60 protein-coding genes, 1 pseudogene and 1 other annotated feature (2 of these 62 only partly in view) are annotated in these 53,758 nt (G+C 62.8%); of the genes and pseudogenes, 29 read left to right on the plus strand and 32 right to left on the minus strand.

The window, feature by feature from the left end; genetic code table 11:
* The 7 genes from ACEPP2_RS11925 to ACEPP2_RS11955 all read right to left on the minus strand — a co-directional run.
* Positions 1–140, minus strand: the start of a protein-coding gene (locus ACEPP2_RS11925; RefSeq protein ID WP_281977563.1) for a DUF2200 domain-containing protein. 211 nt of this gene lie to the left of the window's left edge; 140 of the gene's 351 nt are visible here — the first part of the coding sequence; it begins with the start codon at positions 138–140; its stop codon lies beyond the left edge, outside the window.
* Positions 141–270: 130 nt separating this feature from the next.
* Positions 271–570 (minus strand): CcdB family protein, encoded by a 300-nt coding sequence (locus ACEPP2_RS11930; RefSeq protein ID WP_077547889.1) that lies wholly within the window; start codon positions 568–570, stop codon positions 271–273.
* Complete coding sequence (locus ACEPP2_RS11935; RefSeq protein ID WP_077547120.1) at positions 570–797, minus strand: type II toxin-antitoxin system CcdA family antitoxin; 228 nt, start codon at positions 795–797, stop codon at positions 570–572. Before ACEPP2_RS11935 ends, ACEPP2_RS11930 begins: the two co-directional genes overlap by 1 nt.
* A 132-nt stretch (positions 798–929) precedes the next feature.
* On the minus strand, positions 930–1,823 hold the full coding sequence (locus tag ACEPP2_RS11940; protein ID WP_198467643.1) for a DMT family transporter: 894 nt from the start codon (positions 1,821–1,823) through the stop codon (positions 930–932).
* Positions 1,824–1,890: 67 nt separating this feature from the next.
* The gene (locus ACEPP2_RS11945; protein ID WP_077547119.1) at positions 1,891–2,430 is read right to left on the minus strand and encodes a hypothetical protein; all 540 of its coding nucleotides are present in this window, start codon (positions 2,428–2,430) and stop codon (positions 1,891–1,893) included.
* A gap of 150 nt (positions 2,431–2,580) precedes the next feature.
* Positions 2,581–3,033: a nucleoside diphosphate kinase regulator gene (gene rnk, locus ACEPP2_RS11950; RefSeq protein WP_077547118.1), complete on the minus strand. Its 453-nt coding sequence runs from the start codon at positions 3,031–3,033 to the stop codon at positions 2,581–2,583.
* A gap of 292 nt (positions 3,034–3,325) precedes the next feature.
* Positions 3,326–3,793 carry a group III truncated hemoglobin gene (locus tag ACEPP2_RS11955; RefSeq protein WP_077547117.1) on the minus strand — a complete coding sequence of 156 codons (468 nt, stop codon included), beginning with the start codon at positions 3,791–3,793 and terminating at the stop codon, positions 3,326–3,328.
* 169 nt (positions 3,794–3,962) lie between these two features.
* Here ACEPP2_RS11955 and ACEPP2_RS11960 point away from each other — a divergent pair, with 169 nt between their 5' ends.
* On the plus strand, positions 3,963–4,619 hold the full coding sequence (locus tag ACEPP2_RS11960) for a glutathione S-transferase family protein (protein WP_395516728.1): 657 nt from the start codon (positions 3,963–3,965) through the stop codon (positions 4,617–4,619).
* Between the two features lie 15 nt (positions 4,620–4,634).
* Here the strand turns inward: ACEPP2_RS11960 and ACEPP2_RS11965 are convergent, their stop codons facing one another.
* The 7 genes from ACEPP2_RS11965 to ACEPP2_RS11995 form a co-directional block, all read right to left on the minus strand.
* A complete protein-coding gene (locus ACEPP2_RS11965) occupies positions 4,635–5,249 on the minus strand; it encodes a riboflavin synthase (RefSeq protein WP_395516729.1) in 615 nt (204 codons plus the stop codon).
* The gene (gene ribD, locus ACEPP2_RS11970) at positions 5,249–6,310 is read right to left on the minus strand and encodes a bifunctional diaminohydroxyphosphoribosylaminopyrimidine deaminase/5-amino-6-(5-phosphoribosylamino)uracil reductase RibD (RefSeq protein WP_395516730.1); all 1,062 of its coding nucleotides are present in this window, start codon (positions 6,308–6,310) and stop codon (positions 5,249–5,251) included. Before ribD ends, ACEPP2_RS11965 begins: the two co-directional genes overlap by 1 nt.
* A 34-nt stretch (positions 6,311–6,344) precedes the next feature.
* Positions 6,345–6,824, minus strand: a complete 480-nt coding sequence (gene nrdR / locus ACEPP2_RS11975; protein WP_052637842.1) for a transcriptional regulator NrdR — start codon at positions 6,822–6,824, stop codon at positions 6,345–6,347.
* 16 nt (positions 6,825–6,840) lie between these two features.
* On the minus strand, positions 6,841–8,130 hold the full coding sequence (gene glyA / locus ACEPP2_RS11980; RefSeq protein ID WP_395516731.1) for a serine hydroxymethyltransferase: 1,290 nt from the start codon (positions 8,128–8,130) through the stop codon (positions 6,841–6,843).
* 166 nt (positions 8,131–8,296) lie between these two features.
* Complete coding sequence (locus ACEPP2_RS11985; protein ID WP_395516732.1) at positions 8,297–9,631, minus strand: L,D-transpeptidase family protein; 1,335 nt, start codon at positions 9,629–9,631, stop codon at positions 8,297–8,299.
* A 298-nt stretch (positions 9,632–9,929) separates the two neighbouring features.
* Complete coding sequence (gene ldtR, locus ACEPP2_RS11990) at positions 9,930–10,442, minus strand: transcriptional regulator LdtR (protein ID WP_395516733.1); 513 nt, start codon at positions 10,440–10,442, stop codon at positions 9,930–9,932.
* 238 nt (positions 10,443–10,680) lie between these two features.
* Positions 10,681–11,112, minus strand: coding sequence for a DUF6163 family protein (locus ACEPP2_RS11995; RefSeq protein WP_152337157.1), 432 nt, complete (start codon positions 11,110–11,112; stop codon positions 10,681–10,683).
* A 141-nt stretch (positions 11,113–11,253) separates the two neighbouring features.
* Here ACEPP2_RS11995 and hemB point away from each other — a divergent pair, with 141 nt between their 5' ends.
* The 6 genes and pseudogenes from hemB to ACEPP2_RS12025 all read left to right on the plus strand — a co-directional run bounded on the left by hemB (position 11,254) and on the right by ACEPP2_RS12025 (position 15,242).
* Positions 11,254–12,267 (plus strand): porphobilinogen synthase, encoded by a 1,014-nt coding sequence (gene hemB / locus ACEPP2_RS12000; protein ID WP_395516734.1) that lies wholly within the window; start codon positions 11,254–11,256, stop codon positions 12,265–12,267.
* Positions 12,268–12,338: 71 nt separating this feature from the next.
* Positions 12,339–12,797, plus strand: coding sequence for an RDD family protein (locus ACEPP2_RS12005; RefSeq protein ID WP_052637837.1), 459 nt, complete (start codon positions 12,339–12,341; stop codon positions 12,795–12,797).
* A 134-nt stretch (positions 12,798–12,931) separates the two neighbouring features.
* Positions 12,932–13,690, plus strand: a complete 759-nt coding sequence (locus tag ACEPP2_RS12010) for an arginyltransferase (RefSeq protein ID WP_077547110.1) — start codon at positions 12,932–12,934, stop codon at positions 13,688–13,690.
* An 11-nt stretch (positions 13,691–13,701) separates the two neighbouring features.
* Positions 13,702–14,579 (plus strand): annotated as a pseudogene (locus tag ACEPP2_RS12015) (DMT family transporter).
* A 55-nt stretch (positions 14,580–14,634) separates the two neighbouring features.
* Positions 14,635–14,856, plus strand: a complete 222-nt coding sequence (locus tag ACEPP2_RS12020; RefSeq protein WP_077547108.1) for an AbrB/MazE/SpoVT family DNA-binding domain-containing protein — start codon at positions 14,635–14,637, stop codon at positions 14,854–14,856.
* Positions 14,853–15,242, plus strand: a complete 390-nt coding sequence (locus ACEPP2_RS12025; RefSeq protein WP_395516735.1) for a type II toxin-antitoxin system death-on-curing family toxin — start codon at positions 14,853–14,855, stop codon at positions 15,240–15,242. The genes ACEPP2_RS12020 and ACEPP2_RS12025 overlap by 4 nt, the downstream gene beginning before the upstream one ends.
* Here ACEPP2_RS12025 and parC read toward each other — a convergent pair whose 3' ends face one another.
* On the minus strand, positions 15,243–17,501 hold the full coding sequence (parC, locus tag ACEPP2_RS12030; RefSeq protein WP_395516736.1) for a DNA topoisomerase IV subunit A: 2,259 nt from the start codon (positions 17,499–17,501) through the stop codon (positions 15,243–15,245).
* A 186-nt stretch (positions 17,502–17,687) separates the two neighbouring features.
* On the opposite strand from parC, the gene ACEPP2_RS12035 reads away from it, so the two are divergent.
* The 4 genes from ACEPP2_RS12035 (at position 17,688) to ACEPP2_RS12050 (ending at position 20,283) form a co-directional block, all read left to right on the plus strand.
* Positions 17,688–18,878, plus strand: coding sequence for a hypothetical protein (locus tag ACEPP2_RS12035; RefSeq protein ID WP_281977577.1), 1,191 nt, complete (start codon positions 17,688–17,690; stop codon positions 18,876–18,878).
* Between the two features lie 69 nt (positions 18,879–18,947).
* On the plus strand, positions 18,948–19,286 hold the full coding sequence (locus tag ACEPP2_RS12040; protein ID WP_395516737.1) for a hypothetical protein: 339 nt from the start codon (positions 18,948–18,950) through the stop codon (positions 19,284–19,286).
* 100 nt (positions 19,287–19,386) lie between these two features.
* Positions 19,387–19,692 carry a hypothetical protein gene (locus ACEPP2_RS12045; protein WP_395516738.1) on the plus strand — a complete coding sequence of 102 codons (306 nt, stop codon included), beginning with the start codon at positions 19,387–19,389 and terminating at the stop codon, positions 19,690–19,692.
* A 150-nt stretch (positions 19,693–19,842) separates the two neighbouring features.
* Positions 19,843–20,283: a MarR family transcriptional regulator gene (locus ACEPP2_RS12050; protein ID WP_395516817.1), complete on the plus strand. Its 441-nt coding sequence runs from the start codon at positions 19,843–19,845 to the stop codon at positions 20,281–20,283.
* Between the two features lie 10 nt (positions 20,284–20,293).
* Here ACEPP2_RS12050 and ACEPP2_RS12055 read toward each other — a convergent pair whose 3' ends face one another.
* The 5 genes from ACEPP2_RS12055 to ACEPP2_RS12075 all read right to left on the minus strand — a co-directional run bounded on the left by ACEPP2_RS12055 (position 20,294) and on the right by ACEPP2_RS12075 (position 25,469).
* Positions 20,294–20,704, minus strand: coding sequence for an ester cyclase (locus ACEPP2_RS12055; RefSeq protein ID WP_395516739.1), 411 nt, complete (start codon positions 20,702–20,704; stop codon positions 20,294–20,296).
* Between the two features lie 114 nt (positions 20,705–20,818).
* A complete protein-coding gene (locus ACEPP2_RS12060; RefSeq protein ID WP_395516740.1) occupies positions 20,819–22,303 on the minus strand; it encodes a SulP family inorganic anion transporter in 1,485 nt (494 codons plus the stop codon).
* Between the two features lie 71 nt (positions 22,304–22,374).
* Positions 22,375–22,432 (minus strand) — a sequence feature (sul1 is cis-regulatory element that is thought to sense ions involved in sulfur or methionine metabolism; They are found in Alphaproteobacteria).
* A gap of 99 nt (positions 22,433–22,531) precedes the next feature.
* Positions 22,532–22,858, minus strand: coding sequence for a DUF1236 domain-containing protein (locus ACEPP2_RS12065; RefSeq protein ID WP_395516741.1), 327 nt, complete (start codon positions 22,856–22,858; stop codon positions 22,532–22,534).
* A 156-nt stretch (positions 22,859–23,014) separates the two neighbouring features.
* Positions 23,015–24,802, minus strand: coding sequence for an aspartate--tRNA ligase (aspS, locus tag ACEPP2_RS12070; protein ID WP_395516742.1), 1,788 nt, complete (start codon positions 24,800–24,802; stop codon positions 23,015–23,017).
* A 223-nt stretch (positions 24,803–25,025) separates the two neighbouring features.
* The gene (locus tag ACEPP2_RS12075; RefSeq protein WP_395516743.1) at positions 25,026–25,469 is read right to left on the minus strand and encodes a BA14K family protein; all 444 of its coding nucleotides are present in this window, start codon (positions 25,467–25,469) and stop codon (positions 25,026–25,028) included.
* Between the two features lie 279 nt (positions 25,470–25,748).
* Between ACEPP2_RS12075 and ACEPP2_RS12080 the strand changes: the two genes are divergently transcribed.
* The 5 genes from ACEPP2_RS12080 to ACEPP2_RS12100 all read left to right on the plus strand — a co-directional run bounded on the left by ACEPP2_RS12080 (position 25,749) and on the right by ACEPP2_RS12100 (position 29,994).
* A complete protein-coding gene (locus tag ACEPP2_RS12080; RefSeq protein WP_395516744.1) occupies positions 25,749–25,874 on the plus strand; it encodes a hypothetical protein in 126 nt (41 codons plus the stop codon).
* A 61-nt stretch (positions 25,875–25,935) separates the two neighbouring features.
* The gene (locus ACEPP2_RS12085) at positions 25,936–26,382 is read left to right on the plus strand and encodes an SH3 domain-containing protein (RefSeq protein WP_172973605.1); all 447 of its coding nucleotides are present in this window, start codon (positions 25,936–25,938) and stop codon (positions 26,380–26,382) included.
* Positions 26,383–26,518: 136 nt separating this feature from the next.
* Positions 26,519–27,757 carry an MFS transporter gene (locus ACEPP2_RS12090; RefSeq protein ID WP_281977583.1) on the plus strand — a complete coding sequence of 413 codons (1,239 nt, stop codon included), beginning with the start codon at positions 26,519–26,521 and terminating at the stop codon, positions 27,755–27,757.
* A gap of 83 nt (positions 27,758–27,840) precedes the next feature.
* Positions 27,841–28,986 (plus strand): ribonuclease D, encoded by a 1,146-nt coding sequence (rnd, locus tag ACEPP2_RS12095; protein WP_395516745.1) that lies wholly within the window; start codon positions 27,841–27,843, stop codon positions 28,984–28,986.
* 3 nt (positions 28,987–28,989) lie between these two features.
* A complete protein-coding gene (locus ACEPP2_RS12100; RefSeq protein WP_142586955.1) occupies positions 28,990–29,994 on the plus strand; it encodes a DUF2891 domain-containing protein in 1,005 nt (334 codons plus the stop codon).
* Between the two features lie 374 nt (positions 29,995–30,368).
* On the opposite strand, the gene ppx is transcribed toward ACEPP2_RS12100, so the two are convergent.
* Genes ppx through ACEPP2_RS12120 form a run of 4 tightly spaced genes read right to left on the minus strand, consistent with a single transcriptional unit; the run spans position 30,369 to position 35,990 of the window.
* Positions 30,369–31,886 carry an exopolyphosphatase gene (gene ppx / locus ACEPP2_RS12105; protein ID WP_395516746.1) on the minus strand — a complete coding sequence of 506 codons (1,518 nt, stop codon included), beginning with the start codon at positions 31,884–31,886 and terminating at the stop codon, positions 30,369–30,371.
* A gap of 17 nt (positions 31,887–31,903) precedes the next feature.
* A complete protein-coding gene (locus ACEPP2_RS12110; protein ID WP_395516747.1) occupies positions 31,904–34,090 on the minus strand; it encodes an RNA degradosome polyphosphate kinase in 2,187 nt (728 codons plus the stop codon).
* A 60-nt stretch (positions 34,091–34,150) separates the two neighbouring features.
* Complete coding sequence (hdaA, locus tag ACEPP2_RS12115; protein ID WP_077547092.1) at positions 34,151–34,858, minus strand: DnaA regulatory inactivator HdaA; 708 nt, start codon at positions 34,856–34,858, stop codon at positions 34,151–34,153.
* A complete protein-coding gene (locus ACEPP2_RS12120) occupies positions 34,851–35,990 on the minus strand; it encodes an AI-2E family transporter (RefSeq protein ID WP_077547091.1) in 1,140 nt (379 codons plus the stop codon). Before ACEPP2_RS12120 ends, hdaA begins: the two co-directional genes overlap by 8 nt.
* Positions 35,991–36,163: 173 nt before the next feature.
* Here ACEPP2_RS12120 and purM point away from each other — a divergent pair, with 173 nt between their 5' ends.
* Both purM and purN read left to right on the plus strand, forming a co-directional pair.
* A complete protein-coding gene (purM, locus tag ACEPP2_RS12125; protein ID WP_395516748.1) occupies positions 36,164–37,237 on the plus strand; it encodes a phosphoribosylformylglycinamidine cyclo-ligase in 1,074 nt (357 codons plus the stop codon).
* Entirely contained in the window at positions 37,234–37,911 is a 678-nt protein-coding gene (purN, locus tag ACEPP2_RS12130; protein WP_077547089.1) for a phosphoribosylglycinamide formyltransferase, read from the plus strand. The genes purM and purN overlap by 4 nt, the downstream gene beginning before the upstream one ends.
* Positions 37,912–37,925: 14 nt before the next feature.
* Here purN and ACEPP2_RS12135 read toward each other — a convergent pair whose 3' ends face one another.
* The gene (locus tag ACEPP2_RS12135; RefSeq protein ID WP_077547088.1) at positions 37,926–38,516 is read right to left on the minus strand and encodes an NUDIX domain-containing protein; all 591 of its coding nucleotides are present in this window, start codon (positions 38,514–38,516) and stop codon (positions 37,926–37,928) included.
* Positions 38,513–40,651, minus strand: a complete 2,139-nt coding sequence (locus tag ACEPP2_RS12140; protein WP_395516749.1) for a molybdopterin-containing oxidoreductase family protein — start codon at positions 40,649–40,651, stop codon at positions 38,513–38,515. Before ACEPP2_RS12140 ends, ACEPP2_RS12135 begins: the two co-directional genes overlap by 4 nt.
* 83 nt (positions 40,652–40,734) lie before the next feature.
* Here ACEPP2_RS12140 and ACEPP2_RS12145 point away from each other — a divergent pair, with 83 nt between their 5' ends.
* Positions 40,735–41,601: a 23S rRNA (adenine(2030)-N(6))-methyltransferase RlmJ gene (locus tag ACEPP2_RS12145; protein WP_395516750.1), complete on the plus strand. Its 867-nt coding sequence runs from the start codon at positions 40,735–40,737 to the stop codon at positions 41,599–41,601.
* Here ACEPP2_RS12145 and ACEPP2_RS12150 read toward each other — a convergent pair.
* On the minus strand, positions 41,598–42,539 hold the full coding sequence (locus ACEPP2_RS12150; protein WP_281977595.1) for a lysylphosphatidylglycerol synthase domain-containing protein: 942 nt from the start codon (positions 42,537–42,539) through the stop codon (positions 41,598–41,600). The genes ACEPP2_RS12145 and ACEPP2_RS12150 overlap by 4 nt on opposite strands.
* Before the next feature lie 91 nt (positions 42,540–42,630).
* Here ACEPP2_RS12150 and ACEPP2_RS12155 point away from each other — a divergent pair, with 91 nt between their 5' ends.
* Both ACEPP2_RS12155 and ACEPP2_RS12160 read left to right on the plus strand, forming a co-directional pair.
* On the plus strand, positions 42,631–43,278 hold the full coding sequence (locus ACEPP2_RS12155) for a ribonuclease T2 family protein (RefSeq protein ID WP_395516751.1): 648 nt from the start codon (positions 42,631–42,633) through the stop codon (positions 43,276–43,278).
* Between the two features lie 26 nt (positions 43,279–43,304).
* Positions 43,305–43,904 carry a glutathione S-transferase gene (locus tag ACEPP2_RS12160; protein ID WP_395516752.1) on the plus strand — a complete coding sequence of 200 codons (600 nt, stop codon included), beginning with the start codon at positions 43,305–43,307 and terminating at the stop codon, positions 43,902–43,904.
* Positions 43,905–43,958: 54 nt separating this feature from the next.
* Here the strand turns inward: ACEPP2_RS12160 and ACEPP2_RS12165 are convergent, their stop codons facing one another.
* A complete protein-coding gene (locus tag ACEPP2_RS12165) occupies positions 43,959–44,600 on the minus strand; it encodes an outer membrane protein (RefSeq protein ID WP_281977598.1) in 642 nt (213 codons plus the stop codon).
* Positions 44,601–45,020: 420 nt separating this feature from the next.
* Here ACEPP2_RS12165 and uvrC point away from each other — a divergent pair, with 420 nt between their 5' ends.
* From uvrC to ACEPP2_RS12185, 4 genes are all read left to right on the plus strand, one after another.
* A complete protein-coding gene (uvrC, locus tag ACEPP2_RS12170) occupies positions 45,021–47,048 on the plus strand; it encodes an excinuclease ABC subunit UvrC (protein ID WP_395516753.1) in 2,028 nt (675 codons plus the stop codon).
* Positions 47,049–47,139: 91 nt separating this feature from the next.
* Positions 47,140–47,721, plus strand: coding sequence for a CDP-diacylglycerol--glycerol-3-phosphate 3-phosphatidyltransferase (gene pgsA / locus ACEPP2_RS12175; protein WP_052637809.1), 582 nt, complete (start codon positions 47,140–47,142; stop codon positions 47,719–47,721).
* 2 nt (positions 47,722–47,723) lie between these two features.
* A complete protein-coding gene (gene moaD / locus ACEPP2_RS12180) occupies positions 47,724–47,978 on the plus strand; it encodes a molybdopterin converting factor subunit 1 (RefSeq protein ID WP_077547080.1) in 255 nt (84 codons plus the stop codon).
* A 4-nt stretch (positions 47,979–47,982) separates the two neighbouring features.
* Positions 47,983–48,444: a molybdenum cofactor biosynthesis protein MoaE gene (locus tag ACEPP2_RS12185; RefSeq protein WP_077547079.1), complete on the plus strand. Its 462-nt coding sequence runs from the start codon at positions 47,983–47,985 to the stop codon at positions 48,442–48,444.
* On the opposite strand, the gene ACEPP2_RS12190 is transcribed toward ACEPP2_RS12185, so the two are convergent.
* On the minus strand, positions 48,445–49,341 hold the full coding sequence (locus ACEPP2_RS12190; protein WP_395516754.1) for a branched-chain amino acid ABC transporter permease: 897 nt from the start codon (positions 49,339–49,341) through the stop codon (positions 48,445–48,447).
* A gap of 61 nt (positions 49,342–49,402) precedes the next feature.
* On the opposite strand from ACEPP2_RS12190, the gene ACEPP2_RS12195 reads away from it, so the two are divergent.
* Together ACEPP2_RS12195 and ACEPP2_RS12200 are read left to right on the plus strand one after the other, a co-directional pair.
* The gene (locus ACEPP2_RS12195; RefSeq protein WP_142586939.1) at positions 49,403–49,945 is read left to right on the plus strand and encodes a CGNR zinc finger domain-containing protein; all 543 of its coding nucleotides are present in this window, start codon (positions 49,403–49,405) and stop codon (positions 49,943–49,945) included.
* Entirely contained in the window at positions 49,942–50,445 is a 504-nt protein-coding gene (locus ACEPP2_RS12200; RefSeq protein WP_395516755.1) for a hypothetical protein, read from the plus strand. Before ACEPP2_RS12195 ends, ACEPP2_RS12200 begins: the two co-directional genes overlap by 4 nt.
* Before the next feature lie 47 nt (positions 50,446–50,492).
* Here the strand turns inward: ACEPP2_RS12200 and ndk are convergent, their stop codons facing one another.
* Both ndk and ACEPP2_RS12210 read right to left on the minus strand, forming a co-directional pair.
* Positions 50,493–50,915, minus strand: coding sequence for a nucleoside-diphosphate kinase (gene ndk / locus ACEPP2_RS12205; protein WP_052637803.1), 423 nt, complete (start codon positions 50,913–50,915; stop codon positions 50,493–50,495).
* A 79-nt stretch (positions 50,916–50,994) separates the two neighbouring features.
* Complete coding sequence (locus tag ACEPP2_RS12210) at positions 50,995–51,684, minus strand: glutathione S-transferase family protein (RefSeq protein ID WP_395516756.1); 690 nt, start codon at positions 51,682–51,684, stop codon at positions 50,995–50,997.
* A gap of 134 nt (positions 51,685–51,818) precedes the next feature.
* Between ACEPP2_RS12210 and ACEPP2_RS12215 the strand changes: the two genes are divergently transcribed.
* Positions 51,819–52,328: a DinB family protein gene (locus ACEPP2_RS12215; protein ID WP_395516757.1), complete on the plus strand. Its 510-nt coding sequence runs from the start codon at positions 51,819–51,821 to the stop codon at positions 52,326–52,328.
* A 176-nt stretch (positions 52,329–52,504) separates the two neighbouring features.
* Positions 52,505–53,278: a ZIP family metal transporter gene (locus tag ACEPP2_RS12220; protein ID WP_395516758.1), complete on the plus strand. Its 774-nt coding sequence runs from the start codon at positions 52,505–52,507 to the stop codon at positions 53,276–53,278.
* A gap of 15 nt (positions 53,279–53,293) precedes the next feature.
* Here the strand turns inward: ACEPP2_RS12220 and ACEPP2_RS12225 are convergent, their stop codons facing one another.
* Positions 53,294–53,758, minus strand: partial view of a methyl-accepting chemotaxis protein gene (locus ACEPP2_RS12225; RefSeq protein ID WP_172973606.1) — the final stretch only. Its footprint extends 1,134 nt past the window's final position; the window shows 465 of its 1,599 coding nt (coding positions 1,135–1,599); the start codon falls outside the window, past its right edge; its stop codon occupies positions 53,294–53,296.

The following is a 53,758-nucleotide window of genomic DNA, read 5'->3' on the forward strand; positions in this document are numbered from 1 at the left end:
AGGCTCTCGCGATCGTGGCCGGTCAGCCAGCAGATGATTTCGTCGACCTCGCTGCCGGTTCGCCCCTTTCGTTCTGCCTTGGCCACGTAAAGCGGATAGACGCTCGCGACGCTGACGCCATAGACCCTGTGTCGGCTCATGCAGCCCTCCAGGAAGAGTGGGTTTTCAATGCCAAAGTGACTGACGTCCGAAGATTAGCCGAAACGGACGTCCATGTCCTCGGGTCAAGCCCCAGGATGGCGCACGGACGGATGGACAGGCAGGAGCCGATTAGTACCCTTGGAAAAGAAAATCAGTCGCTGCGATTATCTCATCAGCGTAAACGGAGAGATCAGCAATCTTCTCTCTGAGTTCGCTCAGTTCAACGGCGGCTAGCCGCTGCGTCGCCATTACATATGTCTGGTCGCCGATGGCGAATCGAGGGGTAAGCCTGCTAAAGGTCCAGGTCATTTCTGACGCCGGATAGAGTGGAACGACGATCCGCGTCTTCAGGTCATCAAGAAAGCTAGACTGCAGATCAAGCAACAGTAGCGAGTCACTCTTTGAACGAAAGACTTCAAAGCGTGCCATCAAAATTGACGGAATCGGCCTAGCGGCAGACCATGCTTCTCCACGTATTCGTTCTCGATGCGGATAGCCTCGGCATTCTCGATCTTCCAGAGCCGCTCCTTTTCCGCCTTCACTGCGCGTGCAATCCCATCTTCCGCGGCCTCGCTTAGATCAACCTTCAACGCCTGCGCTTCGGAAAGAAGCGCGCCATTGAGTGGTAGGCGGGCCAAGGTACGACTAGCGGCCATGCAATTCTCCTCTGCGGTCTCTCCTAATAATAAGGGGCTCATGCACGGCGACAAGCGGAATGACCCATAGCAATTGTAAGCGTGCCAGGGACAGCCCTGTCATCAAGCGGTCTCGGGGACTCCGTGGGAAGACTAAGCCATCGTCGCCCGGCGCTCGGCCATGACTGCGCGGTAGTTCGAGAACAATATGATGCCGCCGCCGAGGAAGACCCAGAGATCGATGGCTTCGGCATAGGCGTAGTAGCCGACGACGGCGGCCATGGGCACGCGCAGGAAATCGATCGGCATGACGACGGAGGCGTCGAGGCGCTTCAGGGCCTGGGCCTGGCAGTAGTGGGCGGCGAGCGCACCGATGCCGGCAACCAGCATCCACGGGATGTCGGTGAAGCTGACGGGGCGCCAATCGGTGAGCGAGACGAGGAAGCCGAGCGGCAGCTGGATGAGGATCATCCAGACGACGATGGCGCCGGGCGAGACTTCGCGGGTCAGCTGCTTCACGAGGATCAGCGACAGGCCGTAACCGGCGGCGGCGATCAGCACCAGCCCGGCGGCAGGATCGACCATGCCGAGGCCGGGGCGGACGATGACGAGGACGCCGATGAAGCCGCCGATGGTGGCTAGGATGCGCGGCGTCGTCAGCCTTTCCTTCAGGAACAGGAAAGCGAAGAAGGCGACCCAGATCGGCATGGTGAATTCGAGCGCGAAGACCGAGGCGAGCGGCAGCAGCACGATACCGATCGTCCAGAGATATTGGGCGAAGAAGTGCACCACATTGCGCAGGACGTGCAGCCGGACCATCTTCAGCCCGCGTAATTCCGGCAGCAGCGCTCGCCCGAGCGCGAGGATGACGAAGAGGCCGACGAGGGCGCGGAAGAAGAGCACCTGCTGGATGGAGAGGGTCGCCGCCAGTTCGCGGGAGCCAACCGACATGCCGATGAAGGAGGCCATGCTGAGCCCCATCCAGACGAGCCCCTGCGCAAAGTCGGTGGAGCGCGTGCCTTGCGCCGGGGTGAGGTTGGTAGACATGCTGTTCCTTCTTACTCTCATGGAACCGCGGGCCTTCCCGGCCCGCGTCACGCCAGGCTGGCGCGGCTCAAGCGGCCGACGGGCCCGGGTCGTCAAAACCGTCCGACATGACTGGGACGGGGCGGCGCACGTCCTTCATGCCGCCGGACACCACGCGAAGCAACGGCTTGTGCTGCGTGGAAGCGGGCTCGCTCTTTGAAGCCATGCGCTCTCGCCGTGCCGCCTCGGGCTGATATTCCACCTTCTCGAGTACGATCCGCTCCTCGCGTCCGTCGGTATTGTCCACAACTGCCTCCTGACCTTCGGAAAGCCCGAGCAAGGCCAAGCCTCTCGGCGTGGTGATCGGCAGGAACATGCCGACCGGCGCCTCGACCTGGCCGGTCGAGAGAACCCGAGTGTCGGTCGCACCGCCATCGACTCGGAAGGTGACGCGGCTGTTGACGCTCGCCACCCCTTCCGGCAGGTCCTGGCGGAAGACGACGATCGCAGCATAGAGCTTGCGGCGGATATGCGGGACGAGCAGGTCCGGCCGGACCCGCGGGTTGTCGGACATGGCTTCCAGTATGGTGAAATCCTTCGTGGTGAGGATGATGTTGTCCTTGGACATATCGCAGTTCTCCTTTGCTCCGGGGGGGAGCGCGCACATTTGAACATGAACGGGAGATCCCCTGCCCGCGCGAAACGCGGTGCAGGGGCAACTATCCTGCGATGAGGCAGCCTCCGTAGAGCGAGAGGCGGCAAGGCGGCAGAACGCGGATCATGATGCCGGCCGCAGCTCCGCTGGGGCGGTAGAGGCCGCCTGGCTTTCCGCCGGCACCTGCACGGTCTCTACGGTGAGGCGATGGACGCGGCCGTCTCGCGCCGTCCAGTCGATCGAGTGGCCGGCGGACAGCCCGATCAGGGCCGCACCTATGGGGGTGAGGATAGAGATCTTGCCGGCCGCGATATCGGCTTCGCCCGGAAAGACGAGCGTGACGGTGCGGTCCTCGCCGAGGTCGCTGGTGAAGCGCAAGGTCGAGCCCATGCGCACGACATCCGTATCGATCTTGCCGTCCTGCACGACCCGTGCGCGGTCCAGTTCGGCCAGAAGTTCTTCGGATACGTCGGGATTGCGATCGGCATGCGCCTCGGCGAGACGCGACAGCCGCTCGTGATCCGACTGGGTGACGATGATGGCCGGCTTGCGGCGTGTGTTCTTGTTGGGAGCCATTGCTGGATCCTCGCTGACTTGTACGCAGGCGAGATTGCGCTGCGGTGACTGTTGATGTGGAAAACTGACTGTCGCCCCCAAGGGCAGGCTTCGACCGGATTTCGCGGAAAAGCTGCCTATGCGCCCCACGGCCGGGGCGCGACGCGACCGAGCCGGGGGTCAGGTGCCTGCGATGAGGCACACCCGCTTGAGACGGTTATGGAGGCGGTCAGTCAACATGGCTCGAACATGGACCCTGCGGGCATGGAAGTCAAGCAAAGGCCACTTTGCGCGGGCGGCCGCCGAGGATCGATCAGCTTCGGCGCAGGGCCGGATCGTCGAGTGCGGGATTGTAGAAAAGCGACAGCGTCAGGCTCCTGGCAATGCGCTCGGCGGTCGCCATGAACCAGGCCTTGGCTTCCTCGCTAGGCGCAATGTCATCGAGGGTGTCAGCAAACAACGACAGCCATTGCGGAAAGAGGTCCGGCGTCATGTTCGCAACGCCCATATGGGCCTGGACAGGCTTGCCGCCATAGGCACCGGTGCGGAAGGCGACTGAGGACCAGAAGGCCTTCATCTTCTCCATGTGCTGCGGCCAGCGGCCTGCAAGGCGCGCATCGAAGACCGGGCCGAGCTCGGGATGGGCAAGCACGCGGCCGTAGAAGGTATCGACGAGCTTCGCGATGAAGGCTTCGTCGACGCCGATCGCCTTCATCTCAGCGGCGGCACGCTCGCGGATGGCGGCGGAGTGGGCCGCCCTGGCATTGAGATCGGGATGCATGACTACGGGTCCTGTCTATTGCACTCTACATAGGCGATGCTGTGGCAATTGCGAAGGTGGGCGCCACGGTTGCGACGAGATGCCCCGGCGGGATTGCCCCTCGCCGATGGCGCCGGATGTCGGAATGCGTCCTCGCCGGCCGTCTTCAGGGAAACCACAGGAGGCGGGGATGAGCATCACCATCACGGCATTCGAAAACTCACCCGATCGCGGGCAGGGTCACGCCCGCGACATGCGGGTGCGCTGGGCGCTCGAAGAGGCAGGGTTACCATACGAGATTCGCCTGCTGTCGTTTCAGGCGATGAAGGAGCCGGCGCATCTGGCGCTCCAGCCATTCGGGCAAATCCCGACCTATGAAGAGCACGGGCTTGCCCTGTTTGAAACCGGAGCGATCGTGCTGCATATCGCCGAGCACCATCCGGGGCTCTTGCCGGAGGATCCGGAGGCCCGTGCACGGGCGATCAGCTGGATGTTTGCGGCGCTCAGCACCATGGAGCCGGTGATCGTCGAGCGCGAGATGGCGGGGTACCTGGAGGGCGACCGGAACTGGTACCAGGAGCGCCTCGGCATGGTGGAAGACCGCATCCGCCGGCGCCTTGGCCAGCTTTCCGCCCGGCTGAGTGATGCCGACTGGCTGGACGGCGCGTTCAGCGCGGCGGATATCCTGATGGTGACCGTGCTGCGGCGGCTGGAGGGCGCGGGGCTTCTGGAGGAATATCCGAACCTTGCGGCCTATGTGGCGCGCGGTCAGGCGCGTCCCGCCTACCGGCGCGCTTTTGAGGCACAACGGGCGGTGTTTATGGCTGGAGCGAACAACGGAAGATGAGGCCGTTCGGTGGTGTCAGCCCTTCACCGGAAATTCCGCCAGCCGTGCGGCGTAGCGCGCCATGGTGTCGACCTCGAAGTTGACGAAATCGCCGGGCTTGCGATCGCCCCAAGTGGTGACGGCGAGCGTGTGGCGGATGAGGAGTACATCGAAATCGACGCCGTCGACGGCGTTGACGGTGAGCGAGGTGCCGTCCAGCGCAACCGAACCCTTCGGCGCGACGAAACGGGCGAGTGCCTCGGGAGCCCGCAGGCGGATGCGCACCGCCTCGCCTTCCGGCTCGACCGAGAGGATCTCGGCCTTGCCGTCGACATGGCCGGAGACGATGTGGCCACCGAGTTCATCGCCGATCTTCAGCGCCCGTTCCAGGTTGACGCGCGTGCCCTCGCTCCAGCCAGCGATGGTCGTGAGCCTGAGCGCCTCCTCCCAGGCCTCGACTTCGAACCAGCGGGCATTCTCCCCCTCGCCCGGCAGCGCCGTCACGGTGAGGCAGACGCCGGAATGGGCGATGGAGGCGCCGATCTCGATGGTCCTCGGGTCATATGCGGTAGCGATCCTCAGCCGCACGCCCTCATCCATCGGCGTGACGCTGGAAACCGTGCCGACATCGGTGACGATACCCGTGAACATCAGGAAAACCTTTCGTAGTCGAAGAGCCGATCAGGCCCGAACGTATATTCGCGCTGGAGGCGGAAGCCGTTCGGCATATCGGCACGCGTGAGCGGCGATGCAAGGCCACCCTCGCCCACAGTGGCTGCGCCTTCGAAGAGGAGGATGCGGTCGACGAGGCCGGCTGCAAGAAAGCCCTGGACGACGCGGGCGCCACCCTCGACCAGCAGCGAGGAGATGCCGCGGGCAGCGAGGCCCGAGAGGAAGGTGCCGAGTGTCTCGGCTTCAAGCAGCCCGACGCCGGCATCGGCGAGCGCGGCGCGGCGCGCGTTCAGCTCAGATGACGCCGCGGGACCAGCAATGGACGCCACGAGCACCGGCACGTTGTTAGCCGATCGCACGAGCTTTGAGATCGGCGGCAGTTCCATCCGGCGATCCAGTACAATGCGGAGCGGTGAGCGGGCTTCGAGACCGGGCGTTCGGCAGGTGAGTTCGGGATCGTCGGCGAGCGCTGTGCCGATGCCGACGAGGATGGCGTCCATCTCGGCACGCAGCACATGCACCTGGGCGCGGGCGGCGAGACCGGTGATGGCGATTTGGCCCTCGCCTCTCCTGCCGATCATGCCGTCCGCCGAAACCGCAAGCTTCAGAGTCACTTGCGGCCGGCCCCTCGTCTGGCGCATGAGATAGGCGGCGAGGGTCCTGCGTCCCTCCTCCTCCAGGACGCCGCTTTCCACCGTGATGCCGGCATCGCGCAGGATGGCAAGGCCGCGCCCGGAAACGCGGGGATCGGGATCGGTCAGCGAGACGACGACGCGGGCAACGCCGGCGGCGGTGATGGCATCGGCACAGGGCGGGGTCTTGCCGTGGTGCGAGCAGGGCTCGAGCGTGACGTAGAGGGTCGCCCCCCTTGCCTTCTCGCCGGCTTCGGAGAGCGCCTGCGTTTCCGCATGGGGCCGGCCGTCAGGTGCGGTCACGGCGCGGCCGACGATCGCGCCATCCTTCACGACAAGTGCGGCAACAGAGGGATTGGTGGCGGTCAGCCCGGTGTGCCAGCGCGACAGCCGCATGGCAGCCGCCATGTATCGCCGGTCCTGTGGCGTCACGCTCACGGGATCAGGGCTCGAGCCCGGGATCGCGGGCGATCTTGGCGTTGATCTCCTCGATCACCTTCTCGAAGTCCTCCGCATGGGAGAAATCCCGGTAAACCGAGGCGTAGCGGACGAAGGCGACGTCATCGAGGCTCTTCAATGCCTCCAGCACCTGCAGGCCGATCTGTTCGGATGAGATCTCCGTCTCCCCCGAGCTTTCCAGCCGACGGACGATACCGGAGACGGCCCGCTCGATCCGATCGCCGTCGACCGGCCGCTTGCGCAGCGCGATCTGGAAGGAGCGCACCAGCTTGTCGCGGTCAAAGGGCACCTTGCGACCGGTTTTCTTCAAGACCATCAGCTCGCGCAGTTGCACCCGCTCGAAGGTGGTGAAGCGTCCGCCGCAATCGGGGCAGATGCGCCGCCGGCGGATGGAGGTATTATCCTCCGCCGGGCGCGAATCCTTGACCTGAGTGTCTTCAGAACCGCAATAGGGGCAGCGCATTCCCGCTCCTTCAGCTTCACATATAGGGGTACATCGGGAAGCGGTCGGTCAGCGCCACGACCTTCTCGCGTACCGCCGCCTCGACCGCGGCATTGCCCTCGTCGGAATTGGCCGCCTTCAGGCCGTCGAGGACTTCGACGATCAGGTTGCCGATCTCGGTGAACTCACCCTCCTTGAAGCCGCGCGTCGTACCCGCCGGGGTACCCAGACGGATGCCGGAAGTGACGAAGGGCTTTTCCGGATCGAAAGGAATGCCGTTCTTGTTGCAGGTGATGTAGCCGCGCCCAAGTGCCGCCTCCGCGCGCTTGCCGGTGGCGTTCTTCTTGCGCAGGTCGACCAGCATCAGGTGGTTGTCGGTACCGCCGGAGACGATGTCGAGTCCGCCCTTGACCAGGGTCTCGGAGAGCACCTTGGCGTTCCTGACGATCTGCGCGGCGTAATCCTTGAATTCCGGCTTCAGTGCCTCGCCGAAGGCGACGGCCTTGGCGGCGATGACATGCATCAGCGGGCCGCCCTGGAGGCCGGGGAAGACGGCGGAGTTGAACTTCTTCGCCAGATCCTCGTCATTCGTCAGGATCATGCCGCCACGCGGGCCGCGCAGAGACTTATGGGTCGTCGTGGTGGCGACATGGCAATGCGGGAACGGCGACGGATGCACGCCGCCCGCGACCAGGCCGGCAATATGGGCCATGTCGACCATGAGATAGGCGCCGACAGAATCGGCGATCTCGCGGAAACGCTTCCAGTCCCAGATGCGCGAATAGGCGGTGCCGCCGGCGATGATCAGCTTCGGCTTGTGCTCCTCGGCCTTGCGGGCGACTTCATCCATGTCGAGTTGGTGGTCGTCCTCGCGCACGCCGTAGGAGACGACGTTGAACCATTTGCCGGACATGTTCACCGGCGATCCGTGGGTCAGGTGACCGCCGGAATTCAGGTCAAGACCCATGAATGTGTCGCCCGGCTGCAGGAGCGCCAGGAACACGGCCTGGTTCATCTGCGAACCGGAATTCGGCTGGACGTTGGCGAAGTTGACGCCGAAGAGCTTCTTGGCCCGCTCGATCGCCAGTTCCTCGGCGATGTCCACGAACTGGCAGCCGCCGTAATAGCGCTTGCCGGGATACCCCTCGGCATACTTGTTGGTCATGATCGAGCCCTGAGCTTCGAGCACGGCACGGGAGACGATGTTCTCGGAGGCGATCAGCTCTATCTCGTGGCGCTGGCGACCAAGCTCCTTCTCGATCGCGCCAAAGATCTCCGGATCGGATTCGGCAAGCGGGCGGGAGAAGAAGGCGTCGGTATTCGACATGGGCAGGGCTCCTCAGGAGGTCGGGATGCTTGTGCCCCCGCGTCTTAACGGGTGGCCCGGACTTCGGCAATACGGCGCAGGTGATTTGAAGTGTCGCGCCGCTGTTCCTAAGACGCGAAAAGCCGCGGCAACCGGCCGCGGCTTCAAGTGTCTCCAGATGCGCAGCTTACTGCGGCAGGAAGTCTTCTTCGCTGATCGGCCCCGCGGATTGCTCGACACCGGTCGTCGTCTGCAGCGCAAGCTCGGTCGCACCATCCATCTGGTAAATGTCGTCGCGGAACTGGGCCACACCGTCGGATGCCGACCAGGCGCTGATGTAGACGATGTAGATCGGAATCTCCTCGGCCAGCTTGATCGGCGTGTTGACGCGGCTGGCAATCACCCGCTCCATGTTCTGCCGGTCCCACCCCTGGGTTTCCCTGAGCAGCCAGGTCGTCAGGTCACGGACGTTCTGGGCACGAATGCAGCCTGAGGATTCGAACCGCATCAACTTGTTGAACAGGCCCTGTTGCGGCGTGTCGTGCATGTATTCGTTGTGCGGATTGTGGAAGTTGATCTTCGTGGAGGACATGGCGTTGATCTTGCCCGGGTCCTGGCGGAACATCAGGTTCGGTGCCTTTGGCGCGTTCCAGTCCACCGTCTCCGGCGCCACCTCGTTGCCGTTACCGTCAAACAGGCGGATGTTGTTGCGCGTCAGGTAGGTAGGATCCTTGCGCATCAGCGGGACGATGTCCTTCTCGATGATCGAGCGTGGGGCCGTCCAATAGGGATTGAGGATGACTTCGTAGATCTTCGAGTTGATGACATGGGTCGGACGGTCGATCTTGCCGACGACGGCCGTATTGCGGAGCGCGACGCGGCCATTCTCCACCGCTTCGATGTAGGCGGCGGGGATATTGACCATGACATAGCGACGACCGAGATCCGCAGAGGACATGGACTGCAGGCGCACGAGGTTGGTTTCGAGCTGGTGCAGGCGTGTCGCGGCGGGCACGTTCATCGCCTTGACGGTGAACTCGCCCATGACGCCGTCGGCCGGGAGGCCATGGCGAGCCTGGAAGCGCTTCACGGCGCCGTCGACATAGGAATCGAACGCTGCCGACATGCCGGCGGACTGCGGAAGATCTCCCGAGATCATCAACCGCTGGCGCAGCTGATGCACGGACGGGTCGACGGCTCCGAGGCGAAGCGTCTGCGTCGGATTGACCTCCGGCCAACCGCCATTCGCAACGATCATCTGGTAGTTCATGATCGCCTGCTGGATGTTGCCCGGTGCATGGGGACCGAGAACCGGATTGTGCGTGGCGACGGCAGCCACCGTGCGCGAGCTGCCCTTGGCATCGAACTGATCGTCCCAGGTCCCGCGGCGTGGGGCTGCGATCAGGTGATCGATCGCCGTCTGGGCGAGTGCCGGCGCGGCAAGCGCCGCTGCGCCGAACGTTGCAGCCGAGCGCAGGAGCATCCGGCGAGAAACCTGTTCCGATCCGATCTTCTTCGACATCATCCTACCCATCTCATCCCGCAGCTGCCGTTCAGACCTAGCGGTACATGGTTAACAAAGGCGCAAATTGCGCAGCCGGCGACGACCCCAATGGGTGATTCCAGTCCCAGCGACCCGATAGCGCGGATCACACGGCAATATGGCCAATTCGTGTCTCGGCGAAGGCCACCGGGCGATGACAGCGATGACAAGGTCGTGACGGGCGATGGGGGCAGAGCGCTGTGGTTTTCCGGCAACGCAAAAACCGGCCGCGCAGGGACGCGTCCGGTTTTGATGGCGACTGGAGGAGTGTCGCGGATCAGAGGCGGTAGGCGATGGTATCGTTCCAGAAGCGGTCGAGGCGCTGCAGGAGCTTGTTCATCTGGGCGAACTCGCCCTCGCCGATGCCGCCGACCTTCTCGATCGAGCCAATATGGCGCTCGTAGAGCTTGGCGACGGTTTCGGCGATCTCCTGGCCTTCCTCGGTCAGGCTGATGCGAACCGACCGGCGGTCGATGCGGGAGCGCTGGTGGTTGATGAAGCCGAGGTCGACCAGCTTCTTGACGTTGTAGGAGACGTTCGAGCCGAGGCAGTAGCCCCGCGAGCGAAGCTCACCGGCCGAGAGTTCCGAATTGCCGATGTTGAAAAGCAGCAGCGCCTGGACTGCGTTGATGTCGTCACGGCCCTGGCGGTCGAACTCGTCCTTGATGACATCGAGAAGGCGGCGGTGGAGACGCTCGACCAGGTGAAGGGATTCTAGGTAGAGCGAGCGGATTGCATCTTCGCGGGTTTCGGCAGCGACGGCTGCCTGCGGCTTCAGCTTCGTGTTCATGTTGTCTGCCTCACTGTTTTGCTTGGCGGTGTTTGTTGTCTTCCCGCCTTGTGAGTGAGACTATCGAATGCCCATAAAATTCGACTTAAAACACATACTTAACAAGCGCTTACCCGGCACTCGTCGATTGCGGCCGAGACAAGGCAGCATCCGTCGCGACGCAGATCGCTCCATAAAAATCAATAGATTAGGTCCGAAATTCATTAAAATCGGAAGCTTGAAAGCTTTCGAACGAGGGTTAACGGGGGGTTACCTGCTCCGCCCTGCGCCGGTCTTCCAGCCAGAAAGCGATGCGGAAGAGCAGATAGAGAAGCGCGACGACCGCGTGGAAAAGCAGGACGAAGACGTTCGCGCCGAAAATATCCGCCCACAGATTGTACATCAGAAACTGGATGATCGCCGCCAGCGCATAGAGGACCGGCCCCCACGAGACGGCAAGCCAGAGACCGAGGGAGGCTACCGGAAACAGCACTGCGAGGCTTGGCGCGGCCACCTGCCACGGAAGGGACAGCAGATCGAATCGTCCGCGACCGTCGAGGGTGTATCCCACCAACATCGCCCAATACTGCAGGCCGAACCAGAAGCAGGTCATGGCGACGATACGGAGAAACAGGACGAACAGGATCTGCGTCAGCGTCCGCTTCGGCACTGTGGGTGAATCAGGTTCCATGGCGCCACATTACCCGGCGTGCGTTGCAGCCGCCAGCCGCAAGAAGCCAGACGCAAGCGGGGCGCGTCGATCTGGCCATTCGCAATCATCCTCCGGGATGGTAAGTGGCATGACATCACGAAAAGACAGCGAGGCATCTCCATGACCGACAAGACGCATCTGGTGGACCAGATCACCGGCCACCGTCGCATGCGGCGAAACCGCAAGGCGGACTGGACGCGACGCATGGTGCAGGAGAACCGGCTGACCGTCGATGATCTGATCTGGCCGATCTTCCTCGTGCCGGGCACCGGCATCATTGATCCCATCGCCGCCATGCCGGGCGTCAACCGGATGAGCGTCGACAAAGCGGTGGAGGCGGTGAAGGAGGCGGCCGACCTCGGCATCCCCGCGATCGCGACCTTCCCCGACATCGAGATGGAATTGCGCGACGAGACAGGCTCCCAGAGCCTCGCCGCGGACAACCTCATCAACCGGGCAACGGCGGCGATCAAGAAGGCGGTCCCGAACATCGGCATCATCACCGACGTGGCGCTCGACCCATTCACGAGCCACGGCCACGACGGCATCCTGCGCGACGGTGTCATCGTCAACGACGAAACGGTCGACCAGATCGTGCGTGCGGCGGTGATGCAGGCCGATGCGGGCGCCGACATCATCGCGCCGTCGGACATGATGGACGGCCGGATCGGCGCCATCCGCCGGGGGCTCGATGCCGCCGGCCATCAGGATATTGGCATTATGTCCTACGCCACGAAGTTCGCCTCGGGCTTCTACGGTCCCTATCGCGAGGCGATCAATACCGGCGGTCTGCTGAAGGGCGACAAGAACAGCTATTACATCAGCCCGGCGAACGGCACGGAAGCGTTGCGCGATGCCGCACTCGACGTCGAGGAAGGCGCCGACATGCTGATGGTGAAGCCGGGCCTCGCCTATCTCGACATCTGCTGGCGCATCAAGGAAGCGTTCGGACTTCCCACCTTCGCCTACCAGGTCTCAGGGGAATACACGCAGATCAAGGCGGCGGCGATGAACGGCTGGATCGACGGCGACCGGATCATGATGGAGACCCTGCTCTGCTTCAAGCGCGCCGGCTGCGACGGCATTATCAGCTATTTCTCGCTGGAAGTGGCGCGGAAGCTCGCAAAGGGGTGACGGAGGAGCTGCGCTTGCACCAGCGGCGGAGACCTCCCATATGCTTTATCACCTAACCGGAGACAAAGCCGATGAGCCTCGACCCGACCCCGACCTACACCGCGCCGGACGACTGGCGCGCCTATAGCGGCGTGCTGTCACGGCGGGCCTTCGCCTTCGTGATCGACTACGCCATCGTGCTGCTGCTGTGCATTCCAGCCGCGGTGATCGTCTTCTTCCTTGGCATCATCACGCTCGGCCTTGGCTTCTTTCTCTATCCGGCGCTCTTCGTCATCGTCGCGCTTCTCTATTTCGGCATGACGCTCGGCGGCCCCAACCAGGCAACGCCCGGCATGCGGGCCATGGGTGTAGCCATGATGCGGCTCGACGGCCGTCGGATGGATTTTCTGACCGCCATGGTCCACACGGTGCTGTTCTGGATCATCAATTCGGTGCTGACGCCGCTCATCCTGCTTGCGGGCCTATTCACCGAGCGGTCGCGGCTCGTCCATGACATGCTGCTGGGCACCGTCATCGTCCGTACCGACTGACCGGGTCCATCAACACCTTATCGCACGGCGCCCGGAGCAACCACTTCAGGCGCTGTTGACGTTTTCCCAATCTGCGCCATGGTATGGCTGTTACGGCATCATCTGGAAGCCAGGACGGAACCAATCGCGCCGCGATGAATACTCAGACCACGCCTTCCCCGCAGTTCTACCTGACAGCCCCGGCGACCTGTCCCTACCTTCCGGGTCAGATGGAGCGCAAGGTGTTCACCCACCTGGTCGGGCCGCGGGCGGCGGAGATGAACGACCTCCTGACCCAGGGCGGCTTCCGGCGATCCCAGAACATCGCCTATCGCCCCGCCTGCGAGACCTGCCGGGCCTGTATTTCCGTTCGCATCCTCGCCGACGAATTCCAGCCCGGGCGGACGATGCGGCGCGTGCTCGCCGCCAATGCCGACGTGGTGTCGACGCTCCTGCCGGCGCAACCGTCGACCGAGCAGTTTTCGCTCTTCCGGCGATACCTCGACGACCGCCACCAGAGGGGCGGCATGTCGGACATGTCGGCGCTCGACTATGCGATCATGGTCGAGGACACGCATGTCAACACACGCATCATTGAGTACCGCAAGCGTGAGCCGGGAGCGGGTATCGGCGAGCGGAAGGGTGAACTGCTGGCAGTCGCGTTGACAGACACGATGAGCGACGGCCTGTCCATGGTCTATTCCTTCTTCAACACACGTCTTGCCAAGCGCTCGCTCGGCACCTTCATGATCCTCGATCACATCAGCCGCACGCAGGCGCTCGGCCTGCCGCATGTCTATCTCGGCTACTGGGTGAAGGGATCGAGCAAAATGGGCTACAAGACGCGCTTTCAGCCGCAGGAACACCTGACGCCGCGCGGCTGGGAACGCTTCGACCCCGCCACCGACATCTGAAGACCCATCCCATGAATGATCACCAGAAGGGCCTTGCCCTGACCACCCTCGGCGGGCTTGCGCTCTCCTTTGACGTCCCGCTCGTCAAGCTCGGACAGGGCGAGGTGTGGTCGGTCATCGCGCTGCGCAGCGTGATGACGTTTGCAGCGGGCATGACGATTTGGCTCCTGCTGCGCTTCTTCTCGAAGAAGCGCCCGGTGCTCGTGCCCGGCAAGGCGGGCGTGCTTGCCGGCCTGTGCTACGGGATTTCGACAATGACCTTCCTTGGCGCCGTCTTCAACACCGCGACGGCCAATGTCGTCTTCATCGTCGCCTTCACCCCGATGTTCGCGGCCCTGTTCTGCTGGCTGGCCTGAAGGAGGTGCCTTCATTCTCCACGATCGTGACCATGAGCGTGATGGTTGCGGGTGTGGCTCTGATCGTCGCGGGTGGGCTGGAGGCTGGCGGGTTGTTCGGTGACGGGCTTGCGCTTTCGACGTCGGCCTTGCTCGCCGGCGCCATCACGATCGGCCGCAAGAGCGGGCGCGACATGGGTTTCGTCCCGCTGGTGGCGACGGTTATCCCGGCATTGGTCGGGCTCGTCTTCGTGGCGCAGCAGGGTTTCGCCGTCGCTGCGCCGGTCTGGGTGATCTTCGACGGCGCCGTGATGATCCCCCTCGCCTTCTGGTGCCTCGCGACCGGCCCGCGTTATCTCAGCGGCCCCGAGGTCGGCATGTTCTACCTGCTGGAGACTATCCTCGCACCGGTCTGGGTGTGGATCGTATTCTCCGAAGTTCCGGCAGCGCAAGCGCTTGTCGGAGGTGCTATCCTCGTGATGGCGCTGGTAGCGCATTCGGTGTGGCAGATGCGGCTGATGCGCCTAGGAAAAGAGGCCGGCTTGCTCGCTTGATTGCCAGCACATCAACCCTCATGTTATAACCTCGTTACAACACAAGGGCTCAACCATGAACGCCACAATTCGTAAGATCGGCAATTCCGAGGGCATCATCATCCCCAAGGACGTGCTGGATCGTCTCGGACTGAAGGCGGGGGATACCGTCGAAATTCGGGAAGAAGGGGGCAGCATTTCCCTGGTACCGGAGCAACCCGACCTTGCCGAGCAACTGAAGGCTGCCCGTGTGGGCATGCAAAAATATAAGGTTGCCCTCCGAGAACTGGCGAAGTGACAACTGTGAAATGGCTATCGCGGCCAGCAATCGAGATCATCCATTGCGAGCAGTTGGCGGAACATGGGGGACTGCCGGGCATCCGAGATGAAAACGCGCTTGAGGCGGCATTGGCACGCCCTCTCCACAAGAACAACTACGGCGAAGAGGATCTCTTTTGCTTGGCCGCAGCTTACTTATGCGGTTTTGCGCGCGGTCACGCGTTCGCAGACGGCAATAAGCGGACCGCCTACCTTGCTGCCTTCACCTTCCTGCTCATCAACGGATACCTGATCGAAGCGACGCAGGCGGAAATCGTCGCCTTCGTCCTCGCCGTCACTGCAGGTGAGATCGACGAGGAAGGTGCGACGGGCTTTCTGCGCGATCACACCGTCCGCTACCCCTGATTATCCCGCGAACTTGCCGCTGCGGGGGAAGCCCTTTGGCACCAGGCGGCCGGCAGAGGCGCGGTCGCCCAGCCATTCCACCAGTTCGTCCTTCGTCTTCGTGAAGACGCGGCCGGCCGAATCCTCCCAGGTAAGGCCTTGGTCCATGGCAAAGCACTTCACGTCAGAAATGCCGCCGTCCTTGTAGCGCTGCAGGCGCACGCCCTTGCCGCGGGTCATTTCCGGCAGTTGCAAGAGCGGGAAGACAAGCATCTTGCGGTTCTCCCCGACCGCCGCGACGTGATCGCCGGACACCGGCACGACGAGCTTTGCCTCGTCCGGCATACCAACATTCATGATCTGCTTGCCCTTGCGGGTATTGGCGACCATTTCGCTTTCTGCCACCACGAAGCCGTTGCCGGCAGTCGAGGCAAGGATCAGCTTGCGCGACGGGTCGTGGACGAAGGCAGCCAGGATGTCCTGGTCGTTCTCCATGTCCACCATGATGCGGACCGGCTCGCCATGGCCGCGGCCGCCCGGCAGCTTGTCGGCTCCGAGCGTGTAGGCCTTGCCTCCGGTGGTGACGAGCAGCAGTTTGTCCGTAGTTTGGGCCGGGAAGGCGAGCTTCAGCGCATCACCTTCCTTGAAGGTGAGCGACGAGGTGTCGCCGATATGGCCCTTCAGCGCACGGATCCAGCCCTTCTGCGAGAGGACGACCGTCACCGGCTCCTTCTCAATCATCGCCTGCTGGATGGCGTCAACGTCCGCTTCCGGAGCTTCGGCGAACTGCGTGCGCCGGCGGCCAAGCTCGGTTGCCTTGGCGAACTTCTTCTTGACGTCCTGGATCTCGACTTCCACCACCCGCCACAGCTTGTCATCGGAGGCGAGCAGCGCCTCGATGTCGGCCTTCTCCTGGGTGAGTTCATCGAACTCCTTGCGGATCTCGAACTCCTCCAACTTGCGCAGGTTGCGCAGGCGCATGTTGAGGATGGCTTCGGCCTGGATGTCCGTGAGATCCCATTTGGCAATCATCACCGGCTTCGGCTCGTCTTCCTCGCGGATGATGCGGATCACCTCGTCGAGGTTGAGATAGGCGATCAGCAGGCCGCCGAGGATTTCCAGCCGCCGGTCGATCGCGGCAAGCCGGAATTTCGAGCGCCGGATGAGGACGGTCTTGCGGTGGTCCAGCCATTCCAGCAGGATCTCGTTCAACGCCATGACCTTGGGCACCTTGCCCATGGACAGGACGTTCATGTTGAGCGGGAAGCGGTTTTCCAGATCGGTCAGTCGGAAGAGCGATTCCATCAGCAGCGTGGCGTCCACCGTGCGGCTCTTCGGCACGAGCACGATACGGACATCCTCGGCGGATTCGTCCCGGACATCCTCAAGCAGCGGCAGCTTGCGGGCGATGAGGAGCTCAGCGATCTTCTCGATCAGCCGCGACTTCTGCACCTGATAGGGGATTTCGGTGACGACGATCTGGTAGCCGCCGCGACCAAGGTCCTCCGTCTCCCACTTCGCCCGCACGCGAAAGCCGCCGCGACCGGTCTTGTAGGACTCGATGATGGACTCGCGGCTATCGATAATGATGCCGCCGGTCGGCATGTCCGGGCCGGGAACGAATTCAACGAGCTTCTCGACGGTCGCATCCCGATGCTTGATCAAGTGGAGTGCTGCGTCGCAGAGTTCATGGGCGTTGTGGGGCGGGATGGACGTCGCCATGCCGACCGCGATGCCGGAGGCGCCGTTGGCAAGAAGGTTCGGGAAGGCCGCCGGCAGGACGACGGGTTCCTCGTCCTCCTCGTTGTAGGTCGGGCGAAAGTCGACGGCATCCTGGTCGATCCCCTCGAGGAGAAGAGCTGCCACCTCGGTCATGCGCGCCTCGGTGTACCGATAGGCGGCCGCACTGTCGCCGTCGATATTGCCGAAGTTGCCCTGCCCGTCGACGACCGGGTATCGCTGCGAGAAATCCTGCGCCAGGCGCACCAGGGCGTCATAGACCGACTGGTCGCCATGTGGGTGGAACTTACCGATGACGTCGCCGACGATGCGGGCGCATTTCTTGAAAGCCGAGTTGGGACGGATGCCCATTTCGCTCATTGCATGGATGATGCGACGATGCACCGGCTTCAGGCCGTCCCGGACGTCCGGAAGCGCGCGATGCATGATCGTCGACAGTGCATAGGCGAGATAGCGCTCTTCGAGTGCCGCCTTCAGGTCGACCGGAAGGATATGGTCGCCGCCCTCGCCGTCTGACGGCGGTGTAAGATTTTGTCCCATGGGGCCTTGACTAGCGGAAAGCCCGATTCCCGGCAAGAAATACAGGACATGCGCCTGTGGATGACGGCACAGACACGGCGCTTCCACCACTGTCGGCGGGGAACAAAAACCATGGACGTTTCTTCGCTGCCTCGTATAACAGGCAAAACGGAACGCTACGGGCAGATGCCTACAGGAGGATTGACGATGTCTTATGCAGGCACGATGCGGGCTCTGGCAGCCGGCGGCGCTTTGATGATGATGGCAGGGCCTGCATTTTCGCTTGACGGAACAGACCTGATGGCGAAGCTGAATGCGGCCATGGGCATGCCGGGCGCTCCGCTCGCTGCCCAGACAATCGACGTGCGCGGGTCCACAGTGACCCTGCGCGGCGCCACCTATAAGCCGGTCGAGGCCGACCCCGCCATCACGCTTGGGGACATCACCCTCGAGGGCGTCGAGGAAGACAATGGCGGCTACTTCATAGAGACCGTGGCCTTTCCCGATGTGACCGCGACGGAAGACAAGACCACTGTCACGATCTCAGACATATCGATGAGCGGCGTGACCGTCCCCGCCACGGCCACGGGCGATAGCCTGGACTCCGTCCTTCTCTATGAGGAAGCGTCTACCGGACCGATGAAGGTCACTGTCGACGGAAAGACCGTATTCTCGGTCGCCTCGTCCAGTTCCGCCACCGATGTTGCCGAAGACCAGTCCGCGGTCGGATTTGCGATCGAAGTCGACGGCATTGAAGCCGATCTGTCGACGGTCGAGGATGCCAAGTCCCGTGAGGCTCTCCAGTCGCTCGGGATGACGAAGCTTTCGGGGACCATGAGCCTGTCGGGAAGCTGGCAGGCAGAAGAAGGTGTGGTCGATCTCGAAGAATATGTCTTCGATTTCGCCAATGTCGGCAAGCTCTCGATGGCCCTCAGCTTCTCCGGCTACACCATGGACTTCGTGCGTGCTGCGCAGCAGGCGTCACAGGCCATGGAAGCGAACGCCGGCAAGGAGGCGCAGGATGCCGCGAGCCTTGCGATGCTCGGCCTGATGCAGCGACTGACCTTCAACAGTGCCGAGATCAGCTTCCAGGATGCCGGCATCACCAGCCGGGCGCTCGACTATGCCGGCAAGGAACAGGGCGTCTCGGGTGAGAACATGGCCCAGATGCTGAAGGCGATGACGCCGATGATGCTCGCCCAGTACAATGTGCCGAAGCTGCAGAACATGGTGACGGAAGCCGTCAACACCTATCTCGACAACCCCGGCAACCTGACAATCTCGGCCGAGCCCGAAAACCCGGTCCCCTTCCCGATGATCATGGGCGCTGCCATGGGAGCGCCGAACACGCTTCCGGACGTGCTGGGCGTGACGGTGGAGGCAAACCGGAGACAGTAGTGGCAGAACAGGCCGCCATCAGGGATACGGCGGCGTGGGAGGCCAACTGAGCGGATGGAGGTTACGCCGATGCCCCGGTTTCTTGCCGTCTACACGATGAAGCCCGAGGACCTTGCGTCGTTTCGAAACATGCCGAAGGCCGAGCAGGATGCGGTCGATGCCGTGGGCGTAGCGCAATGGAAAGCCTGGGAAGAACGCAATGCCGCGCTCATCGTCGATCGTGGCGGAATGGTTGGCAAGACGACACGCGTGACGAAGGACGGCGTGGCGGCGGCCCGGAATCCGTTCTGCGGCTATCTCGTCGTCGAAGCGGTAACCGCCGAAGCGGCCGCGCAGCTATTCCGCGACCATCCGCATCTGACCGTATTCCCAGGTGACGGCGTCGACATCATGCCTTTCGTGACGTGACCGACAGGCGACAAATGCTCTGGATCGCGCTGGGGCACTGGAATTGACCGAACGCGATCTCGCGGCGACACTTGGGCCAACTGTCTGGGAGGAAAGAAGAATGGATGAACATGGCCGCTGGCGGCAGATGCGTTCCGCACCGAAGGACGGCAGTCGCATTCTTGTGACCATACGCCCGTCCGAACAAGGCCCCGGCGCCGTCGATCTCGTCTACTGGGCCAGCGGAGACCAGCATGGAGGAGAGGCCTGGCGCTCCTCCGATTCCGCGCCCGGCCGGATCATCGAATATGCGGAGCCGGAGCTGAAGTGCTGGATGCCGATGCCTGCAGCTAATGTCGAGGCACTCACCTTGCCCCCCGCATGGGAAGGCAAGGACGAGGCAGAACTTGACGGCTCCGGCATATAGGATCGGCGAGAGACGCAGTCGTCACCGCGATCCGGCGCGACACGTCGTGCCGGCAGTAGTTTAATGGCGGTTATGCTGACCAACGCAGTTCCATTGGGTTTTGCTTGCGCACACGAGGTCCAACGGGTGTTTCGCAGGATAGGGAAAGTGATGGCCGCAGACGCCGAATCGGAAAAAGACACCACTGCACTGACCCTTGCAGAAGACCTTCGCGTCACGCTTGGCAAATTCATCCGGGGCGTCAAGACGAAGGCGAATACCCCGACAACTTCGCAGTCGGAAACGCTATCGCTTCTGGACCGGTCAGGGCCGCTGAGTGTTGCCGAACTGGCGGAACGTCGCAACGTCAGGCATCAGAGCATGCGGCTGGTTGCCGGGCAGCTGGAATCGGCTGGGTTGATCAGCAAGATGCCCAACCCAGCCGACGGGCGCAGCCAGCTTCTTTCCATCACCGAGAATGGACGTGCCGAACTGCTCCGCTCTCGCCGGGCCCGGACATCGGAGATCGCCGCCCTGATAGAGGAACGCCTTTCGCAGGAGGACAGACGAACGCTTGAAGCAGCCGTCCGTTTGCTCGATCGGCTACTCTAGCCTGACCCGATCATGGCTTCGACAGGTTCGCAAGGATGTTTGACAGCGTGTTCAAACCCCAATGCTCCGCATATCTGCCGTCCTGGACTCGCACGATGTCGATCACGCTGATGGCGATTTCCCTGCCTGTCGCCGGAACGCCCAGAAGGGTTCCCGTGTGTACTCCACTGATCGTCTTTCGCGTGGTGACCTTGTCGCCTTCGGCGACCTGATCGTGAATCGTCACCGTCAGGTCCGACAGGGCAGGACGAAGGACGGTCTGGAAGGTGTTCCACATGCTTTCGGGGCCATTCGGCATTCCTTCCGGTGCCGCGTGGTTGATGAAGTCCGGCGCCATCATCGCGCGGAATTCGTCCTCATTGCCATTCTGGATGACTTCGATGTTGAAGCGACGAACCACTTCCTTGTTTATGGCGGACATCAAGACCCTCGCGGAATATACAGTTAGACTGTACACTCTGCCTAACCAAATTTGCAGACTGTTGCAAATCTTGCCGCCCCTGGCGCCTTCACGCGCCAGTTATGGCGAATTCGCTCAGTGCCCAGCCAGCGTCTGCGGCGCGTCGTCCTTGTCGTGCACGCCGAAGCGGTCGATCATGTGGGCGCTCGCTTCATTGAGGCCACGCAGTTCCACCTCGACCCCGTGGCGGCGGAACTTCAGCACCACGTCATCCACGGCACCGACGGCAGTGATGTCCCACAGATGCGCCTCGGTCACATCGATCGTTACCCGCTTGAGGGGTTCGGAAAAGTCGAACGCCTTGATGAAGCTCTCGGTGGAGGCGAAGAAGATTTCGCCGTCGACGTGATAGGTGCGCTGCGTGCCGTCGGCACTCGCTTTCGAGCGGACATGAAAGAGCCGTGAGACCTTGCCGGCAAAGAATACGCCGGAGAGTAGCACGCCGACCAGCACGCCCTTCGCCAGATCATGGGTTGCCACGACGGTGATGACCGTTGCCAGCATGACGATCGACGACGGCAGTGGGTTCCGGCGCAGGTCGAGGACGGAGCGCCACGAGAAGGTGCCGATGGAGACCATGATCATCACCGCCACTAGGGCGGCCATCGGGATGATGCGGACGATCTCATCGAGGACGAGGATCAGGAAGAGAAGGAAGGCGCCGGCAACGAAGGTCGACAGGCGCCCGCGCCCGCCGGAGCTGACATTGATGACGGATTGACCGATCATCGCACAGCCGCCCATGCCGCCGATCAGACCGGAGGCGATGTTGCTCACCCCCTGCCCTACGCATTCCTGGCTCTTGTTACTGTTTGTGTCCGTCATGTCGTCGACGATCTTCGCCGTCAGGAGCGATTCCAACAATCCAACAGCCGCGAGAGCAAGCGAATAGGGCAGGATGATCTCCAGGGTTTCCCAGGTGAGCGGCACCTGTGGCAGCGCGAAGATCGGCAGGCTGTCTGGGAGTTCGCCAAGATCACCGACCGTGCGTATGTCCATGCCGAAATAGAAGGCGACGGCCGTCAGCACCGCAATCGCCACCAGCGGCGACGGGATGGCGCGCGTCACCAGAGGAAAGAGATAGATGATGGCGAGGCCGGCTGCAATCATCACATAGGTCTCGACCGGCACGCCGATCAGTTCCGGCAATTGCGCCATGAAGATCAGGATGGCGAGCGCGTTGACGAAGCCGGTCATCACCGACTTGGAGACGAAGCGCATGACGCGGCCAAGCCGGGCAGCACCCGCGAGGATCTGCAGGAGGCCCATCAGCAGGGTCGCGGCGAAGAGATATTGCAGGCCGTGGTCGCGGACCAGCGTCACCATCAAGACCGCCGTTGCTGCGGTGGCGGCGGAGATCATGCCCGGGCGTCCGCCGGTGAAGGCGGAGACGCAGGCTATGGCGAAGGAAGCGAACAGGCCGACCTTGGGATCGACACCGGCAATGACCGAAAAACCGATGGCTTCAGGGATGAGGGCGAGTGCAACGACGATGCCCGAAAGGATGTCGCCGCGGATGTTGGAAAACCATTCGCGTTTGTAGTGTGTGAGACCGTTCATCTGGGATTTTTCGCAAAATGAGCATCGGCCGGAAGCGGGTGTTTTCGGCGGGAGGAAGAGATGATGCTTTGCGTTGTCCGGCGGATCGGCGGCCGGAAGAGCCACCCGGGAATTTCACCCGAGTCCTTGTGATGGAGGGTCTATAGCGGCTAGGTTGCTGCAGTGCAACTTGATCATCGTCAGGCGACGAAGGAAAGCCCGGATCGGCGATCCGGGCTTTCGAAGCTATCAATCCAGAACCTGAATGACGGTGCGGGTCTGCGGGTTTACCAGCACCCGGCGCTCGTTGACGACGGTATAGGCATAGTCATTGTAGCCATCGACGGTGCGCACTTCCACCGCCTCCGGAAGCGGGGCGCCGACGACGATCTCGCCTTCGTAGGCAACCGAAGGGACGCGCTGCTCCATGACATAGGTGCGGACTTCGCCGGGGACGACAACCGTTGCACCTGTCACGACCGGCGCCTGTTCCTGGACGACGATGGCGCTCTGCGCCAGAGCAGCGCCCGAAACCATAACGAGGGCCGCGGTGGCGGCGATGAGCTGAATGCGCATGTTCTTTCTCCTGTGCTTCTGCTGGCCAGACAATACCGGAGGCAGAGGATGGTTCCCCTCGCAGCGGCGATCAGCTCTTCACCAAAGGTGTACCGGTGAAACACAAACGGCGGCCCGAGGCCGCCGTCTGTGCAATTCGATGGCTGGGACGCCAGCTCAGTCCTTCTTCGAGGGCACCACGCGCAATGCAAGTTCGCGCAGCTGCGTCGCCGTTGCGGGCGACGGAGCGTTCATCAGGAGATCCTGCGCCTGCTGGTTCATCGGGAAGAGCGTGATCTCGCGCAGGTTCTTCGCACCAGTCAGCAACATGACGATACGATCGACGCCGGCCGCCATGCCGCCGTGCGGCGGTGCGCCGTACTGGAAGGCACGGTAGAGGCCGCCGAAGCGTTCCTCGACGTCCGCCTGGCTCAGGCCCACTTTCTCAAAAGCCTTGACCATGAGTTCCGGCGACTGGTTACGGATCGAGCCGGAGGCGATCTCGAAGCCGTTGCAGACCATGTCGTACTGGAAGGCCTTGATCGTCAGCGGATCCTGGTTTTCCAGAGCGTCCATGCCACCCTGAGGCATGGAAAACGGGTTATGGGCGAAGTCGACCTTCTTCTCGTCCTCGTTCCATTCGAAGAACGGGAAGTCGACGATCCAGCAGAGCTCGAACCGGTCCCTGTCGATGAGGTTCAGCTCGTCGGCCGCACGGTTGCGGGCCTCGCCCGCGAACTTGTAGAACTTTTCCGGCTCGCCGGCGACGAAGAAGCAGGCATCACCCTCGTCGAGGCCGAGCTGGGTGCGGATCGCCTCGGTGCGCTCCTCGCCGATGTTCTTGGCGAGCGGGCCTGCCCCCTCGAGTACTGCACCTTCCTGACGCCAGAAGATATAGCCGAGGCCGGGCTGGCCCTGGCTCTGCGCCCAGGCGTTCATGCGGTCGCAGAAGGCGCGGCTTCCGCCGGTCCTGGCAGGGATTGCCCAGACCTCGACCTTTGAATTGGAAGCGATCATGTTGGCGAAGACCTTAAAGCCGGAGCCGGCGAAGTGCTCGGTGACGGCTTCCATGACGATCGGGTTTCGCAGGTCCGGCTTGTCGGAGCCGTATTTGCGGATCGCCTCGTCATAGGGGATGCGCGGAAATTCGGGGGTGACTGGCTTTCCTTCGGCGAATTCCTCGAAGATACCGCGGATGACGGGCTCCATGGTCGTCCAGACATCCTCCTGCGTGACGAAGCTCATCTCCAGGTCGAGCTGGTAGAATTCGCCCGGCAGCCGATCGGCGCGTGGGTCTTCGTCTCGGAAGCAGGGGGCGATCTGGAAGTAGCGGTCAAAGCCGGCGACCATCAGCAGCTGCTTGTACTGCTGCGGCGCCTGCGGCAGCGCGAAGAACTTGCCCTCGTGAATCCGGCTCGGGACGAGGAAGTCGCGGGCACCTTCCGGCGAGGACGCGGTCAGGATTGGTGTCGAATATTCGGTGAAGCCGACATTGGCCATCTCGCGGCGCATGGCAGCGATCACCTGGGTGCGCTTGACGATGTTCCTGTGCAGCGTTTCGCGGCGGAGATCCAGGAAGCGGTACTTGAGACGCACGTCTTCCGGATAGTCCGGCTCGCCGAAGACCGGCAGCGGCAGTTCCTTAGCGGCAGAGAGGACTTCGATCTCCTGGGCGTAGAGCTCGATCTCGCCGGTCGGCATGTTCTTGTTGATGGTATCGTCGGTGCGGGCCTTCACCATGCCATCCACACGGATTACCCATTCGCCACGAACGGTCTCGGCAATCTTGAACGCCGGCGAATCGGGATCCGCGACGACCTGGGTCATGCCGTAATGGTCACGCAGGTCGATGAAGAGGACGCCGCCGTGGTCGCGGACGCGATGGACCCAACCGGAGATGCGGACGGTGGAGCCGACATCGGACTTCCTGAGGGCGGCACAGGTGTGACTGCGGTAACGGTGCATCTTTAGGTATCCCGGACTGGTGCGATGCTGAATCAAGCGGCGTGCGAAGCACTGCCGGACAGCTGGCAAGAAAATCGGCGCGAAAAGCGCATGGTCAGCCCGGTTTGTCAAGGCGCAAGAGGTCTTCGCCGAGGCCAGACGCCGGCGCAAACGGTAAGACCCGCCACCGGGTCACGGTGGCGGGTCTTACTGCGGAGGCGTTATGCGTCCTTATCCGGTGACACTATAGATAGGGCGACCTGCACTGGGCACGTACGCCGACCCGAGGCACGTAGGTATTGTCGGAAGCGCGATAGGTGCGGTAGCGGTTGGCGCACCACTGGACATGCCTGCTGGGCAGCGCCTGCGCAGGCCGACCCTGGTTGATCGCGCCGCCGATGATCGCGCCGGCTCCGAAGGCAGCGAGCGGGTACCACCAGCCATCATTGTGGCGACGGTAACCACGACGATATTCCCTGGATCCGCGATGTCCGCGGTAATAACCGCGCCGATCGTCCCGATCCCGATAGTAGCGACGATCGCGATCCCGATGATTCCGGACCTGCTCCACGTCGGAGATCTGCGGAGCCTTCACCGTCGGCATGACGACTGCTCCGGCGGGGAAGACGGAGGTGACGAACATCAGGGCACTGACTGCCCCGGCCGCGAGCGTTTTTCCGACAAACATCAGAGATATCCTTTCATCTAGCTTCGGGTGGAGAACCGATCCTCTCCAATTCGGTTCCCGCACAGAAATGTTACCGGGCCTGTTACAGCGGAATCGTGGTTCCTGCGGCGTTAACCACCGCACCCAACCGGCATTGCGATCGCTGCCCCAAGGCGCGCTGTATTCGTCGGCAGTTCGATTGCCCGATTGATCCCAGGTTGCCGGGTTAACCACGCTTGTTCAGCTGTGATTAATTTGACTCATCTACTTTAGACGCTGTTAACCGTTGAGGATCAGCCGATGCCACTTCAGGGTCCAGCATTCATCCTTGCTCTTGCGGCCTTTCTCGTCGGCGCTCCATTGCTCGCCAAGCACGCCGACACCAATCGTGGTCCCAGCTACCATGTTGTCGCGGCGACTTTCTGAACGCTTCACACCCTCCTTGGGTTTGGCTCTCGCGGCGCTCGCCGGGTCTGCCGGTTTGCTGATGCCGGCCCTCTCTTACGCGCAGGTGATCCCTGGCGAAGAGCACTGCGTCGTGAACGTGCGGACAGACGACGTCCTGAACGTTCGGCGTGCGGCGGCTTCGTCCGCACCAATCGTCAACCGGCTCCGGCACGACGAGTGCGGCGTCATCGTTATTGGCGAATGCCAGGGCAACTGGTGCCCAGTGGAAACGAGGCACGACACCGGCTGGCTTCACAGGCATTACATCTCGATGGTGTCTCCTTCGCTCTACTGCGTGACCGGCGTCGCCCCCGACGACCGCTTGAATCTCAGGGCCTGGCCTTCGCCGCAGTCGAAGGTGCTGGCACGCCTGCCCCGCAACCAATGCGACATCGCGTTCCTGCCCTATGCGAGGAATGGTTGGCAGAAGATAAGGGTCGCGGGCTGGGAGGGATGGGTCAACCGTCGCTACCTCAGCGGCCAGTAGCGGACGCATCCCGAAGCGGCTCTCGCTGTATTATGGCACGCTGATTTCCAGAGACAGCGGAAGCATTGCCGGCCTATGCTCGCTTGCTCCACCGCACGGGGAGCGAGTCGCGCAGCACGTCTCCCGAAAGCACTCCATGAGCCAGATCCGTCCGCTGATTCCCCTGCTCGTCACCGCCGGGATCCTCATCGGCGGCAACGGGCTCCAGGGCACGTACATCGCCCTGCGCGGCTCCTACGAAGGCTTCTCCCCTTCCCTCATCGGCATGATTGGTGCCGGCTACAGCGTCGGCTTTGCCATCGGCTGCATCTACGTCACCCGGCTGCTGCGCGAGATCGGCCATATCCGCACCTTCTCGGCCATGGCCGCGATCGGCGCATCCTGCTCGCTGGCGATGTCGCTGATCATCGATCCGACCTTCTGGTTCCTGATGCGCTTCGTTATCGGAATTGCGGTGGCAAGCCTGTTTGCGACGGTTGAAAGCTGGATCAACGCCAAGGTGACGAACGCCAATCGCGCCCGCACGCTTTCCATCTACCGGCTCGTCGACCTCGGCTCGGTGACGGCGGCGCAGTACATGATCCCGGTGGCGGGCATAGAGGGAACGGTGATCTTCAGCATCATCGCGATCGCCATGACCCTCTCGCTGGTGCCAATCTCGCTTGCCGACCGCTCGAGCCCGACGCCGCCCGAGGCGATCCGCTTCGACCTCAAGGCGGTCTGGCGCATTTCGCCGCTCGCAGTCGTCGGCGTCGTTTGCGTGGGCCTCGCGATGGCGGCCTTCCGAAATATCGGGCCAATCTACGGGGAAGCGATCGGCATGAGCATCACCTCGATCGCCACCTTCATGAGCGCCGGCATCATCGGCGGCGTTGTGCTGCAATATCCGCTCGGCGTGTATTCCGACCGGCTGGACCGACGGACCGTCATCCTGTGGACGACGATCGGCTCCATCATCACGGGTGCCTATCTCTCCTTCGGCGCGGGCACGAGCGAGACCGCAAACATCATCGGCGTCTTCCTGTTCGGCGCCTTTTCGATGCCGCTCTACTCGCTCTGCTCCGCCCACGGCAACGACTACGCCAAGGAGGGCGAACACGCACTCGTCTCCGCCGGACTGCTCTTCTACTGGTCGGTCGGCGCAACGGTCGGGCCGCTACTCGCCTCGCTGCTGCTCGAATATTACGGTCCGGACGTCTTCTTCATCTATACCTCCGTCATCTTCGCGGGATTTGCGGTCTTCACGCTGAGGCGAATGGGGACGCGTCCGCCGGTGCCACCGGATGAGCGGCCAAGGCGTTTTCGGGCACTGCTCAGGACATCGGCCTACTTCAACAAGCTCGCCGCGCCACCAGACAAGGAAGACCGCCGCTGATTTGCGGGGTTATATTGACATATCGGGTTGGAAGGAGAAGGAAGGCTGAGCCTCTTATCTCTCCATTGTTGTGACCGGACCTGATGATCGAAACGACTGCTGCCCTCGAAGACGCCTGCGCCAAGCTCGCCCAATCGGACTTCATCACCATCGATACCGAGTTCCTGCGCGAGACCACCTTCTGGCCGCAGCTCTGCCTGATCCAGATGGCGAGCCCGACGACGGAGGTTCTCGTCGATCCGCTGGCGAAGGGCCTAGACCTCAAGCCATTCTTCGAGCTGATGGCCAATAGTAAGGTGGTCAAGGTCTTTCATGCAGCGCGCCAGGATATCGAGATTATCCACCACCTTGGCAATCTCGTGCCGCATCCGATCTTCGACACGCAGGTCGCGGCCATGGTCTGCGGCTTCGGTGACAGTGTCTCCTATGACCAGCTCGTGCAGCGCACCACCGGCGCCCATATCGACAAGACCTCGCGCTTCACCGACTGGAGTCGGCGGCCGCTTTCCGAGAAGCAGCTGGAATATGCATTGGCGGACGTGACGCATCTGCGCGACGTCTATGCCGCGCTGAAGGCTCAGTTGGAACGGGAAGGCCGCGCCGGCTGGCTGACGGAGGAAATGGCGATCCTGGAATCGGCCAATACCTACGACATCCATCCCGATGATGCCTGGCTGCGGCTGAAGGCGCGGCTCCGCAAGCCAACCGAGCTCGCGATCGTCAAGTTCGTGGCGGCATGGCGCGAGCGGGAAGCGCGCAGCCGAAACGTCCCGCGCTCGCGGGTTCTGAAGGACGATGCGATCTACGAAATCGCCCAGCAGCAGCCGAAGGACACGGACGCGCTCTCGCGGCTGAGGACGATCCCGAAGGGCTGGGAACGGTCCGCCTCGGGAACCGCGGTCATCGAGGCGGTCAATGCCGCGCTTGCATTGCCGAAGGCCGAGATGCCGCATGCCCCGAAGCCGACGCGCTCTCCCGAAGGCACCGGTGCTGCCGTTGAGCTTCTCAAGGTGCTGCTGAAGCTGATCTCCGACAAGGAGGGTGTCGCCGCCAAGGTGATCGCCAATACCGACGATCTCGAGAAGATCGCCGCAGAGGGCGAAGACGCCGACGTGGCCGCGCTGCATGGCTGGCGGCGCGAACTGTTCGGCGACACGGCCTTGAAGCTGATCTCCGGCGGCGTCGCACTACGCTTCGTGGACAAGAAGGTCGAGGCGGTGGAGCTCTAGGCTATGTCCCCTGCCATGACCGCCGAGATCGCCCAGCATTTTACGGCTATCGCACTCGGTCACGTGCGGCGGGAATATCCCAACAAGCCGGGGCATGTTCTGGCGGGGCCGGAGGATGCGCGCACGCCGCGAGAGCTGCATCCGATCTTCTACGGCAGCTTCGACTGGCATTCCTGCGTGCACGGCTACTGGATGCTGGCGCATCTCCTGCGGCGCTTCCCGCAGATCGAGGCGGCGCCCGCCATCCGGGCACTGTTCAACGCACAACTGACGCCGGACAATGTGGAGGGCGAATGCGCCTATCTGGCCGCGCCGGAGGCCCGCGGCTTCGAAAGGCCCTATGGCTGGGGCTGGCTGCTGAAGCTCTCGGCGGAACTCTCCCTGCACACGCATCACGCCTGGTTCGACACGCTCCAGCCGCTGGCGGATGCCTTCGTCGCGCGCTTCGAGGATTTTTTGCCGATTGCCACCTATCCGGTGAGGGTCGGGACGCATTTCAACACCGCATTCGCCCTGCGACTGGCTGCCGATTATGGGGAGGCAACGGGGAATGGGGCACTGTTCAGCCTGCTGTCCGCGACGGCACTGCGGTGGTACGGCGCTGACGAGAACTGCCCGGCTTGGGGCGAGCCGTCCGGCGACGACTTCCTCTCCTCCGCCCTGGTCGAAGCCGAATGCATGCGCCGGCTGATGCCGCGAGACGACTTCCTTGGCTGGTTCGACCGCTTCCTGCCTCAGATCGAGGCCGGACAACCGCAGACGCTGTTTAGTCCAGCCCGGGTCTCCGACCGGTCGGACGGCAAAATCGCCCATCTTGACGGCCTCAACCTCAGCCGCGCCTGGTGTTGGCGAGCGCTGGGCAAGGCGATCCCGGAGGACGATCCGCGCCGATCGATGATGGTTGCGGCTGCCGAGGCACATCTCGCCGCCGCGTTGCCCCACGTCGCCGGCGACTACATGGGCGAGCACTGGCTGGCGAGCTTCGCCACGCTTGCGCTGGAAGGGTAGCTACTCTGACAAATCCGACGGAGTTGAGGTTAATCGCCGCTGCATTCGCAGCTACCGCTGGAGTTGAACTCTTCAGCCAGTTGCGCCGGGCAGGACTACTATCGATGTCCGGGATGTATTGGATCGCGATTGGTGGCTTTGCTCTGAACCTTGGGCTCGGCTTCATCGGGTTGCGAACCTCTCACCGATGGTTATGGGCTCTCTACTTGATTGCCAGTGTAGCGGGCTTTGTTCTCATTGGAGCCTCGACACCTATATCCGCGCTGCTGCTCCTGGCTGTCTTCGTCAGCAATGCAGGCTAGCGCCCCTTGGCAGAGTACTGAACTAGTGGCGCCTTGAGCCGGGAATCATGAGGGTCTGCCCTCGCCGCGGACCTATTCGAATCGGAAGGCCAGCCGCTTGCCCGTGAGCTTTGCGAGTTGCTGCAGGCGGCCGTCAAGACGCTCGCCGGCGAAGTTGGCATGCTCGGGCGGGACCACGAACTCGAGGTCGAGGTCGGGCGACGACGAAGGTCGGAAGGACAGGCTATTGACGATGCCTGGCATGGAGGCGGAGAAGAGGTAGACGACCCGCAGCATGCCGCCGAGGAGCTTTGCCAGATCCTGCAGGCGGGGGCCGGCAATGGCCGCCAGCGGCTCCGACGCGCCGTCATCCTGCAGCCCTTCGAACCGGTGGTAGTTGGCAAGCGCAAGATAGGCGCGGCCCGGATGAGTGATGCCGACCAATGACGAATGGGCAATGAGGTTCAGTGCCTGCGGCCCACGATAGTCTGGATGGGCGCGCCAGCTGATATCGGCGAGCAGGCAGGCAGCCTGTCGGTAGCGGCTCTCCTGCTCGGTCTCTTCGATGCCGAAGAGCGAGACCATCCGCCCCGTCCATGCCGCGAGTTCGCGCGCGTGTTCGGGCGAGCGGGCGCGCAGGATTGCCAGTTGGTCGGCGGCGACCAGCAAAGGATCAGATGCCTTCTCCTCATCCGAGAGCCGCGAATAGAGATAGCCTTCGCGCACGCCCTGGGCGGAGAAGAGGATGCGGCCAGGCTTCATCACCCGCAGTACCTCCTGCATGGCGACGGCGCCGAAAGGCAGCAGGGCGCGGCGGTTCTTCGAGACGGCCTGCCAGGACGGATGTTTGCTGTCGCCGGACACCACCGTATCGAGGAAGGAGGCCATATCCTCGTAGCTGACCTCGTAGCCCTGCATCATGTGCAACGGATATCCCGTCATTTCCATGTGCAGCTTGGCAATGTTTCGCCAGGTGCCGCCGACGGCATAGAAGGTCCGTCCCTCCCCTTTCTTCAGAAAGGACGCCCGCGCGACCTGCTCGGCGGCGATCGACCTTGCCTTGTCGATGGACTGGCCGGAGGTTTCGGACAGCCGCAGGCCGCCGAGAGGAAGGGTGATTCCACGGCCAACCTGCTCACCGCGGATATCGATGAGCTCGAGCGAGCCGCCGCCGAGGTCGCCGGCGATTCCATCCGGATCATGGAAGCCGCTGATGACGCCGTAGGCGGAATAGAGGGCCTCTTCCTCGCCCGTCAGCACCTGGATTCTGCAGCCGAGGATTTCCTCCGCATCGCGGATGAACTTGTCACCGTTCGACGCCTCCCGTGCCGCGGCTGTCGCAAGGGGATAGATGTGCGCGGCGCGGGCCTGCTCGGAAAGTGCCCTGAAGCGGCGTAGCGCCGCCAGTGCTCTCTCGACTGCCGTCGGATCCATGCGACCGGTGGAGGCAAGGCCCTTACCGAGCCCGCACAGGACCTTCTCGTTGAACAGCATCGCGGGCGAGCGCGACAAACCCTCGTAGATCACGATGCGTACGGAGTTGGAGCCGATGTCGACGACGGATACGGGAGCGATGCCCGGCAGCCGGCCCTGCGCTTCAGATCTTACCATACGGCCTTTTTCTCGGCTTAGTTCCTGCGCCCGGACATCAGGCCGGCAATCAGTTTCGGAGCACTTGAATTGAGAGCTTCACCACGACCGGAAAGGCTCGGATTGGTCATGAAATACTGTTGCGCGTTGAAAGGTTCCTCGCCCGGACGCACTTCGATGCGCCTGGACGTGCCGTCGGGCAATATCTCGTAGCTCTGCTGGTTGTCAATCAGGTTGCCGAGCATGATCTGCGAGAGCACCTGCTCGTGCACCGTCGGGTTCAGGAGCGGTACGAGCGTCTCGACCCGGCGGTCGAGATTGCGCGGCATCATGTCGGCAGAGCCGATGTAGACGAGCGCCTTGTCGGACGGCAGTCCGTAGCCGTTGCCGAAGCAGAAGATGCGGCTGTGCTCCAGGAAGCGACCGACGATCGACTTCACCCGGATATTGTCGGAAAGACCCGGCACCTGCGGGCGCAGGCAGCATATGCCGCGAACGACGAGGTCGACGTCCACGCCGGCGGCGCTCGCCCTATAGAGCGCGTCAATGATCTCCGGATCGACCAGCGAATTCATCTTCATCCAGATCGCCGCCGGCGCGCCGTTCTGTGCGTGGACGATCTCCTCCTCGATGTGGCGAAGGATGCGCGGGCGCAGCGTATAAGGCGAAACGGCCAACTTCATGCTGTCTTCCGGCTCGCCATAGCCGGTGATGAAGTTGAAGACATTCGCCATGTCGTGGGCAATCTTCGGATTGCAGGTGAAGAAGGAAAGGTCCGTATAGATCTTGGCGGTGACCGGGTGGTAGTTCCCCGTGCCCAGGTGGCAATACGTCCGGAGCCTGCCGTCCTCTCGGCGCACGACCATGGACATCTTGGCATGGGTCTTCAGCTCGATGAAGCCGAAGACAACCTGGACGCCGGCGCGCTCCAGGTCGCGTGCCCAGCGAATGTTGGCTTCCTCGTCGAACCGGGCCTTGAGCTCGACCAGTGCGGTGACGGATTTGCCGGCCTCCGCCGCATCGATGAGTGCCCGGACAATCGGGCTGTCGTTCGACGTGCGGTAGAGCGTCTGCTTGATGGCAAGCACATCCGGATCGCGCGCCGCCTGCAGCAGAAACTGCACGACCACATCGAAGCTCTCATAGGGATGGTGGACGACCATGTCCTTTTCGCGGATCGCTGCCAGGCAGTCGCCGGCATGTTCGCGCACGCGCTCGGGGAAGCGCGGATTGAACGGCTCGAAGCGCAGGTCTTCCCGCGGGGCCTTGGTGATTTCCGAAAGCGTATTGAGGGCCAACAGCCCCGGAAGAACCGCAATACGGTTGTCCGGCACGCCAAGCTCCTGCACCACGAATTGGCGCAGTTCAGGCGGCATTTCCGAATCCGTCTCGATCCGGATGACCTTGCCGCGGCGGCGGCGCTTCAGGGCCGTCTCGAAGAAGCGAACGAGATCCTCGGCCTCTTCCTCCACCTCGATATCGCTGTCGCGGATGATGCGGAACGTACCCGCGCCCTTCACCACGTAGCCGGGGAAGAGGCGGTTCGTAAACATCCCGACGACGTCTTCGAGGGTGATGTAGCGGATGGCCGCTCCCTCGTCGGGCAGGCGGATGAAGCGGTCGAGCGTCGGAGGAAGGCGGAGCAGCCCCGTCATCGGCTCGCGGCCGTGCAGGCTTTCAAGCTGCAGCGCGATCGAGAAACCGAGGTTCGGAATGAACGGGAACGGATGGGCAGGGTCGATGGACAGCGGCGTCAGCACCGGGAAGAGTTCGTCATCGAAGGCATTGGCCAGCCAGGCGCGGTCGTCGCCGGAGAGTGCGGCCGGCCGAACAATCAGGATGTCCTCGCGAGCGAGGTACTGCTGCAGGACGGCGAGCGAGGCCTGCTGTTCCATCTGCAGGTTGTCGATCTCCTGCAGGATGGCGTCCAGCTGTTCGGCCGGCGTCTTGCCGTCCGGGCTGCGGATGACGATACCCTGACGCACCTGGCCCTCGAGGCCGGCCACGCGGACCATGAAGAATTCGTCCAGGTTGGCGGCCGAGATGGATAGGAAACGCACCCGCTCCAGCAAAGGATGGGCGGTGTTCAGCGTCTCTTCGAGAACGCGGCGATTGAACTGCAGCCAGGAGAATTCGCGGTTGATGAAGCGATCGGGATTCTGGAGCAGATCCTCGGTGACAGGTGCCATCCCTTCCTGCCCATGCGGTTCCGTCGTCACGTCCATTCCATCGCCCCCAAGTTATTCTACGGCCGATATTACAGTTTGGCGACGGAACTATGACAGTCAATCATCCTCGACGGTATTTCCGACCTCGTTCAGCACTTCCGCCGCAAGTTGCCGCGTGATCCGCGTGCCGCGACCGAGTGCCAGGCGGTCGAGCCGATCGACGATCGTCTGCGCAGCAGCCAGCGAGCGTTCCATCCGGGTGACGATATAGCCGACAAGCTTGTCATCAATGTAAAGCTGGCGGTCGGCGAAGAGCTTGACGATTACCTGCGCGAGCAGTTCCTCGTCCGGCTCACCGATTTCCACCACCGTTGCCGCCTTGAGGCGCGAACGCAGGTCGGGAAGCGCCACGGGCCAGGACATGGGCCAGAGGCGCGAGGTAATGAGCAGGCTGTGGCCGTTCTCGCGCACGCTGTTGATGACATGGAAGAGTTCCGTGTCATCGAAGCCCTGCCGTTCGGCATCCTCGAAGAGAACCGAGCCTTGGGCGGCGGCGGCCGAGGATCCAGAACCCGCCTGCGGATGAATGGGTGTCGCACCACTCTTTTCCCGCCAGATGGCGGCAAGGTGCGACTTGCCGGAACCGACCGGTCCCGCCAGAATGACGATGGGCGACGGCCAGTTGGGCCAGGCATCGATGATTGAGACGGCCGCGCTCAGGCGCTCGGAGACCAGCAGGTCGTCCCGCCCGGTGGCGGCATCATAGGGGAAGGAAAGCGGCAGCTGCTCATGGCGGCGCCGGTCTTTCTCGGTCGGATCAATCATTGCTGTCCCGGGAATGCTCCAGTACCTGCGGCGGCTCCTGCCAAGGAAGCGCGGCCTTTCGGCCATAGTAGAGGTCGCTCTCAAGATACCGCGACAGCGCAAAGCGGACAAGCACGCCGACCACGGCGGCGGCGGGTACGGCAATCAGGAGGCCGACAAAGCCGAAGATGAGGCCGAACGCAAACAAGGCGAACATAAGCCACACAGGGTGGACGCCGATCCGCGAGCCCATCAGCTTCGGCTGCAGGATGTTGCCCTCGATGAACTGGCCCGCGAAGAAAACGGCTGCCGTCGCTATGATCCAGGTGAAATCGGGCCAGAATTGAACAAGCGCCACCCCCACGGAAAGAAGCAGCCCGACGAAGGAGCCGATATAGGGGATGAAACTGATCAGCCCTGCCGCAAAGCCTATGAGCAGTCCGAAATTGAGCCCGATCAGCGACAGGCCGATGGCATAGAAGGCCCCGAGGATGAGGCAGATGGAGCCCTGCCCGCGAACGAAGCCGGCGATGGCATTGTCCATGTCGAGCGCGAGCCGACGGACCGTGACAACCTGATCTCTTGGAACCCAGCTGTCGACCCTGGCAATCATCTTGTCCCAGTCGAGCAGGATATAGAAGGCAACGACCGGCGTGACGACCAGCAGCGAGACGACGTCGAGCAACGTCTTGCCCGAAGCCCAAATCTGGCGGAGCAGGCCGGTAATGAAGCCCGCCCCTTCCGACATCACGTTGGAGAAGTTCTGCTTGGCCGTTTCGATCTGCGTGCTCAGCCAGTCCGGCAGGAAGGCGTCGGGGGTGGCGATCAGCTCCTGCAGGCGGGTGACATAGCCCGGAAGTGCCGCGGCGAATTCGTTCAACTGGCTGACGATCACGGGAATGATGATCATCAGCGACAGAACGAAGACAAGGACGAAGCAGATAAGGATCACGACGCTTGCCATCATCCGGCTCAAGCCGCGCCGCTCCAGCCAGTCTGCCACTGGGTCGAGAAAATAGGCGAGCGCCATGCCGGCCACGAAAGGCAGCAGGATCGAGCGAAACGCCCACAGGAAGACAATGAAAACGATCAGCGCCGCCAACCAGAAGAGGATGTGACGGCGCAGGCTCGCTCCGCTGATGTGGTAGGGCATCGCCGTCTTCCCCGGTGGTTGGCCGCAGTCCAACACGGATAGGCTGGCGCCGCGTCGACGGTCAAGTCCATCGACCTCCCTTACCCGCTATCCCCTGCCAACGCTGGCGAAGTGCTTGCATAAGCCCGCAACCCGTGCAATGGCCCTCGAAGCTTAGCGAGCGGAGACAGGCGATGAGCGAGACAGGCAGGAACGGCCTCACCTATAGCGATGCCGGGGTCGATATCGATGCCGGAAACCTGATGGTCGAGAAGATCAAGCCGGCCGTCCGTTCGACCCGCCGGCCCGGCGCAGACGGCGAGATCGGCGGCTTCGGTGGCCTGTTCGATCTGCGTGCCGCCGGCTTCATCGACCCCGTTCTGGTCGCCGCCAATGACGGTGTCGGAACCAAGCTCAAGATCGCCATCGATGCCGACCACCACGACACTGTCGGGATCGACCTCGTCGCCATGTGCGTCAACGATCTCGTCGTTCAGGGTGCCGAGCCGCTTTTCTTCCTCGACTATTTTGCCACCGGCAAACTCGATCCGGACCAGGGTGCTGCGATCGTGCAAGGCATTGCGGAAGGTTGCCGGCAGGCAGGGTGCGCGCTGATCGGCGGCGAGACGGCGGAAATGCCCGGCATGTATGCCGGCGGCGACTACGACCTGGCCGGATTTGCCGTCGGTGCGGCCGAGCGTGGCCAGTTGTTGCCGGTCGGCGATATCGCCGAAGGAGACCTCATCCTCGGGCTCACCTCCTCCGGCGTTCACTCCAACGGCTTCTCGCTGGTGCGCAAGATCGTGTCAGTCTCAAAACTCGGCTGGGATGACGCTGCACCCTTCGCGGATGGCAAGAGCCTGGGAGAGGCGCTGCTGACGCCGACGCGCATCTATGTCAAGCCACTGCTCAGGGCAATCCGGGAGACGGGCGCGATCAAAGCACTGGCGCACATTACCGGCGGCGGCTTCCCCGAAAACATTCCGCGCGTGCTGCCGGCCAACCTTGCAGCGGAAGTCGATCTCGACTCAATCCCTGTGACGCCCGTCTTCTCCTGGCTCGCAAAAACGGGCGGCGTGGAGGCGAAGGAAATGCTGCGAACCTTCAACTGCGGCATCGGCATGATCGCCGTGGTTGCCGCCGAGAATGCCCAGGCGGTTACCGACGTCCTGTCCGCAGAGGGCGAGGTCGTGGTGCCGCTCGGCCGGATGGTGTCGCGTTCGGAAGGTGGGCCTGGTGTCATCTACCAGGGCACGCTTGCCCTATGACCTCGGTCGAGAGCCACAGCCGAAAACGCGTCGTCGTCTTCATCTCCGGCGGCGGCTCAAACATGCTGACGCTGGCGAAGGCCTGCGCGGCGCCGGAATGGCCGGCAGAGATCACCTGCGTCATCTCCGACAAGGCTTCGGCCGGCGGCCTGGCGAAGGCCGAGGCGCTTGGCATCCCGACGAAGGTCTTCGAGAGGAAGGCGTTCGCGAGTAAGGCTGAGCATGAAGAGGCAATCCTCGCCGCGCTCGACGAGATCGGTCCGGACATCATCTGCCTTGCCGGCTACATGCGGCTCCTCTCCGCCGACTTCATCCGCCGGCACGAAGGGAATATCCTCAATATCCACCCTTCCCTGCTGCCGCTTTTTCCCGGCCTACACACCCACCAGCGCGCCATTGACGCGGGCATGAAGATCGCCGGCTGCACCGTTCACTTCGTGACCGAAGGCATGGACGAGGGGCCGATCGTCGCACAGGCGGCGGTTCCGGTGCTGGCGCAGGATACGGCCGAGACGCTCGCCACGCGCATCCTGACGGTAGAGCATCAACTCTATCCGCTGGCGCTGAAGCTGGTGGCGGAGGGCAAGGTGCGGATGGAGGATGGGCGCGCTGTGACGACGCCGGGCGCTGCCACGGCGCTTGCGGAACAGACGCTGATCTCCGGCGGGCTCTGAGGGTTCGGGGACGCCTACAGTCTTTCCCGGTTCAGTGCCGCCCACTGCAGGAGCATGATCGTCTTGCCGTCGCAGATCTCGCCGGTGCCGATCATGGCCAAGGCATTGTCGAGCGGGATTTCAAGAACCTCGATGTCCTCGTGCTCCTCGTCTAGGCCACCACCGTCGTGCACCTGGTGGCTGAGGTCGATGGGTGCGTAGAAGAAGTGAATGCGCTCGGTGACCGCACCGGGCGACATGAAGCACTCGAAGAGGAAACGGACCTCGCGTACCTCGTAGCCGGTTTCCTCGACCGCTTCGCGGCGGATCGCCTCCTCCGGATGGTCGCCGTCCAGAAGACCGGCCGGAGTCTCGATCACCCAACCGGAATGGCCGGTCACATAGGCGGGCATCCGGAACTGCTTGACGAGAACGACGACCTGCCGCTGCGGATCATAGAGAAGGATCGTTGCGCCGTGGCCGCGGTCATAGCATTCGCGCGAGAGACGGTGAACTTCGCCACGGGAGTTCGTGTAGTCGAAGGTCACCTTGCGCAGGTGGTACCAGTCGTCCGAGAGCGTCTTGTCTTCGACGATCTCGACCTTGGCATTCTCCAGTTTACTCATGCGATATCCTTGCGCAGCCAGACGCGATTGTCATGAAAAGCCGCCCCCCCATAGGGAGCGACGGCATCAGCGCCGGTGAGGACGTTGATCCCCTCCCCGTCGAGATGCGCCTTGTTGGGCCAGAGACCCTCGGCGATCAGCACGCCTGGTTTGGCGCCAGGCACGATGCGCGCATGCAGGCGGATCTCGCCGCGCGTGTTCCCGAGGCGGACGATGTCGCCATCGATGATGCCAAGGCGAAGCGCGTCGGATGGTTCTATCATCACTTCCGGCCGGCCTTCCTTCTGGGCGGAGGTCGGCGTTTCGGCGAAGGTCGAATTGAGGAAGTTCCTGGCGGGAGACGTCGCCAGGCGGAACGGATGCTCGGCATCGGCTTCCTCTATCACCGGAACGTAGTCCGGGAACTTCGGCAGGGCCGCCATTGGACCCATGGGTCCGAGGCTTTTCGGCGGACGATTGGGCGACGGGCCGTTCGCCCAGTCGGGGCTGAAGCGGAATTTCCCGTCGGGATAGCCGAAGCCGTTGAGATAATGCGCCGTCTCGAAATCCGGCTGCGCATCGATCCAGCGCTGCAGCGCCAGGCTGTCGTAGCCGGGCCAGCCGCTGGCGGCGAGCATGCGGTCGATGTGCTCGCGTTCCGAGAGACCGAAGCCCGGGAAATGCAAGACGTCAAGACGCTTGGCCAGTTCCTCGATGACGAAGAGGTTGGTGCGCACCGTCTCCGGCGGCTTGACCAGCTTCGGGCCAAGCAGGATGTGGTTCTGGCCGCCGGCGCGATAGAGGTCGTCATGCTCCAGGAACATCGTTGCCGGCAGGACGACGTCGGCCATCTCGGCCGTCTCGGTCAGGAAGTGCTCGTGGACGGCGACGAACAGGTCATCGCGCGCGAAGCCCTGCTTCACGCGACGCTGCTCCGGCGCAACGTTAACCGGATTGGTGTTCTGGATCAGCAGCGCCGTCACCGGCCCGCGATGGCGCAGCGCATCGGCATCCCCCGTCAGCACGCGGCCGATCTGCGATTGGTCGAGCATGCGGATATCGGGATCGGCGTAAGCCGTGCCCATCAGTTCCGACTTGTTCAGGCGGAAGATGTCGCCATTGTTGTGGAAGGCGCCGCCGCCTTCGTGCTGCCAGGAGCCGAGGACCGTCGCGATCGACAGCGCCGCGTGCATGGAGACAGTGCCGTTGCGCTGGCGCCCGAAGCCGTAGCCGAGGCGGAAGAAGGTCTTCTTCGTGGTGCCGACGAGGCGGGCGAAGGCTTCGATCTCCTCCACCGTCAGCCCCGTGATCGCAGATGCCCACTCCGGCGTCCGGGTCCGCAGATGCTCCTCCAGCCCGGCCGGGTCATCCGCAAACTTCGCCATGTACTCGCGATCGGCGTATCCGTCTCGGAAGGCGACATGCATGACGGCACAGGCAAGTGCGGCGTCGGTGCCGGGCTTCAGGATCAGGCCCATATCGGCCTGCTTCATCGTCGGATTGTCGTAGATGTCGATGACGACGATCGGGGCGCCGCGCTCCTTTCGCGCACGCACCGCATGGGTCATCACGTTGACCTGGGTGGAGACAGCATTCGTCCCCCAGATGACGACGCAGTCGGACTTGGCCATCTCGCGCGGATCGGGCCCGCGCAGCGCACCGGTACCCATGACATAGCCGGTCCACGCCATGTTGGTGCAGATGGAGCCGAAGAAACCGGAATACTTCTTGGCGTGGCGCAGGCGCTCGATGGAATCGCGCTGCACCTGACCCATGGTACCGGCGTAGAAATAGGGCCAGACAGCCTCGGAGCCGTGCTGCGCCTCCGCCTTGACGAAGGCATTGGCGATCTCATCCAGCGCGGCGTCCCAGGAGATCTCCTGCCAGGCGCCCTCGCCCTTCGCACCCAGCCGGCGCTTCGGCGTCAGCAGGCGTTTCGGGTGGTAGATGCGCTCGCTATAGCGGGCGACCTTGGCGCAGATCACGCCGGCAGTATAAGTGTTTTCGGCCGAACCACGGACGCGGCCGATCCTGCCTTCGGCCGTGAGATCGACATCGAGCGCGCAGGCGGACGGACAGTCATGCGGGCAGACAGTGTGGCCGACGCGCGTGACGTTGGAAGCGGCTTTCGCCGTGATCGGGGTCGCAAGGTTCATGGCTTTTCTATATGCCATGCACAATGCCGCAAAAAGCGCGATTTGCGGCCTATCAAATTAATTCATCCGGGGCAGAAGCGGTCATGAACTATCGGCACATTTACCACGCAGGCAACTTCGCCGACGTGCTGAAGCATGCGGTGCTGGCGCGCCTCGTTCTCTACATGCAGAAGAAGGACAAGGCCTTCCGCGTGCTCGACACGCATGCAGGCATCGGCCTCTACGACCTCTCTTCCGAGGAGGCCCAGAAGACGGGCGAATGGCGAGAGGGGATCGGCCGGCTGATGTTGGCCGAGCTTCCGCCGCAAGTCGCGGAACTTCTCTCGCCCTACCTGTCGGCGGTGCGAGACCTCAATCCCGACGGCGGCGTCAGGCTCTATCCCGGATCGCCGAAGCTTGCCCGCATACTGTTCAGGCCGCAGGACCGGCTGTCCGCGATGGAACTCCATCCCGACGATCACAACCGCTTGGCGCGGCTCTTCGAGGGCGATTACCAGGTCCGCGTGACGGAACTGGACGGCTGGCTGGCTTTGGGCGCCCATCTGCCGCCGAAGGAGAAGCGCGGGATCATCCTCGTCGACCCACCCTTCGAGGAGCCCGACGAGTACGAACGACTGGTCAAGGGGCTGGCGGGTGCCTATCGCCGCTTCCCCGGCGGCACCTATTGCCTGTGGTATCCTCTGAAGAAGGGCGCACCTATCAAGGATTTTCACCAGGCACTGCAGGATCTCGACATCCCGAAGATGCTGTGCGCGGAGCTCTCGGTACGCAGCGACCGGGAGACCACTGGGCTGACGGGTTCGGGCCTCATCATCGTCAACCCGCCCTTCACGCTGAAGGACGAGTTGCACGCGCTGCTGCCGGTGCTCAAACAGGTGCTGGCCCAGGATCGATTCGCATCGCAGCGCGCCTTCTGGCTCCGCGGAGAGACGCAGCCCGAAGAACGCTAGGGTTCGGCGCTCCGCCCGGCGCGGAACTGCGTCCTCTCGAAGACGAAAATCACCCCGAGCGCCATGGCAAAGGGGATCAGCAGGTAGAACAGCCGGAAGACGAGAAGAGCCGCGATCACATCGGCCGGGTCCATGTCCGGAAGTCCCATGACGAAGACGAGCTCCAATACGCCGAGCCCACCCGGCGCATGCGAGATCAAGGCTGCCGAGAAGGATGCGAGGAAGATGCCGAGCACGACGACGAAGCCAGGATTTCCCGCTTCCGGAAGGGCAAAATAGATGATGCCGGCAGCCCCTAGCAATTCCAGCGGGCCAATGGTCAACTGCGAAAGCACCACCTTGGGGGTTGGATAGGTGAGCTGGGTCGAGCCTATCCTGATCGGGCGTGGCCGAAGGAAACTGACGGCGGCGTACAGCGCTACGAGGCCGAGAATGACGTAGCCGGTGGCGGAAGACGCATGGATGGGAAACCCGTCACCAAAACGTTCGGTGATGTGCGGCTTCAGGACGAGGACGATTCCCGCCAGAAGTACGGTACCAAGAGCAAAGGTGAACGAGCATATGGCGATGAGTCCGCCGATTTCGCGTCCGCTCAATCCTTTGGACGAGTAGGCGCGGTAGCGGACGACCCCGCCCGAAATCACGGAGGCGCCGACATTGTGTGAGAGCGCATAGGTGGTGAAGGAGGTGACCGTGATGAACCACAGGTTCACGGACCGGCCGAGATGCATAAGCGCAATCCGGTCATAGCCCGCGAGCGCCGCATAGGCGACGAGCGTCGAGAGCCCCGCGAGCACCCAGTGAGTGGGTGAGATCGCCGTCAAGCTATCCCATACGTCGTCCAGTGAAAGCCCACGCAATTCCTTGTAGAGAAGCCAGCCACAAACGGCTATCGTCGCCGCGCCGACGACAGGCCAGAGGTATTTTTTCAAGGTCATCCAGCTTGCCGTTCTTCTCTTTCTCTCCTTCGAATGGTCCCAGCGCACGCAGGGCAGACGCTGACTCGGGCACTTTGAAGGGAATGGTGTGATGGATCAACCTTTTCGCGCCCGAATGCTACCAATTGCCATCCTCCTGCTGCTTTCATCCGCGGGTCTGGCGAAATCCCAGGGCTTCGACTTCTATGTCCTGTCGCTTTCCTGGTCGCCGACCTATTGCGCAACCCAGAAAGGCCCGAGCCGTTCCCCGCAATGCAGCGGTGATGAGGAATTCCGTTTCGTCGTCCACGGACTATGGCCGCAGCATGAACGCGGCTATCCCGAATACTGCCGAAGCCAGGGCCCGCAGCGCGTGCCGCGCTCTGTCGGAAAGATCGTCTTTGATATCATGCCGTCGATGGGGCTGATCGGTCACCAGTGGCGCAAGCATGGCAGTTGCAGCGGGCTGACGCAGCGCGGCTATTTCGATGCAACCCGGCAAGCATTCGAGCGCATTCGAATCCCCCCGAAGCTTTCCGACGGTGAAGCACGCCTGACAATGCCGGCAGCGGAAATCGAGCGGATTTTCGTGGCGGCCAATCCCGGCATGTCGACGAGCGGGATCGCCATCCGTTGCGAGGGGCAGCGTCTGAAGGAGATCCGCATCTGCCTGACAAAGGATTTTCGTTTCCGTGATTGTGCAGAGGTTGACCGTGGCGGCTGCCGCCTCGATCGGGTCGAACTGCCCCCCGCCGAATAATCGTTCAAGACAGCAAGGACCGCGCCATGAAGCTTCTTTATTCTCCAGCCTCCCCTTACGCGGCAAAAGTGCGGATGGCCGCCCGGCATCTCGGGATCGAACTTGATGCCGTGAAGGTGGAGACCTCGGCGGCGCCGCCGGAACTGCTGGACAGCAATCCGCTGGGCAAGATCCCTACCCTGCTGCGCAAGGATGGCCCGCCGATCTACGACAGTGTCGCGATCATGCACTATCTCGACCGCCTGTCGGGCGGGAAGCTCTATCCCCGAAAGGACCCGAAGCGGGCCAATGCTGACGTGCTGGAGTCGCTCTGCGACGGAATGATGGACAGCCTACTCGCCATTATGAACGAGCGTCGCAGCAGGCCAGAGGAACTCGTCCACCAGCCCTGGATCGACAAGCAGTGGGGCAAGGTCAGCCGGGGGCTGGATTTCCTCGATGCGCACCTGCCCAAGACAGGCAGGAAGCTCAACGGTGGCCATTTCGCGCTCGCCGCGCTGCTGAGCTATCTCGACCTGCGGTTTGCCGAGAAGAACTGGCGGGAGGGGCGGCCTGAACTCGCCGCCTGGCCCGCGGCCTTCCAGCAGCGATTTCCGGACTTCGATGTGCTGAAGACCAGCGCCTGAGACGAAAATGCCGGCAGCCACGGCCGCCGGCACCCTTCTTCAAAGTAGAAGCGATCAGAACTTGACGCCGATACCGACCTTGACGCTGTGGTCGTCGTAACCGCTGGAAACGGAGGTGCCGCCACCCAGATCATAGGTATCGCTGCCGAAGTCGGTGTAGCGATACTCGACCCGGGTGGTGATGTTGTCCGTCACCAGCGCCTCGACGCCGGCTCCGACGGTGTAGCCGACTGCGGTCTTGTTGTCGGATTCACCGGTGGTCGTGTCGGTGAGCTTGTTGTCCTGCAGCGCTACACCGGCCGTACCGTAGAGAAGGAACGGGTTGAGGTCATAACCGACGCGGGCACGGACAGAACCGTTCCAGCCGGCCTTGCCTTCAACGCCCGGAGCGGCATCCGCTTCCTCGCCGTTGTAACCGGCATCAGCCTCGACACCGTAGACGATCTGGCCGCTCTGCATGTTGTAGCCGCCGAAGACGCCGCCACCGAACGCACCTTCGCGATCACCATCGAAGCGACCCCAGTCATAGGCGCCGTAGGCACCGATATAAGCGCCGCTCCAGTCCTTTACGGGAGCCGGCTGCTCATAGGCGATCGGGGCTTCCGGAATCTGGTCGACGGCATCGGCCGCATTGGCGGCCGAGAAGCCTGCGAGGGTTGCAGCCGAAGCCATCAGGGTTGCGATCAGAATACGCATAAAAACTCTCCTTTTTGCTGCGCCGGAATGTGTCGCGACGAGAATGCCGCAGGACTTGCTCCCGGCCCGCTGGAGGCGAAGATGTTTGGGAAATGCGGACAAGAAAGAGCCGAACTGTGAATTGATTGTGGCCCCGGAACGGCAAAACAGTGATGTTGCATCGCGGCAACATACTGTTTTTTAACCATGATTTCACAACCCGAGCCGAGACGTCAAAGAACGCCCTTCTCTTCGTTCCGTGCGCGCTATCGTTCATATAATCGCAAGCAATTCTTCGGGCGAGAATCATCGTTCCGGATCGTCGCCTTTTATTGTCGGCCCTGAAGCACTACCTCTAGGCATTCACCAGGTCGCGATTCGAGGTCCGGGCTGCATGCCGTCGCGCCACGGCAATGCAGGCCAGCGGACGAAGAGGATGGGATGAGTTCAGCCAAGCTGCCGGATGGTGGCGTCCTTTATGATGAAACCGAAGATGACGAGGACGACGTCGCCGCTGCCGAGCCGCAGGTCGAGCGGGCACTCGGTGTCGACTGGAGCGAGGGCTGGAAGAACGAGAGCGGCCTGAAGGGCGCCGATCTGATCGCCGAATTCGTCAAGCACCTGCCGAATGCGCCCGGCGTCTACCGCATGTTCAACGAGGCCGGCGACGTGATGTATGTCGGCAAGGCGCGCAGCCTCAAGAAGCGCGTCGGCAATTACGCGCAGGGTCGCGTCCATTCAAATCGGCTGTCGCGCATGGTGCGCGAGACGACCCACATGGAGTTCGTCACGACGCGCACCGAGACCGAGGCGCTTCTGCTGGAGGCGAACCTTATCAAGCGGTTGCGCCCACGGTTCAACGTGCTTCTGCGCGACGACAAATCGTTTCCCTATATCATGATCACCGGGGACCACCGGGCACCGGCGATCTTCAAGCACCGCGGCGCGCGAGCCCGCAAGGGTGACTATTTCGGCCCCTTCGCCTCGGCGAGCGCGGTGGGCCGGACGATCAACTCCCTGCAGCGTGCCTTTCTTCTCAGGACCTGTACCGACAGTGTCTTCGAGACCCGGACACGGCCTTGCCTCCTCTACCAGATCAAGCGCTGCTCCGGTCCCTGCACCCACGAGATCAGCGATGAGGACTATGCGGGACTGGTCCGGGAGGCGAAGGAATTCCTTTCCGGCAAGAGCCAGAATGTGAAGGCCGCAATCGCACGGCAGATGCAGGAGGCGTCGAAGGATCTCGACTTCGAACGTGCCGCGATCTACCGTGACCGGCTCGCCGCTCTCTCCCACGTGCAGAGCCACCAGGGGATCAATCCTTCCGGAGTCGACGAGGCGGATGTCTTCGCCATACATCACGAAGGCGGGCTTACTTGCATCCAGGTGTTCTTCTTCCGCACCGGCCAGAACTGGGGCAACCGGGCCTATTTCCCGAAGGCCGACCCGCAGATGTCGGGCGCCGAAGTGCTGAATGCGTTCCTGGCGCAGTTCTATGACGACAAGCCGGTGCCAAGGCATATCCTGCTCTCCGAGACGGTCGAGGAGCAGGAACTGCTCGCGCTCGCCTTCTGCGAAAAGGCCGGCCAGCGAGTGACCATTTCGGTGCCGCAGCGCGGTGAGAAGCGGGATCTGGTCGAGCATGTACTCGGCAACGCCCGAGAGGCCCATGGGCGCAAGCTGGCAGAAACCTCTTCGCAGGCGCGGCTATTGAAGGGTTTCGCGGAGACCTTCGGCCTTTCCTACGTCCCGCGCCGCATCGAGATCTACGACAACTCGCACATCATGGGCACCAATGCCGTCGGCGGCATGGTGGTGGCGGGGGCCGAAGGCTTCGTGAAGAACCAGTACCGCAAGTTCAACATCAAATCGACGGAGATCACCCCCGGCGACGACTTCGGCATGATGCGCGAGGTGATGACGCGCCGGTTCTCGCGGCTTATCAAGGAGGAAGGCATTCCGGATCGCTCAGCGGCCGGTACGGAAGACGCGGACGCCCCCTTCCCCGCATGGCCAGACGTGATCCTGATCGACGGCGGCCAGGGGCAGATGACGGCGGTGCGGGCGATCCTCGACGAGCTAGGCATCCGCGACGTGGTAACCGCAATCGGTGTCGCCAAGGGCGTCGATCGCGACGCCGGGCGCGAACGCTTCTTCGCCGAGGGGCGCAGTGATTTTTCGCTGCCGCCGCGCGATCCGGTGCTCTACTTCGTGCAGCGCATGCGGGACGAAGCACACCGCTTCGCCATCGGTTCCCACCGAGCGAGGCGGAAGAAGGAGATGGTCAAGAACCCACTCGACGAGATCGCGGGGATCGGTCCAGGCCGCAAGCGCAAGCTGCTCCAGCACTTCGGCACGGCAAAGGCTGTTTCCCGTGCCGGCCTCCACGACCTGATGGCGGTGGAAGGCATTTCCGAAACGGTCGCGCGAATGGTCTATCACCACTTCCATGAGAAGCAGCCGGGCTGATGTCGCGAAATGAGCCTTCGAAGACCGCCCGGCATGTTGACGCCCGTCGCAGGAAGGGCCAACTAGAAGAAGTCAAGCAGCAGGTTATGAAATGGCATCGCGCGCATACAACATTCCCAATCTCCTGACCTATGCGCGCATCGTCGCCGTGCCAATCATCGTCCTTTGCTTCTTTGTCGAAGGGCGTCTGGCGAGCTCCGATTTTGCGCGGTGGACCGCTCTTATCCTCTTCGCGGTCGCCTCGATTACTGACTATCTCGACGGCTACCTCGCGAGGATCTGGAACCAGACCTCCAATATCGGCCGTATGCTGGATCCGATCGCCGACAAGTTGCTCGTCGCCTCGGTGCTGCTTCTCATGGCTGCCGATGGAACCATTGCCGGCTGGTCGATCTGGGCCGCAATCGTCATCCTGTGCCGCGAGATCCTAGTCTCCGGCCTACGCGAATATCTGGCCGCGCTCAAGGTGGCGGTACCGGTCACTCGTATCGCGAAGTGGAAGACCACGATCCAGATGGTGGCCATCGCCTTCCTGTTGGCAGGTCCCGCAGGTGACAAGGTCCTGCCCTATACGACCGAAATGGGGATAGGCCTGCTTTGGGTGGCGGCCGTGCTGACGATGTATACCGGCTACGACTACTTCAAGGCCGGCCTCAAGCACATGGTGGACTGACCATGACCAAGCTCATCTATTTCGCCTGGGTGCGTGAGCGGATCGGCAAGCCGGAAGAAGAGATCGAACTGCCCGATGACGTGAAGACCGTGCGCGATCTCCTGGTCCACCTGAAGACGCTCGGCGAGGAGTACGAGGCGGCGCTACAGTATCCCGAGGTCATCCGGGTGGCGCTCGACCAGGAGCATGTCGAGCACCACGAGAAGATCGGCAATGCCCGTGAGATCGGCATATTCCCGCCGATGACGGGCGGCTGACCCTATGACCGTGGCGCCCCTCATCCGGGTCCAGATGCAGGATTTCGACCTTCAGTCGGAGATCGATGCGCTGATCGGTGGGCGAACGGGCATCGGCGCCGTCGTTACGTTCACTGGCCTCTGCCGTGACGAGCAGGGCGCGCTTTCGGCGCTGGAACTGGAGCATTACCCGGGAATGGCCGAGGCGGAGATGCGGCGGATCGCAGGTCTCGCGATCGAGCGCTTCTCGCTCCAAGGCCTGACCGCCATCCACCGATATGGGAAGATCGGGCCGGGCGAGAATATCGTCCTGGTGATCGCCGCGGCCGCGCATCGGCAGGCCGCGTTCGACGGCGCAAGCTTCATGATGGACTACCTCAAGACCTCCGCACCCTTCTGGAAGAAGGAGCACAAGGCCGACGGCACGACAGGTGACTGGGTTTCCGCCAAGGATGCCGATGATCGAGCGCGGGAGAAGTGGCGGTAGTCACGGCACAATCCTCTCCCTGCGGCTCATGACCAGCACGGCTACGAGACCGCCGAAGATCACCAGATCTCGCCACACAATGGGACCATAGCCTGCCCACAGGGTCTCCGCGAAGCCGATCACGGCGGCGCCGCCCGCGGCCCGGATCGGCTGGGCGTGGCCGCCTGCCGCCGCGATCAATACCACCTTGAGCCCGAAGACAAGGCCTGCGCCGAAATCCATCGTGCCGTAGTAGGAGGTGGCGAGGATACCACAGATCGAAGCCATGAGTGCCGCAGCGGCATAGGACATGACGAAGACCGTTCGGGCATCGACTCCGCACATTTCGGCAGCCCGTGAATCCTCCGAGACCGCCCGCCATCGCCTTCCCCAGGTGCTCCTGACGAGGAGGACCGCGCCAATTCCAAGCAGCAGCAGCAGGATCGCCGTGCTCAGACACTGGAGGGTCGTCAGCGTGACCGGAAAGTCCTCGCCCGACCACAGCACGATCGGTTCCTTCATCAGCGGTGGCAGCCAGAGTTCGCGGGTTTGCGCCGCGAGCCGGGCCCCCTCCATCAGGACGAGCACGAGGCCCAGCGAGCCGACGATGACAGCGTTCGGAGAGACGCTCGCCAGAGGCCGGATGATGAACCGGCCGCTGACCATGCCGGTCGCCACACCGCCGCTGAGAGCGGCCAGAGCGCCCAGCGCTAGCGCGGCCGGCAAGACGAGCCGAAGTTCATTCCACCCGAAGTGGGCGACCAACACATAAAGGTGCCCGGAGAACGCGAAGATCGCTCCATAGGTGATGTCAGCACGCCGCGTCACTGCAAAGGCGATCGCATAGCCGAAGGCGAGGCTCGCATAAAGTGTCGCCAGCGGCACGGCATTCGCGATCTGCTGCAGAAAGTAGCTCATGCCGCAGGATTCCACCATCCATGTAACTGGTCAAACGACTTTTGATGGTTATACTGGAGACATGATCTTCACTTGGACTCCCCATCGATTTTCTGGTGGCTCCCTTGCTCTCGATGTTGCCAACAGCGTCATCCTGCGCTCCGGTCTGGCCCGCCGTACCGACCGCTTCGAAGTTGCCGAGCAGATGGATGCCTTTTCCAAGGCCGCAACGCAGTTTTCGGCAGAGCGGTCTCTGTTCGGTGAGATCAAGCCGGTCGCGGAGCCGAACCGGAAGGATTTCCTCGCACTGCGTGAGGCGATCGACGCTTATTTCCGCCGCCGGGTCGAAGGCCATGACGATCGCGTGCTGCTCGCCGACCTGCTGCAGGCTTGCGCACGAATGCTGAAGCAGTCCGCAAGCGAGGCGACGCTCGAGGCGGCAACGGCTCGCTCGGCGCTACGCCTGCTGGCGGAGACCGAGCGCCTGAAGATCTGCGGCAATTGCGGCTGGCTGTTCCTCGACCGCAGCCGCAATAGGAGCCGCACCTGGTGCGACATGGCTGTCTGCGGCAACCGCGTGAAGGCGAGCCGCCACTATCGGCGCAAGAAGGAGGCGATGCCGTGAGGAAGCGTTGGGTGGTTGCCATGATGACCCTGATTGCCCTTGCCGCCTGCCAGCGGGATACGGCGGATCAGGACGTCGTGGAGCTTTCAGGCAAGATCTTCGTGTTCAACTACCGGGTGGCACGAGCGACCTACCTCGTTACGCTCCGCAGGCTTGCTCCCTTGCCGGAAGGCGGTGTGGCCGAGGCGAGCTTCGAGGATCCTCGCGGCGGGCCGTCTTTGACGGTGGAACAGAAGCTGTTTCCGGCAATGGAGAAGATCGTTCTTGAAAGCCCCGCGATCCACTGCGTGAAGAAGGGAAAGCCCTATAGCGTCACGATCCGCTTGCTCGACCAGAAAGGCGACGAACTGCAGATGATCAAGACGACTATCGCCTCGAACGTCGACCAGGTCGTGCTGCCCGCAAAGCCGCTTTCGCTAGGCCCTGCCTACGACCGGAACCCGGAGGTGTTCAGGCCCGACGGTTCGACCGATTTCTCTCCCGAGTCCTGTCCCGAATGAAAAAAGCCGGCGCGACGGCCGGCTTTTCCAGATCATCTGACGGCAGATCAGCCGACGATTTCGGTGTCTGCAAACCAGTACTTGATTTCCTGGGCAGCGGTTTCCGGAGCGTCGGAACCGTGAACCGAGTTCTCCCCGATCGAAAGTGCGAACTGCTTGCGGATGGTGCCTTCGGCAGCCTGCTCAGGATTGGTCGCGCCCATGATCTCGCGGTTCTTCAGGATAGCGTTCTCGCCTTCCAGAACCTGAACGACGGTCGGGCCGGAGGTCATGCCTTCGACCAGTTCGCCGAAGAAGGGACGATCCTTGTGAACGGCGTAAAAGCCTTCCGCTTCGCGCTTGCTCATCCAGACGCGCTTGGAGGCAACGACGCGCAGGCCGTTGTCTTCGAACACCTTGGTGATGGCGCCCGTCAGGTTGCGCTTGGTGGCGTCCGGCTTGATCATCGAAAACGTGCGTTCAATCGCCATCGTCAATTCCTTTGTTTCCCGAGAAAGTGGGCGGTGTTTACCCGCCCTCTGCTCTGGAAACAAGGGGCTCCCGGGAATTTCACGCGGCCGTCACACGCCGTCCGAGACCATCGTGAAGGTCGAGGCAACGCGCGAACCACTGCATGACGGAATCGTCCGCCGCCAAGGGAGGCGGGCCGGCTGTGACCCGCATCCACTGCAAGGCACCGAAGAGGATGTAATCGGCAAACAGCGGGCTGTCGCCGCCCAGGAATGGCTGGAAATGCAGCGTGCGGCGGACCGGCTCGAGCCTCGCAGCAAAGGTCTCCCGCTCCGCGTCGCCCTCTGCGGCGACGGCTTCGATCTCCTTGCCCAGACGATCGAGCCGGCTGGCGCGGAAATACTGCTGGTCCGGCGTATCCAGCATGTCGTGGATGTGCATGATCGCCATCTTCGTCACGGGCATGTGGAGGACCATCTGGGAAAAGCTCTCGACGAAGCGCGACAAGGCCTTGCCGCCCTCCCCGCCAAACAGCTTCGGACGATCGGGATAGGCCTCATCCAGATAGACGGCGATCTCGAAACTGTCGCGCACCAGCCGATCCCCATCGCGAAGGATCGGGACGGTTTTCGAGAAGCCCTCTTCTATCCCGGGTATGGCGGTGAACGGATAGGGCCGCTCGACGAAATCCAGGCCCTTGTGAGCCAAGGCCATGGAGACCTTCCAGCAGTGCGGGGAGAAAGGGCGGTTCTCGTCACGGCCGCAGAGGGAATAAAGAACACGGGTCATGGAGTCTCCGATCGCTTGCAATGATACCGATTGTGACCGAGCGGCGCCCGCATATCCAATCAGCAAAATTCATAGATGCAATCATCCCGCCGACATTCCGATCGGGCTAAGATACGGCGAAACAGGAGGATGCCATGCGTCGCCATTTCCAGATGTTTGCCGATTATAATCGCTGGGCCAATCGCCGCGTCTACGCCGCATGCGAAGACCTGAGCTACGAAGATTATCGCGCCGACGCGGGTGCGTTCTTCGGTTCGATCCATCGCACGCTCAACCACCTGCTGGTGGCTGACCGTATCTGGATGAGCCGCATGACCGGGCAAGGAGAGGCACCGAAGGCACTGGATGTCATTCTCTTCGATGATTTTTCCGCTCTTCGAGACGCTCGAGCCGCCGAGGACCAGCGGATCATCGGCTTCGTCGACGGCCTGAACGACGAGCGCATCGCCGGAGACTTCACCTACACGACCATCTCCAATCCAACCACCATCACGCAGCCGCTCGGGCCTGTCCTCTCGCACGTCTTCAACCACCAGACCCATCACCGCGGCCAAGTCCATGCCATCCTAACATCGCTCGGCGGACCGTCACTGGTGCTGGACCTCGTCTACTTCCTCCGCAGCGACGGCTCCCGGTGGATGTAGTGCGCACCGGGATCTGCCGTGCCAGACCAACCTGGCGATGCCACGATGACGGAGACGGTCCGCGTTGACGTGGCTCTTGCCTCCCATATCTGACGCTTCTGTCCCGGCGGCTGACGCTCCACATCGGTTCGCTCCTTGCTGCCACGAAGCTATAGTCCGGCGCGATGATTGAAGAGATGTCTCCACTGTTGCTCGGCGTCCTCGGCAGCCTGCTGGCCGGCCTTTGTACCGCCGTCGACGCGCTGCCGGTACTTTTCGGGCGGCGACCTGGCGGCGCCTTCCGCGATCTGTCGCTGGGCTTTGCCGCGGGAGTGATGCTTTCGGCGTCCTTCTTCTCGCTGATCATTCCGGCCCTCGATGCAGCGGAGCAGCGCTTCGGTTCGGGAGCGATACCCGCGGCGATTGCCTGTATCGCCATCCTTGTCGGCATGGGCACGGTTTCGCTGATGAACGAGTTTCTGCCGCACGAGCACTTCGACAGCGGACGCGAGGGGCCGAGCAGCGCCTCGGTGCGCCGGATCTGGCTCTTCGTCATCGCCATCACGATCCACAACGTCCCCGAGGGGCTGGCCGTCGGCGTCGGCTTCGGGGCCAACGGCATCGAAGGCGGGCTGCCGCTCGCCGTCGGGATCGGCCTTCAGAACGCGCCGGAGGGACTGGCGGTCGCTGTTTCGCTCCTCGCGCAAGGCTATAGCAAGTGGCGTTCGTTCGTCATTGCCACGCTCACCGGCCTCGTGGAGCCGGTCGGTGGGCTCACCGGTGCAGCACTGGTCACCGTGTCACAACCGCTGCTGCCCTGGGCGCTCGCATTCGCTGCGGGCGCCATGCTCTATGTGATCAGCCACGAGATCATCCCCGAGACCCACCGCAGCGGCCATCAGAAACAGGCGACTTTCGGTCTTGCCGTCGGGCTGGTGCTCATGCTGTTCCTCGACGTCTGGCTCGGGTGAGCGAGCCACGCCGTCTCAAGCCGCACGTCGGCCCATCGAATGCCCAGAGCCATCCTTCGATAGCTTGAAGCGCACCATGAGGTTCTCGAGCGCCACCGCCTCGTTGAGGAGGGCCTGAACCGCCGCGGAGCTTTCTTCCACCATGGCCGCGTTCTGTTGCGTACCTCGATCGATCTCGGCAATCGTGCCGTCGATCTCGGAGATGCCCGTCGCCTGCTGGCGTGCACCGGAGACGATCCTCTGGATCTCGCCGCTGATCTGGCGGACTTCGTTGGCAATCACCGTCAGCGCCTCGCCGGCCTGGTTCACCAGCGTCACACCGTTGTTGACCTCCGCACCGGAGGCATTGATGAGCGCCTTGATCTCCTTGGCAGCATTGGCCGACCGCTGGGCAAGTTCACGGACCTCCTGGGCGACAACCGCGAAGCCCTTGCCGGCCTCACCAGCGCGGGCGGCCTCGACGCCGGCGTTCAGAGCAAG

Origin of the sequence: Pseudorhizobium flavum (assembly GCF_044142885.1) — a bacterium.
Classification (GTDB): Bacteria; Pseudomonadota; Alphaproteobacteria; order Rhizobiales; family Rhizobiaceae; genus Neorhizobium; species Neorhizobium flavum.

Bases quoted from the DNA above. Each gene is read 5' to 3' on its own strand.
- ACEPP2_RS11930 (WP_077547889.1), bottom strand. From the start codon at position 570: ATGGCACGCTTTGAAGTCTTTCGTTCAAAGAGTGACTCGCTACTGTTG.
- ACEPP2_RS11935 (WP_077547120.1), bottom strand. From the start codon at position 797: ATGGCCGCTAGTCGTACCTTGGCCCGCCTACCACTCAATGGCGCGCTT.
- ACEPP2_RS11940 (WP_198467643.1), bottom strand. From the start codon at position 1,823: ATGTCTACCAACCTCACCCCGGCGCAAGGCACGCGCTCCACCGACTTT.
- ACEPP2_RS11945 (WP_077547119.1), bottom strand. From the start codon at position 2,430: ATGTCCAAGGACAACATCATCCTCACCACGAAGGATTTCACCATACTG.
- rnk (WP_077547118.1), bottom strand. From the start codon at position 3,033: ATGGCTCCCAACAAGAACACACGCCGCAAGCCGGCCATCATCGTCACC.
- ACEPP2_RS11955 (WP_077547117.1), bottom strand. From the start codon at position 3,793: ATGCATCCCGATCTCAATGCCAGGGCGGCCCACTCCGCCGCCATCCGC.
- ACEPP2_RS11960 (WP_395516728.1), top strand. From the start codon at position 3,963: ATGAGCATCACCATCACGGCATTCGAAAACTCACCCGATCGCGGGCAG.
- ACEPP2_RS11965 (WP_395516729.1), bottom strand. From the start codon at position 5,249: ATGTTCACGGGTATCGTCACCGATGTCGGCACGGTTTCCAGCGTCACG.
- ribD (WP_395516730.1), bottom strand. From the start codon at position 6,310: ATGGCGGCTGCCATGCGGCTGTCGCGCTGGCACACCGGGCTGACCGCC.
- nrdR (WP_052637842.1), bottom strand. From the start codon at position 6,824: ATGCGCTGCCCCTATTGCGGTTCTGAAGACACTCAGGTCAAGGATTCG.
- glyA (WP_395516731.1), bottom strand. From the start codon at position 8,130: ATGTCGAATACCGACGCCTTCTTCTCCCGCCCGCTTGCCGAATCCGAT.
- ACEPP2_RS11985 (WP_395516732.1), bottom strand. From the start codon at position 9,631: ATGTCGAAGAAGATCGGATCGGAACAGGTTTCTCGCCGGATGCTCCTG.
- ldtR (WP_395516733.1), bottom strand. From the start codon at position 10,442: ATGAACACGAAGCTGAAGCCGCAGGCAGCCGTCGCTGCCGAAACCCGC.
- ACEPP2_RS11995 (WP_152337157.1), bottom strand. From the start codon at position 11,112: ATGGAACCTGATTCACCCACAGTGCCGAAGCGGACGCTGACGCAGATC.
- hemB (WP_395516734.1), top strand. From the start codon at position 11,254: ATGACCGACAAGACGCATCTGGTGGACCAGATCACCGGCCACCGTCGC.
- ACEPP2_RS12005 (WP_052637837.1), top strand. From the start codon at position 12,339: ATGAGCCTCGACCCGACCCCGACCTACACCGCGCCGGACGACTGGCGC.
- ACEPP2_RS12010 (WP_077547110.1), top strand. From the start codon at position 12,932: ATGAATACTCAGACCACGCCTTCCCCGCAGTTCTACCTGACAGCCCCG.
- ACEPP2_RS12020 (WP_077547108.1), top strand. From the start codon at position 14,635: ATGAACGCCACAATTCGTAAGATCGGCAATTCCGAGGGCATCATCATC.
- parC (WP_395516736.1), bottom strand. From the start codon at position 17,501: ATGGGACAAAATCTTACACCGCCGTCAGACGGCGAGGGCGGCGACCAT.
- ACEPP2_RS12035 (WP_281977577.1), top strand. From the start codon at position 17,688: ATGTCTTATGCAGGCACGATGCGGGCTCTGGCAGCCGGCGGCGCTTTG.
- ACEPP2_RS12040 (WP_395516737.1), top strand. From the start codon at position 18,948: ATGCCCCGGTTTCTTGCCGTCTACACGATGAAGCCCGAGGACCTTGCG.
- ACEPP2_RS12045 (WP_395516738.1), top strand. From the start codon at position 19,387: ATGGATGAACATGGCCGCTGGCGGCAGATGCGTTCCGCACCGAAGGAC.
- ACEPP2_RS12050 (WP_395516817.1), top strand. From the start codon at position 19,843: ATGGCCGCAGACGCCGAATCGGAAAAAGACACCACTGCACTGACCCTT.
- ACEPP2_RS12055 (WP_395516739.1), bottom strand. From the start codon at position 20,704: ATGTCCGCCATAAACAAGGAAGTGGTTCGTCGCTTCAACATCGAAGTC.
- ACEPP2_RS12060 (WP_395516740.1), bottom strand. From the start codon at position 22,303: ATGAACGGTCTCACACACTACAAACGCGAATGGTTTTCCAACATCCGC.
- ACEPP2_RS12065 (WP_395516741.1), bottom strand. From the start codon at position 22,858: ATGCGCATTCAGCTCATCGCCGCCACCGCGGCCCTCGTTATGGTTTCG.
- aspS (WP_395516742.1), bottom strand. From the start codon at position 24,802: ATGCACCGTTACCGCAGTCACACCTGTGCCGCCCTCAGGAAGTCCGAT.
- ACEPP2_RS12075 (WP_395516743.1), bottom strand. From the start codon at position 25,469: ATGTTTGTCGGAAAAACGCTCGCGGCCGGGGCAGTCAGTGCCCTGATG.
- ACEPP2_RS12080 (WP_395516744.1), top strand. From the start codon at position 25,749: ATGCCACTTCAGGGTCCAGCATTCATCCTTGCTCTTGCGGCCTTTCTC.
- ACEPP2_RS12085 (WP_172973605.1), top strand. From the start codon at position 25,936: ATGCCGGCCCTCTCTTACGCGCAGGTGATCCCTGGCGAAGAGCACTGC.
- ACEPP2_RS12090 (WP_281977583.1), top strand. From the start codon at position 26,519: ATGAGCCAGATCCGTCCGCTGATTCCCCTGCTCGTCACCGCCGGGATC.
- rnd (WP_395516745.1), top strand. From the start codon at position 27,841: ATGATCGAAACGACTGCTGCCCTCGAAGACGCCTGCGCCAAGCTCGCC.
- ACEPP2_RS12100 (WP_142586955.1), top strand. From the start codon at position 28,990: ATGTCCCCTGCCATGACCGCCGAGATCGCCCAGCATTTTACGGCTATC.
- ppx (WP_395516746.1), bottom strand. From the start codon at position 31,886: ATGGTAAGATCTGAAGCGCAGGGCCGGCTGCCGGGCATCGCTCCCGTA.
- ACEPP2_RS12110 (WP_395516747.1), bottom strand. From the start codon at position 34,090: ATGGACGTGACGACGGAACCGCATGGGCAGGAAGGGATGGCACCTGTC.
- hdaA (WP_077547092.1), bottom strand. From the start codon at position 34,858: ATGATTGATCCGACCGAGAAAGACCGGCGCCGCCATGAGCAGCTGCCG.
- ACEPP2_RS12120 (WP_077547091.1), bottom strand. From the start codon at position 35,990: ATGCCCTACCACATCAGCGGAGCGAGCCTGCGCCGTCACATCCTCTTC.
- purM (WP_395516748.1), top strand. From the start codon at position 36,164: ATGAGCGAGACAGGCAGGAACGGCCTCACCTATAGCGATGCCGGGGTC.
- purN (WP_077547089.1), top strand. From the start codon at position 37,234: ATGACCTCGGTCGAGAGCCACAGCCGAAAACGCGTCGTCGTCTTCATC.
- ACEPP2_RS12135 (WP_077547088.1), bottom strand. From the start codon at position 38,516: ATGAGTAAACTGGAGAATGCCAAGGTCGAGATCGTCGAAGACAAGACG.
- ACEPP2_RS12140 (WP_395516749.1), bottom strand. From the start codon at position 40,651: ATGAACCTTGCGACCCCGATCACGGCGAAAGCCGCTTCCAACGTCACG.
- ACEPP2_RS12145 (WP_395516750.1), top strand. From the start codon at position 40,735: ATGAACTATCGGCACATTTACCACGCAGGCAACTTCGCCGACGTGCTG.
- ACEPP2_RS12150 (WP_281977595.1), bottom strand. From the start codon at position 42,539: ATGACCTTGAAAAAATACCTCTGGCCTGTCGTCGGCGCGGCGACGATA.
- ACEPP2_RS12155 (WP_395516751.1), top strand. From the start codon at position 42,631: ATGGATCAACCTTTTCGCGCCCGAATGCTACCAATTGCCATCCTCCTG.
- ACEPP2_RS12160 (WP_395516752.1), top strand. From the start codon at position 43,305: ATGAAGCTTCTTTATTCTCCAGCCTCCCCTTACGCGGCAAAAGTGCGG.
- ACEPP2_RS12165 (WP_281977598.1), bottom strand. From the start codon at position 44,600: ATGCGTATTCTGATCGCAACCCTGATGGCTTCGGCTGCAACCCTCGCA.
- uvrC (WP_395516753.1), top strand. From the start codon at position 45,021: ATGAGTTCAGCCAAGCTGCCGGATGGTGGCGTCCTTTATGATGAAACC.
- pgsA (WP_052637809.1), top strand. From the start codon at position 47,140: ATGGCATCGCGCGCATACAACATTCCCAATCTCCTGACCTATGCGCGC.
- moaD (WP_077547080.1), top strand. From the start codon at position 47,724: ATGACCAAGCTCATCTATTTCGCCTGGGTGCGTGAGCGGATCGGCAAG.
- ACEPP2_RS12185 (WP_077547079.1), top strand. From the start codon at position 47,983: ATGACCGTGGCGCCCCTCATCCGGGTCCAGATGCAGGATTTCGACCTT.
- ACEPP2_RS12190 (WP_395516754.1), bottom strand. From the start codon at position 49,341: ATGAGCTACTTTCTGCAGCAGATCGCGAATGCCGTGCCGCTGGCGACA.
- ACEPP2_RS12195 (WP_142586939.1), top strand. From the start codon at position 49,403: ATGATCTTCACTTGGACTCCCCATCGATTTTCTGGTGGCTCCCTTGCT.
- ndk (WP_052637803.1), bottom strand. From the start codon at position 50,915: ATGGCGATTGAACGCACGTTTTCGATGATCAAGCCGGACGCCACCAAG.
- ACEPP2_RS12210 (WP_395516756.1), bottom strand. From the start codon at position 51,684: ATGACCCGTGTTCTTTATTCCCTCTGCGGCCGTGACGAGAACCGCCCT.
- ACEPP2_RS12215 (WP_395516757.1), top strand. From the start codon at position 51,819: ATGCGTCGCCATTTCCAGATGTTTGCCGATTATAATCGCTGGGCCAAT.
- ACEPP2_RS12220 (WP_395516758.1), top strand. From the start codon at position 52,505: ATGTCTCCACTGTTGCTCGGCGTCCTCGGCAGCCTGCTGGCCGGCCTT.